This window comes from Microbacterium wangyouchuni, assembly GCF_054072595.1.
This window is the reverse complement of record NZ_JBSVRM010000011.1, coordinates 1-47,235: the sequence shown is the minus strand read 5'-3', so window position 1 is coordinate 47,235 and position 47,235 is coordinate 1. Positions and strand designations below refer to the sequence as shown.

The following is a 47,235-nucleotide window of genomic DNA, read 5'->3' as shown; positions in this document are numbered from 1 at the left end:
CTCAGCGGAAACAACGTGACCATGAACAGCTCCTTCAATCAGAGCGTTGCTCCCACCATATGAATCCGCCGGAGTAATAGCGACACGAAGTGCGACCGGAGGATACAGTTTGCGCGGAGGAACAATGACTCGCTGGTGGCCATACGTACGATTCGGCGCCGCGGGGCTCACTCTCGCCGCCATCATCGCCCAGCTCTCTTTGACGGTCGCCAACAGCCGCGCTGCCCCGACCGAATGGGGATCGCACATCCCGACCGTCGTCACGAACTTCCTCAGCTTCTTCACGGTCCTGTCGAACCTTCTCGGCGCCATCGTCCTGGTGATCCTCGCGGTCTGGACTCTGACGAGGGGGCGCGACCGCCGAGTCGAACCGCGCGGACTGGCCGTGCTGCTGACCTGCGTGAGCACGTACATGATCGTCACCGGCATCGTCTACAACACTCTGCTGCGAAATGTCGAGCTCCCCCAGGGCATGACCGTGCCGTGGTCGAATGAGGTGCTGCACGTCGTGTTCCCGCTTTTCCTACTGGCCGATGTGCTGTTCGCGCCGAAGCGTCGGCTGCTGCCGTGGAGCACCGTGGCCGTGGCGGCCATCTTCCCCGTCGTGTGGGCGGGGTACACGCTCATCCGCGCGAACCTCATCATCGCCCCGGCGAGCGGAGATCCGTGGTGGTACCCGTATCCGTTCCTCGACCCGCATCTGCAGGGTGGATACCTCGGCGTGGCCGGCTACATCGTCGGCATCGCCCTTGCGATCGTCGCGGTCGCCGCGTTCGTGGTGTGGGTCGGCCGCCGGCGCGGCGCTCCCGACGGTGTTGCGGTCGTGCCCGCCGCTCCGGTCGCACTTTAGGTCGCTAAAAGCGCGTTAGAGCAGCACGAAGTGCGACCGGAGCAGCAGCAGGGCGCACGGGTTACCCTTTTCAACGGGGGACAGAAGCCGCGCGTCTCCCGGATGCAACTGAGGAGACCCAGATGACCCAGCCCCCCTTCGCTTCGAACAGCGGCTCGTCGGCTCCGCCCCCGCCGCCGCCACCGGCTGCAGCGCCGATCACATCGGTGCCGACGGGTGCAGGGATGGGCTCCGCCCCTTCGACAAGCTCAGGGAACGGTTCAGCGGCCGAGGCAGGACCCAGCGACGCGGAGATGGCGCGCGCGAGCGAGGTGCTGCGGGTGATCTCCGACGCCTACTCGGCGAAGATGGTCGGTCAGGAGCGGCTGCGCACCAGCCTGCTGGTCTCCCTGATTGCCGGCGGCCACATCCTGCTCGAATCCGTGCCCGGCCTGGCGAAGACCACCGCCGCGTCCACCCTGGCCGACACGATCAAGGCCAGCTTCAAGCGCATCCAGTGCACGCCCGATCTCCTGCCCAGCGACATCACCGGCAACCAGATCTATGACGCGGCGAACAGCTCGTTCCGCACGGTCCTGGGTCCGGTGCACGCGAACTTCGTGCTGCTCGACGAGATCAACCGCTCCAGCGCCAAGACGCAGTCCGCGATGCTCGAAGCGATGCAGGAGCACCAGACCACCATCGGCGGAGAGGTGCACCACCTGCCGAAGCCCTTCCTCGTCATCGCCACGCAGAACCCCATCGAGCAGGAGGGCACCTATGAGCTGCCCGAGGCGCAGATGGACCGGTTCCTGCTGAAGGAGATCGTCGACTACCCGAGCCCCGCCGACGAGTTCGAGATCCTCGGACGCATCGATTCGGGCGTGCTCGACCCGGAACGGCACGTCGCCAGCGCCGTTTCCCTGGACGACGTACGGATGCTGCAGGACGTGGCATCCCGCATCTATGTGGATGACGCGATCCGCAACTACATCGTCTCGATCGCGTATGTCACCCGTAACCCCGGCCCCTACATCGGCGAGGATCGCGCCCGCTACATCAAGTACGGTGCCAGCCCCCGGGCGAGTATCGCGTTTCTGCAGGCGTCCCGCGCGCTCGCGCTGCTGGGCGGCCGCACGCATGTCATCCCGGAAGACATCCGCACCCTCCGCCATGTCGTCCTGCGCCACCGGGTGCTGTTGACGTTCGAAGCGGATGCTGAGGGCATCCGCAGTGAAGAGATCATCGACCAGATCTTCGGCGCAGTGCCGACGCCGTAGTCCGCCATGGCCAGTCTGATCACCCAGGTGAAGAGCAAGCTCTTCATCCACTCATCGCAGAAGTCGATGCACGCGCTCGATGGCGCCTACGCATCGCTGCTGCACGGGCGCAGCCTCGACTTCGAAGACTTGCGCGCGTACGAGTACGGCGATCAGGTGCGCGACATCGACTGGCGTGCGACGGCGCGGCTCGGCACTCCCCTGGTCAAACGCCACCGCGCCAACCGCATGCACACCGTGCTGTTCGTCGTCGACACCGGGCGCGGGATGACAGCACTCGCCCACGATGAGCGACCGAAGAAAGACCTCACAATCCTCGCGATGGGAGCCCTCGGGATCCTGGCGCTGCGCCACGGCGACGACTTCACCCTCGTGCATGGCGACAGTGCTCGCATCCGGCGTCTCGCTCCCGGGCGTAGCGAGGGCGCCCTCGAACACGCCCTCCGCACGATCGACGACGCGGTTTCAAGCGCCGCCGCGCCCAGCGACCGCGATGCGCTGCTCTCGTTCGTCGCCCGCACGATCGCGCGCCGCTGCATCGTGGTCGTGATCACGGACGATGCTCCGGTCACAGATGGAACCGAGCGGATGCTGCGCCGACTCCGCGCGCAGCATGACGTGCTGTGGGTCACGCTGAACGATGCCGACCCGGTGCTTCCCCTCGACAGGCTCAGGGAACGGGACGGCCGGGAGCGGGACGGCCGTCGCCGACGCGATGTGGACACCCGCTGGAGCGTTCCCGACTTCGTGCACGGCGACCATGAGGTGCTGGACGAGTTGCAGGCGCAGACGCTCGCGGCCGCCGAGCACCGCACCCGGCTCCTCGATCGGCTCGAGATCAGCCATGCCACCCTCGACACTCAGGATGACGCGGTCCCGCAACTGCTGCGCATGCTGAACCGGAGGGCGCATGTCCGCTCCTGACGAGCTCTATCCACCCGCCCAGTACGGCTGGGGATGGTTGCTGCTGGCTCTGGCAGTGTTGGCGCTGCTGTGTCTGGCGGCATGGGTGCTGATCCTCCTCACCCGCCCGCGGCGAGGCCTCGTCACCCTGGATCAGCAGCAGCAGCGCATACCCCTCACGGGCGAAGCGCTCAATATGCTCCGAATGGAATATGACGTCCGCATCGGTCAGATCGAGGCGGACTACCGGGCCGGATCGCTATCGGCTCGGAGGGCGAATCTCGAACTCAGCCGTGTGGTGCGCACGTTCGTCAATGAGTACAGCGGCCTGGAAGCCCCGGTCCTCGCGCTCGAGGACCTCAAGAAGCTCGGTGTCCAGCCCGAACTCATCGACGCGATGAACCGGTACTACTATCCGAGCATCTTCCGCCGCGATCCGGCCATCGACCCGATCGCCGGTGTGGAAGCCGCACGCAGGGTGGTGGCGTCGTGGCACTAGCGAACTGGTGGATGCTCCTCATCGCCGCCGCCATCATCCTGGCGGCGATCGCGATCGGCCTGGTTCTGGGCCTGCGCCGCAGTGCGCGCCACACCAGCGCTCCCAGTGCACCCGTCGCCCGCGCGGAGCGGCTGCGCGAGCTGGGGTCATTCCAGCAGGCTGTGCGTCGGCGCACGGCGGCCCTCGTCGGCGTGCTCGCACTGGGTGTCGTTGCTGCTTCCGTCGGCGGGGTCGTCGCCGCGCGCCCGATGTCATCCGAGACGATCCAGCCCGTCAACACCAGTCGTGACATCATGCTCTGCCTGGATGTCTCCGGCTCGATGAGCGATGTCGACGTCGAGGTGCTCGCCGTTTTCGAGGAACTGCTCAGCGGGCTCGAGGGCGAGCGCATCGGACTCACCATCTTCAACTCCTCTCCGGTGCAGGTGTTTCCGCTGACCGACGATTACGACTTCATCCGCACGCACCTGGAGAGCATCCGGTCGAGCTTCGACTACATGGAGGAGATCCCCGAGCACTGGGTCGGCACCCTCAACGGCCCCGGCGCCTCCCTCATCGGCGACGGCCTGGCCTCGTGCGCCATGCGCTTCGATCATCTCGATGACGAGCGCAGCCGGTCGATCATTCTGGCCACCGACAATGAGGTCGCCGGAGCATCCATCGTCAACCTCGAAGAAGCAGCCGCCTATGCCGCATCCGTCGGCGTGCGCGTCTTCGCACTGAACCCAGTGCAGGGTGTGAACACGCAGATCAGTGACGAGCTGATCGCTGCGACCGAGGTGACCGGCGGCCAGACCTACGGGCTGCGCGACACCACAACGGTCGCAGACGTCATTCGGGATGTTCAGGAGCAGGATGCCACGCAGCTGCGCGGGCAGGCGCAGGTGGTGTGGACGGACACACCGAACCTGTGGATCGCGGTGCTGCTGGTCGCCGGGCTCGGATTCGTCGTGCTGCTGTGGAGGGTCAGGCTGTGATCTTTCAACCGGTCCTCAACGTCTTCCTGCTGGTGCTGCTGTTCGCACCGGTGGTGTTCCTGGTGATCTGGATGCTGGTCGCACCCCGGCCCGTCGGCAAGACGCCGCGCTGGCTCTGGGCACTGCGACTGGTGCTGCTGCTCGCCTGTTTTGCGATGCTGCTGCGTCCAGGCATCCCCGGCGGTACGACCCAGACTCTCGCCACCCAGACCGATATCGTGATCGTCGTCGACACCACCGCGAGCATCGTCGCCGAGGACTGGAACGGCACCGAGCAGCGGCTGGAGGGCGTCCGTGCCGATGTGCAGTCCATCGTCGACGAGTACCCCGGGGCGCGCTTCGCGCTGATCACGTTCGATGCGACATCCGAACTGCGTCTCCCGCTGACGACCGACACCACCGCGCTGATGTCGTCGCTGGAGATCCTGCATCCGGAAGTCACATCGCAATCACGCGGCAGTTCGATCGGCATTGCCAGCGGGATGCTGCGCGAAACGCTCGCGGCGGCGGCGGAGTCGGCATCCGATCGCTCGCGCATGGTGTTCTACCTCGGCGACGGCGAGCAGACGGCCACGAGCGAACCGGAGTCATTCGCGGGTAGCGCGCAGTATGTCGACACGGGTGCGGTGCTCGGATACGGCACCAGCCAAGGTGGGCCGATGAAGATCACAACCGGAGACGTCACCGGACTCGGCGGCGACTACATCGAGTATCTGGGCGCGCCTGCCCTGTCAGTGATCGACGACGCAAACCTGCAGACCATCGCCGGTGAACTCGGCGTGAGCTACCAGTTGCGCACAGCAGACACCGCGATCGACCTCCCGGAAGCGCCGACGACGACCACGACATATACGGATGCCGGGGCAGTCGGCAATGTGATCGAGCTCTACTGGATCTTCGCTCTCGTGCTCGTCGTGCTGCTGGGCGTGGAACTGGCACGAGCGACCATGCTCATTGCGCAGATGCGCGGGCTGGCGATGAGAGGAGGTGCCCGATGACCTCCGAAGCGGCCGCTCTGATCGCGTCGAATCGCCGCCGTCGCACCGTGCGGCGCTGGGTGATGATCGGCACTCTGCCACTGACGCTGGCGGCGCTGCTGTTCGTAGGCAAGCTGCTGAGCATGTACGCCTTCGCGCACCAGGCCGTCACCTCCTACGTCGTCGCAGACTATGCGGGTGCGCAGGCGGCGGCCGAGGGACAGGAGTTTCTCAACTGGTTCGAGCCGTACAAAGCCCCCTACAACGTGGGCACCGCTCTGGCCGGCGCTGACGAGCTCGATCGTGCACGCGTGAAGTTCGAGGAGGCACTGCCGCTGGCGAACGGACTCGAGGTGTGCGCCATCCGAGTGAACCTCGCGCTCGTCATCGAACGGCAAGGGGACGCCGCCCTCGACGACGGTGACGGGATCGGTGCGACCGATCTGTACGGTCAAGCGCTGCTGATCACGGCGGAGACTCCGAAGGAGTGCAACAGCGACGAGGCCGATCGGCAGTCGCCTGATCCGGATCGCAGTATGCAGGACTCGCTCGACGAGTTGGGTGATCGTCTGCAGGAGAAGCAGCAGCAGAGCCAGCAGCCGCCGCCGGAAGGTCAGGGCGACGAGGGCGGCGAGGAGGACCAGCCGCAGCAGCCCGATCAGGACAAGCTCGACGAGCTTCAGGAGAAGCTCGAGCAGGGCGCCGAAGAGCGCGAACAAAATCAGCAGGGCGAACAGAATGCCCCCGGCGGCGGGACGGATAAGCCATGGTAGAGCCGCAGCGCGCCCGCTACGTTTCCGATGCGGCCGGCGCTCCCCCGGTGCCGCCGCCCGGTGGTTATCACGGCGCTCGTCGCACCGATGGAGTGGCCCCCTACGGCACGCCGCCCTCGCCGATCGTCAGTTCGACAGCGGCGACCCGGGCGGAGCGGCAACCGGCGAATGCGATCGGTTGGTCGGCGCTGGGATCGGCGGTCCTGTTCGCACTGATTCTGCTGGCCACCTTGCTCTCCGGCGGCACCGACCTGCTTTACGGCGTCACACTGCTGACGCTGCAACTGATCGTGGTCGGGGTCGTGATCGCGGCGCTGGCTTCGCCACGAGGTCGGATGCTCGGGGCATCCGCCCTGGTCATCACCCTGCTGCTGAATGTGGCGACGGTCGGAGCGATGAGCGCTGTGCAGACGTCAGCATCGGGCAGCTATCAGGGCGAGAAGACCGCGGATCAGAAGCACGCAGAGGCTTTTCCGGGAATCAAGGGCACATCGGCGAACACGGTCCTCGGTCAGATGTCTCTGGAGCAGGTGCAGCGCCTCAGTAACGAAGCGCTGGCTGAAGTCCGTGAGCGCCTGACATCGCGGTATGGCTACACCTGGACCCAGGCGGGCGACGAGGTGCTGCGGCCGGAGCGCAACGGTTACGGCGGCGAGTCGATGCTGGTGCAGTACACCTCGGCGTCGTGGATGACGAAGGAGCCCATTCAGGACTACGAGCAGAAACTCATGGTCCTGGCCGTCATCGAAGAGGTGCTCACCGACTACGGCATGTACGACCTGTACTCGTTCAACGATCCGGCATCCGGGTTGGATGACACGATCCTGGAGCGCTTCTACGGCAGCACCGACCCGTACACCCAGCACACCTGGGAGGCGTACACCGACAACTACCCCGACCCGATGCGGTTCTACGCGGTGACGTACGACCTCTCCAACGACCGCACGGGCGAGTTCCTCGGCGAGCGCCAGGCGCAGCACGACCGCACCGGCGAGCCGCTGGAGGGTCTGCAGATCTACTTCCTGGCACCGGAGCTGCTCAGCGAGGCCGATCAGGCGGAGTTCCAGGAGCGGATGCAGGAGTACCCGGGGTACTGAGGGGTCGTGAGGGCGTGAGGGCGTGCCGGATCCCGGATGGATCGGGTCGGCCGCGGCGTGTCCAGCATCCGACACGCCGCATACGCCGCGGTGCGTCTGGGATTTGGGACACGAGCGGATGCCGCGGCCGGGCTGATGACGCTCCGGCCGGGGCATACCCACCCGCTGGATAGAATGGAGACCATGTCTAAGGTCCTGCAGTCACTTCCCGTCGGCGAGCGCGTCGGCATCGCCTTCTCCGGAGGCCTTGACACCTCCGTCGCCGTCGCATGGATGCGCGACAAGGGCGCGATCCCCTGCACGTACACCGGCGACCTCGGTCAGCCAGACGAGACCGACATCGAGTCGATCCCCGGCCGTGCGCTCGAGTACGGTGCCGAGATCGCCAGGATCGTCGATGCGAAGACCGCGCTGGTCGAAGAGGGCTTCGTCGCAATGCAGTGCGGCGCGTTCCACATCCGCTCCGGCGGCAAGACCTACTTCAACACCACACCCCTGGGCCGCGCTGTCACCGGCACCATGCTCGTGCGCGCCATGAAAGAAGACGGCGTCGACATCTGGGGCGACGGCTCCACCTACAAGGGCAACGACATCGAGCGGTTCTACCGCTACGGCCTGCTGGCCAACCCGCGCCTGCGCATCTACAAGCCCTGGCTCGATGCCGATTTCGTCACCGAGCTCGGTGGGCGTCAGGAGATGAGCGAGTGGCTCGTCGAACACGGCTTCCCCTACCGTGACGCCGCCGAGAAGGCGTACTCGACCGACGCCAACATCTGGGGTGCGACGCACGAAGCGAAGACCCTCGAGCACCTGAACGTCTCACTCGAGACGGTCGACCCGATCATGGGTGTGAAGTTCTGGGATCCCTCCGTCGAGATCGAGACCGAAGATGTCACGGTCACGTTCGACGGCGGCCGCCCCGTCGCGCTCAACGGTGTTGAGTACGCCGACCCCGTCGCGCTCGTCCTCGAGGCGAACGCCATCGGGGGACGCCACGGCCTCGGCATGAGCGACCAGATCGAGAACCGCATCATCGAAGCGAAGTCGCGAGGCATCTACGAAGCCCCCGGCATGGCGCTGCTGTTCATCGCGTACGAGCGCCTGGTCAACGGCATCCTGAACGAAGACACCCTCGCGACGTACCACGAGCAGGGCCGACGCCTCGGTCGCCTGATGTACGAGGGTCGCTGGCTCGAGCCGCAGTCGCTCATGCTGCGTGAGTCGATCCAGCGCTGGGTGGGTCTGACCATCTCCGGCACCGTCACGATCCGCCTCCGCCGCGGCGACGACTGGACGATTCTCGACACCACCAGCCCGAACCTCTCCTACGGACCCGAGAAGCTGTCGATGGAGCGCGTCGGTGACGCAGCCTTCGGTCCGGTCGACCGCATCGGCCAGCTCACCATGCGTAACCTCGACATCGCCGACTCGCGCTCGCGCCTCGAGCAGTACGCGGGCCTCGGTCTCGTCGGCGGCGCCACGGGCGAGCTCGTCGGACGCGTCACTGCGGGCGAGGCATCCGAGATCTCCGGCTCCGGCGGAACACACGACGCTCTCTCGGACGCTGTCGACTCGGCATCCGAGGGCGCAGCCTTCGATTCCGGCACCGACTGATCCTGTTCGCGGACACACCTGCAGGGAGAGATCACACCTGCAGGGGCATCCGTCGGCGTTTCGCCCTGCGTCCGTGCTTCGGCCCTGCAAGTGTGCAGGCGCGGACGCAGGTGCACACGCACATCCGCGCGCAAACCTGACGAAGAGTCCTTCCCCGGATAGGATCACAGAGTGCGTCCCGAAACGTACTCCGGGGGTCGGTGAGACCGAGTCCCACCCTCCTACCCGAAAGAGCTCTCGATGACGACTGAATATCCGGAACCCGACGCGCCGCGCTTCCCCGCTGCGAAGATCGGGCGGATCGCGTTCGGCGTCGTCGCAGCCCTCATCGTGATCGTAGTGATCATCGCCTTCGTCGTCGTGTGGACGATCCAGCGCTCGTTCCCGCAGGCGTCCGGTGAGATCGAGGTTGACGGACTGGAAACAGCCGTCAGCGTGCAGCGTGATGAGCTTGGCATCCCCACCATCACCGCCGACTCCTCGCACGACCTGTTCTACGCACAAGGATTCGTGCACGCCCAGGACCGCTTCTTCGAGATGGACTTCCGCCGTCACGTGACCAGCGGCCGCGTCGCCGAGATGTTCGGTGAATCGCAGGCCGGCACCGACATGTTCCTGCGCACGCTCGGCTGGCGTGACACCGCCGAGCAAGAGGTCGAAGCGCTCGATGAGACGACGCGGAGCTACTACGACGCCTACGCCGAGGGCGTGAACGCCTACCTCGCCTCGCATGACGGCGCAGACCTCTCGCTCGAATATGCCGTTCTCGGAATACAGAACCCCGACTACGAGGTCGAGCCATGGGAGCCGGCAGATTCCGTCTCCTGGCTCAAGGCGATGGCCTGGGACTTGCGCACCAACATCGAGGACGAGACTCAGCGTGCGCTGCTCGTGGCGGATGCTGGCGACGACACCGCCGCTGCCGACAGCCAGGCGCTGCTGGAGAAGCTCTATCCGGCGTATCCCTTCGATAAGAACCCCGTCATCGTCCCGACAATCTCGACCGTTGAACCGCTGGAGGACGGCACGGGCGCAGCCCCCGCTTCCGTCACCACAGACGACGACGCCGATATCCAGACCGCGATCACCACCGTCGAGTGGGCCGAAGCCGACAGCGTCATCGAAGCCGCGAGTCTGCTGATCGGCGACGTGGGCGAAGGCATCGGCTCGAACTCCTGGGTCGTTTCTGGCGAACTCACCGAGAGTGGGATGCCCCTCCTCGCGAACGACCCGCATCTCGGCGCTGCCCTCCCGAGCGTCTGGCACCAGGTACAGCTGCGTTGCTCGACCGTCAGCGCCGAGTGCCCGTTCGACGTCGGCGGATTCTCGTTCTCCGGCCTGCCCGGCGTCGTCATCGGCCACAACAGCCAGGTCGCCTGGGGCTTCACGAACCTCACCACTGACGTCGCCGATCTCTACATCGAGAAGGTCGATGGCGATCAGTACTGGCGCGATGGCGCACTTGTGCCGATGGAGGTCCGCGAGGAGACCATCAAGGTCGCCGGCGGCGACGACATCGATCTCACCATCCGCTCCACCGTGCACGGACCGATCATCTCCGGGCTCGTCGACGATTTCACCGCGATCGCAGAGACCCCTGTGGTCGGAACCGGCGGTACTGTCCTCCCCCTCGACGGTGCTCCGGAGATTCCCGCGGGCGACGTCGCGGTGAGTCTGCGCTGGACCGCACTCGAACCCGGAAAAACCGCGTCCGCGATCTTCGCCCTGAACACCTCTCAAAACTTCGACGACTTCCGGCGCGCAGCATCCCTGTTCGATGTTCCCGCACAGAACCTCATCTACGCCGACATCGAAGGCAACATCGGCTACCAGGCACCCGGGCGCCTGCCCATCCGTGGCGCCGGTGACGGCTGGCTTCCGCAGCCGGGCTGGGACAGCGCCTACGACTGGACGGGTTTCATCCCCTTCGAAGAGCTTCCGGTCTCGTACAACCCCAGTTCCGGGTTCATCGTCACCGCGAACAACGCCATCGTCACTGACGACTACGACTACTTCCTCTCGCGCGACTGGGACTACGGCTACCGCGCCGAGCGTATCGCCCACATGATCGAGCGCCGTGCGGCGCTCGCCCCCCTCACCGCACAGGACATGCGCGACATCCAGAACGACAACGAGATGTGGATCGGCAAGAAGCTGGCCACCGCGATGGGCGAGGTCGAAGTCGACGGCGCCGGCCCGCAAGAGGCCGTCGCACTGCTGCGCACCTGGGACGCCCAGAACAATCCCACATCGGCCGGCGCTGCGTACGCCAACGTGCTGTGGAAGAACCTCGTGATGAACCTGTTCGCCAATCGTGCAGAGCCGCTGCCGCACGACAGCCAGGCGCGACTGTTCCTCGTCGTCGGCGGGATGCTCGATGACCCCTCCGACCCCCTCTGGACGAACGAGCAGATCGACGTCGCGAGCATGGACGAGATGCTGGCGCTGTCAGCCGAGCAAGCCTACGACGAGCTGGTCTCGCTGCAGGGCGAGGCCACCGCACGGTGGAACTGGGGTGGCCTGCACGCCATCACACTCACCAGCGACACCCTCGGATCCTCCGGAATCGCACCGATCGAGATGCTCTTCAACCGTGGCCCCTACCCGGTCGGCGGCGGAGCGTCCGTTGTCAATGCCACCGGCTGGGAGCTCGGCGAGTCCTACGCCACGACGACCGTCCCGTCGATGCGCATGGTGATCGATCTGGCCAACTTCGACGACTCGACGTGGAATCATCTCAGCGGGGCATCCGGTCACGCCTTCCACCCGAACTATGTCGATCAGACCGAGGACTGGGCCGCCGGCGTCCAGACGCCGTGGGCTTTCACTCCGGATGCCGTCGACGAGGCAACCGTCAACACGCTGGTGCTGACGCCGAAGGGCTGAGGTTCAGACCTCTTCGACGAACTCGATAGGCCCGAAAGCGGGTGGTTCTTCATCGGCCGGGGTCTCGACGGTGTCGACGTCGTCGTCTTTTCCGGTGAGACGCTTGACCGCTTCGCTGAACTGACGATCCAGCGCAGCGAAGGCGGAGGCCGCATCGCCTGCGGCGAGCGCATCGAGCAGTTCCCGGTACGTGGCCGAAACCGACCGACGGACGGTGTACCCGTTCGGATCGCTCAGGCTGGCGATGCGTGTCTCGATTGCGAGAGTCGCCATGTAGTGCGACAGCCGCCTGCTTCCGGCCGAGTCGACGAGCAACCGGTGAAACTCGATGTCAGCGTCGCCGATGGCGCGAGCATCCGTACCCTCGCTGATCTCGACGAGGTCCGCATAGGCCTTCTCCAGGGCATCCAGAGCCGAGGCTGACTTGGACCGGATGATCAGTCGCGCCGCCTGCCCTTCGATCGCCAGACGCGCGTCATAGACGTCGGCGACGTGCTCGGGCCCGATAACGCTGACCCTCATGCCGCGCCCGGGGGATGCTGTCAGCAATCCCTCCTGCACCAGGCGCTGTGTCGACTCCCGCAGGGGGCTGCGGCTGACGCCGAGCTGCGATGACATCTCGACCTCACCGATCGGACTACCCACCGGCAGAGCGCCCGTGAATATGGCCTTGCGCAACTCTGCGGTGATGAGGTCGACGGTCGATGGACGAGCCACCCGGACCATGGAGATCGGCGATACCGCGCGAGGGGTGTGTGAGGCCATGTGCATCCCTTCCAGCCGTCGCGCAAACCGCGAACATCTCATTGTCGATCCTCAGCGCCCAGAAACGAAGCCGACGCAAGGTTTTCCAGTCTGCCGCAAGATCACGGTTTTGTATATCTGTAGACAATCTGCGGTTCTGACTGTACATCGCTCGACAGATTCCATAGTCTGGGGCACGGTTACGGCGGCTATGCAGCCCGCCGACCTACGACATTTCATACGGAACGCGAGGAAATCATGACCAAGCGAATGACGCGACTCGGCATCGCCACAGCTGCCATCGGAACCCTGACCGTCGGCCTTCTGGCCGGATGCGCCTCGGATGGCGGCGGAACTTCCGGCGACGGCGGGGGCAGCGAAACCATGACCACGCTTGAGAAGGCGCAGGAAGAGGGCACGATCACCCTCGCGATCGCGTCCGAGCAGCCCTACTCGTGGGTCGAGGATGGCGAGCCGACCGGCGCCACCATCGCGATGCACAAGGAGATCTTCGGAAACCTCGGCATCGACGACATCAAGATCGAAGAGGTCGACTGGAACTCGCTCATCCCCGGTCTCGCCGCGGGCCGCTGGGATGTCGTCAGCGCCGGTATGTCGATCCTCCCCGACCGCTGCGCCGAGGCCGCGTTCAGCGATCCCGAGATCATGTACACGACCACGCTCGTCGTGCCCGCTGGCAACCCGAAGGGCCTGAGCGACCTCGACTCGATCGCCGCAGCCGGCGACGTCACGCTCGCCGTGCAGTCCGGCGCGATCGAAGAGGGCTACGCCGCGGACCTCGGCATCGCAGGCACCGTGACGGTCGACAGCGCGACTGCCGGTATCGAGATCGTGCAGTCGGGACGTGCGGATGCTTTCGCTCTGACCGCCGTGTCGATGAACTGGATGACCGAAGACATGGATGACGTCGAGACCACCGGCGCATTCGTGCAGGAGATCGACGGCGTCGAGCAGATCGGTGCCGGTGCCACCGTGTTCCGCCAGGAGGACACCGAGCTGCTCGAGGCATACAACGCGGAGCTCGCGAAGATCACCGCCGACGAGGCGACCTACCTTGACCTGGTCGAGCCCTTCGGATTCACCGCCGAGAACCTGCCCCCGGCTGACCTGACCACCGAGCAGCTGTGCTCGGGCGAACTCGGCTGAGGCGCCAGCATCCACTGACGTGACTGAGAACTTCGAAGCGCTCTGGAGGGCGCTGCCCTATCTCGTTGATGGGGTCATCATCACCCTGCAGCTGACTGCGGGCGGTGCCCTCCTGGCCATCATCGTCGCCATTGGCTTCGGCCTGCTGGCACGGTTCGAGAACATCTTCCTGCGGGGCATCGCCCGCACCGTCATCGAGCTGTTCCGCGGAACCTCGTTGCTGGTGCAGCTGTTCTTCTTCTTCTTCGTGCTGCCTCTCCCCCCGTTCAACGTTGAGCTGCCCGCTGTCTTCACTGGCATCCTGGCCCTGGGTTTGAACTACGGCGCCTACGGTGCCGAGGTCGTGCGCGGATCGATCAACTCCGTCCCTGCCGGCCAGTGGGAGGCGACGACGGCATTGAGCTTGTCGCGCACCCACCGGATGTGGCGCGTGATCTTCCCCCAGGCGTGGGCGCTGATGCTTCCCTCACTGAACAACCTGCTGATCCAGCTGCTGAAGGGAACCGCCGTCGTGTACTTGATCACGATCGTCGATTTCACCGCCGAGCTGAATCGACTCCGCGTACAGACTGACGTCTTCTTCGCCTACACGCTCGGTCTTCTCGTGTACTTCGCGATCGCCTACGTGCTCACGCTCGCCATGAATGCACTGGAGACGCGCGCGAAACATCGCCTCGGATACGGCGGCAAGTGGTCGGATGCGATCATGAAGACGCCGATCCCGGATGCCAAGGGGGCGGGCCAGTTCGGATGAACGATTTCTGGAGCTGGGAGCACGCGTCTGCGGTGCTCCCCGAGCTACTGCTCAAATTCTTCACCGTCACGCTGGTCGTGACGATCATCGGCAGCATCATTGCCGCCATCCTCGGGCTGATCATCGCGCTCGGGCGTCGCACCGCGCCGCGACCGGTGGCTGCCGTGATCACCCTGCTGATGAACTTCATCCGCATGACGCCGCTCGTCGTGCAGCTGCTGTTCGCCTATTACGTGTTCACGAGCGTGCCTCCGCTCGTACTCGGAACAATCATTATCGGCATCCACTACGCCACCTATATGGCCGAGGTCTACCGAGCCGGCATCGACGCGGTGCCGCCGGGCCAGTGGGAGGCGACCACAGCATTGTCGATGTCGCCCGGTCGCACCTGGATGGCTGTGATCATTCCGCAGGCGCTGCGCGCGACTCTGCCGGCGCTCAGCAACTACGTGATCTCGATGTTCAAGGACACCCCGTTCCTGATGGTCATCACCGTGACCGAACTCGTCCGCCAGGCACAGCTGTACGGCGGCCAGAACTTCCGCTACGCCGAGGCGATCATCCTCGCCGGACTCATCTACCTGGTGGCGAGCCTTCTGAGCTCGGTGCTCGCCAGGCGATTGGAGAAACGTCTTGAATACACCACCGCTTGACGCCCACACCGGCGCGATCACACTGGACGACGGCGATGTGCCGGCGATCCAGTTCAACAGGGTGGAGAAGCGATTCGGCGACCACGTCGTGCTGCATGACCTGGACTTCACCGTGCGCCGCGGGGATCGGGTGACCCTGATCGGACCGAGCGGCTCGGGTAAGACGACCATCCTGCGCCTGGTGATGACGCTGGAGGAGGCGAACGCGGGTTACGTCCTCATCGACGGCAGCCCTCTCACGCACTATGAGAAGGACGGTAAGCGCGTCGAACTGAAGGAAAAGCACAAGAACGAGATGCGCAAGCGCATCGGCATGGTCTTCCAGCAGTTCAACCTGTTCCCGAACATGACCGTGATCGAGAACATCATCGAGGCACCCGTGCACGTGCTTGGACTCTCCAAGCGGGAGGCCATCAAACGCGGACGCGCGCTGCTGGAGAAGGTCGGGCTGCCCGACAAGGAGAACGCGCATCCCACGCAGCTGTCCGGCGGGCAGCAGCAGCGCGTCGCCATTGCGCGGGCGCTGGCGATGGAACCGGAGATTCTGCTGCTCGACGAGGTCACCAGTGCCCTCGACCCCGAAGTGGTCGGGGAGGTGCTGAACATCCTGCGTGATGTCGCCCGCGACACCGATGTGACCATGCTGATCGTGACGCACGAGATGCAGTTCGCGCGCGATGTGTCCAACAGGGTGCTGATGTTCGACAGTGGACGAATCGTCGAAGAGGGCGCGCCCGAGCAGATGTTCAGCGACCCGCAGGAGCAGCGCACCAGGGACTTCCTATCCGCGGTGCTCTGAGGCGTTAGGGTCAAGACGTGCCAGAACGTCTCCTCGCCCCTGAAGGTATCCCTGCATCAGTCGTCGAGTTCGACCATGGCGGAGCAACGCTCATCGCCGAAGACTTCGGCACCGGTGCGCGACCGTATGTGCTCATCCACGGCATCGGCATGGGGCGCAGCGTCTACCTCGACTTCATCGAGCGCCTGCCCGGACGCATCATCGCGCTCGACCTGCCGGGCTTCGGCGAGGCCCCGGAGCCGTCACGGACGCTGACTATGGCGCGCCATGCCGATCTGATCGCGGCTTATCTGCGCAGTGCCGGAGTTTCGGATGCCGTCGTCATCGGCCATTCGATGGGCAGTCAGATCGGGGCCGAACTGGCAGCGCGGCATCCCGACCTCCTCGACGGGCTGGTACTGGCCGGGCCCACGGTCAACAGCGCGGCACGCAGCGTATGGGAGCAGGCGACGTACCTGCTGCGAGACCTTATCGGCGAGCGACCCATCGTGCTGTGGCGCGGAGCACGCGAGTACCTGCGCGGCGGGCCGCACCTGGTCAGGAAGATCCGCGCGACAGTGGTGCACGAGCCGGAGAAGGCGTACGCGAAAGTGAAGTGCCCGGTGCTGGTGGTGCGCGGCGCGCATGACCCGCTGGCTCCGGTGTCGTGGTGCACCGAGATCACCCGGCTCGTGCCCGGACGGGCGGAGCTGCGGGAGATCCCCGACCACGGCCACGGCACGCTCATCAGCGACGCCGAACTCGCCGCCGAGATCATCACGGAGTTTGCCCGCTCGCTCTGAGGTGGGGTGGCGGGGCTGCGGCTGCGGCTGGGGCTGCGACTGCGGATGTGTGTCCGCGCACAACTCCTGAAGAATTTCCGAGATTAGTGGTGCAGGGGCCCCAGCGACCCCGACCTGGCCTGTTTCTCAGGAGTTATGCACGCGGGGTGCCGCTGCGCGGCGCGCGATCGCGGCAATTCCGAGCGCCGCGCCCAGGAAGATCACCGCGAGAATGATCCAGCCGACGATTCCGAGCTCGATTGCCGTTGCATTGACCAGGATCGGCGAGGCCAGGGCCGAGAGGGAGAACCCCATACCGAAGACGCCCTGGTAAGCGCCCGCTCGCTTCGAATCTGCCAGCTCGAAGCTGAGCCCCCAAGCACCGGCCTGGGACAGCACTTCGGCGAACGTGTGCGTGACCGCGGCGATGATGAGCACCACGATCGCGAACCAGGCGGGAAGACCGGCCGACAGTGCGTAGACGATACACGCAGCCGCCATCAGCCACCCGGCGATCATGGTGACACGCCCCGCGGTACGGATGTCGTGCGTGCCGCGAGACATCGGCACCTGGAAGATCACCACCAGCGTGGTGTTCACGATCAGGAGGATGGCCACGGTCACCTCGGGGGCATTGGTTGCCGTCGTGATCCACAGCGGCATCCCCACTTCCGCCACCCCGAACTGCATCCCGAACATCGCTGAGAGCAAGGTGAGCAGGAGATAGCGCCGGTCGCGCCAGGGCGAACGCCGGTTCCAGTCGCGACGCGATTCACGTGCGCTCCGCTCCGACGCTGCCGTGTCGATTGATCCGGTCTCGGTGTGCACCGGCTCGACGGCGCCGCGCGCAGGTGCGTCCACGCGCGCAGGCAGGCGAAGCAGCGCCATTGCCCCGAGCACTCCGAGAACGCCGGCAGCGACGATGACGCTCCGATACGCCACGGCCGTGCCGATTGCGAGAGCGATGGCCGCTATGCCGGCACCGAGGGCGATGGAAAGGTTGGTGATCGTGCGCAGCACCGCCCTGGCGTTCACGCGCTTGTCCGGTGAGAAGCCGCGAGCAATGATCGCCGAACGCGAAGAGTGGCCGAGCGTGTCGAAGAAGTTGCCGACACACGCGATGACGAGCGCACTGACGAAATCGCCGACGAAGGCGTAGCCGATCAAGAAGATCGCGCCGAGAAGTTCAAACGCGAACGTCAGTCGCCGGGCGCTCCACCGGTCGGCCAACCACCCGCCGAGCAGCGAGGCGAGAACACCGCAGGCGCTTGCAACCGCGAGCACGATCGCGGCCTCTGTGCCGCTGAGTCCTATGATCTGCGTGAAGAACAACACGGTGATGGCGAAGAACACCCCGCGCCCGATCCGCGAGACCGCGGTTGCTGTGACGAGGGCGCGGAGCACGGGATCTTCCAGGCTCGTACGCACCCATGCGCCGAGGCGGATGAGGGGGCTTCCTGCTGAATGCACATGCCATCCTCGCATGGCCGCCGATCCCGTGCACAACTCCTGAGAAACGGTGGATGCTCGGGCGTGGCGGCTGTTTTTCGGGCCAGCTGCCGGTACTTCTCAGGAGTTATGCGCGACGCGGATTGATGAACTTCGGCCCGAGCGCAGCGATGATGTCCGCCAGCTGTCGGCGCACGTTCGTGGAGTGCCAGAGAACGTCGCCGGCGAGGGGCCGAACGGTGACATAGCCGAGCTGGGCAGCGGCGATGTCTCTGTCTCGATCCTCGACCTGCTTCTCCCAGCCCTCGTGGAACTCCTTGCTGTCGCACTCGATGATGAGCCAGCCGTCCACGATGAAGTCGACGTAGCCCACACCCGGTAACAGAACCTGAGTTTCGTAAGTCACTCCCAGGGAGCGCAGTATGAGCCGCATGAAGGTTTCGGGGCCGGAGGCCGCGGAGGCATCCACGAGCGGAAGAAGCGCCCTGAACCGATCGGGTAAGTCGGCGAAGAGCTCGACGAGCTGCTCGTACGTCATCAGCCCGTGATGAACGATGCTGTCGAGCGTTGCCAGTGCCGCGCGGGGCGTCTGGCAGCGGATCGCCTGGCGCACAGCGTCGTGGAACGGAACCACGTGTTTCTGACAGGCGTCCTCAGACCAGCGCCCCCAGTGCAATCGCGTCGATTTACTCTTCTTCGTGCGGATGCGCGACATCAGCGGCGGCACATGGACGTGCAGTCCGGACACTTCCAGCACGAAGATGCCGATCATCTGCAGCAGCGAGAGGCACGAGATCCGACCGCCGATGCGCACGGCCTCGGCCACGTCGGCAGAGAGATCTGGCCGGGCGTAGTGGTTGCGCCGCAGGCGCAGCAGGTGCTTGTAACGAACTGCTGCTGTGATGTCATTGCCGGTCATCCCCGCCGCGTGAAGTTCCGCGCGCGTGGAGATGACCGGCCGATATGCCTCGAAGTACTTCTGCCTCACCGTCTTCATAACGACACGATGGCGTGCGGCGTGCGGCGCGGGCGGGTTATCCACAGGCTTTCGTTGCCACTTCGGCCATCGGCCGATTGTGCAGAAGGAGTCGCCGCGCGCATAACTCCTGAAGAATCACCGCTGTGCGCGCGAAACCGTGCGTTTCAGGCCACTGAGGCCATGTTTCTCAGGAGTTGTGCGCGGGAAAAGGGGCGCAGCGACGCACCGGCAAAGCGGCACACCGACACCAGCCCGCCAACTACCCCGCGGCGGGCGGCGTCTGCTTCGATTCGGCCAGTTCGTCCACGACCAGGCGGCGTTCCTCGGCGGTGCCGTTGCGATACGCCTGGCGTCCGACAATGTGCGCCGAAAGCGGCGCCGTGGCGAACTGCATCAGCACGATCGGCGCGACAAGAGCGATTCCCAGCAGAATGCCGCCGATCGAGCGCTGCGACACGGCGACGGCCAGGCAGATCAAGATGACCCCGAGCACCTGGGGCTTGGTGGCCGCATGCAGCCGAGAGGGCACGTCGCGGAAGTGCAGCAGCCCGACCGCGGCGGACAGGCACAGCAGCGCTCCGAGCAGGATGAGCACGAGCACCGCCACATCAATGACGGCATCCGGAATCACAAAACCGAGCACGTTCATGTCGTCGTGTTGTCCCTTCGCGCGACATAGCGGGCAACGGAGATCGATCCGAAAACGCCGACCGCGGCGATGATCAGCATCACCGGGATGCTGCGGGTGTGCCCATTGATCGCCATCTCGGCGCCCAATACGCACATCACCTCGGTCAGCAGCACATCGGATGCCACGGCACGGTCAAGAATCGACGGGCCACGGATGATCCGAACCACCGTCAGGATTGCGGCAAGGCCGAACACGACGAGGATCAATATCATCAGGATGCTCATCGTCCACCTCCGGTGCGTTCGTCCTCTTTCAGCGCACGATACTGCGCCGGACTGCCCAGCGCACGCACGATCCGCTTCTCCCACTGCAGGATGCCGTCGCGCGTGGCGTGCGCTTCAGCCAGGTTGCGCACCCCGATGATGTGCAGATAGAGGATGCGGCGATGCCGATCGGTTTCGACCACGAGAGATCCAGGGATGAGCGACGAGGTGACCGAGACGTGCGTCATGATCAGGTCATCCGCATACTTCAGCGGCACCGCGATGATCGCCACACCCGGTTGGCGTCGGAAATCGAACACCTGAACCGTGACCGAGACGGCGCCGGCAACCACGGCCCACAGGAACTGCACGACGAACAGGAACGCGTACCAGAGGTTGATGCGTCCGGACAGTTCGATGGTCGGGAGGCGAAAGACGCGGGTGACGAAGACCGCGACGATGAATCCGGTGAGGAAGGACAGTACCGTGAACTGGCTCCACAACAGCATCCACAACAGGATGAGCCACGCCAGGAACGGCAGCTGCGCCCACAGGTCGCGCGCGAGGCTGCGCGGTGTCTGCGGGCTCACGACTCGACCTCCTGTTCGAGCTGAATGAGGTTCACCGGCTGCAGCAGCGAGGCGCCGATGCGATCGCACAGCGCATAGAGGGGCCCGGCGAAGATCGTCAGCATCAGGGTGACGCCGACCATTCCCGCGGTGGCAACGGTCATGATCCGCGGGATGTGGCGGCGTTCCTGCTGCTCGTCGGCTGCGGGTGCGTTGTCGAGGTAGGAGATGCGGCGGTCAGCATCGGTCTCGGTCGAGTCCGCTTCTTCGCGCCAGAAGGCGAGATTCCACGCGCGCATCAGAGCGTAGAGGGTGAGCAGCGAGGTGATGATGCCGCTGAAGATCAGCACCATCATCAGTGGTGTGCCCACGGATGCCGCGGCATCGAACAGCGCGAACTTTCCGATGAAACCGGAGAACGGCGGCAACCCGCCCAGGTTGATTGCGGGGATGAAGTACAGCACCGCCAGCAGCGGCGCAATCTTCAGCAGTCCGTTCACACGCAGAATCGATGTGCTGCCCGCTCTTCGTTCAATGAGCCCGACCGCCAGGAACAGGGTCGTCTGCACGACGATATGGTGCACGATGTAGTACACCGTCGCGCCGATCGCGGCGGGGGTGGCGATTGCCAGGCCGAAGATCATGTAGCCCACGTGACTGACCAGCGTGAACGAGAGAATTCGTTTGAGTTCCGCCTGCGCCACCGCACCGAGCACGCCGATCACCATTGTCGCCATCGCGACGATCAGCAGGAGCGTATTGATGCTGTTTTCGGCGAACAGTTGCGTCTCGGTGCGAATCAGCGCGTAGACACCGACCTTGGTGAGCAGCCCGGCGAAGACGGCCGTGACCGGTGCAGGCGCGGTCGGATAGGAGTCTGGCAGCCAGAACGACACCGGGAAGATCGCCGCCTTGATGCCGAAGGCGACCAGCAGCATCAGGTGCAGCACCAGCTGCGTCTCCTGCGGCAACTCGCCCATGCGCTCGGCGATCTGCGCCATGTTGACCGTGCCCAGTGCCCCGTAGATCGCAGCGATCGCGGCGAGGAACAGGATCGATGACACCAATGAGACGACGATGTAGACCGCGCCCGTGCGGATGCGCGACTCGGTGCCGCCGAGCGTGATCAGCACATACGACGCCACCAGCAGGATTTCGAACCCGACGTAGAGGTTGAACAGGTCACCGGCGATGAAGGCGTTGAAGATACCCGCGGCGAGGATGAGGTACGAGGGGTTGAAGATCGAGATCGGCGTCTCATCCGACCCGTCTGCGGCACCCTGGCCGATCGAGAAGAAGAGCACTGCGAGCAGGACGACGCTCGAGATCAGCACGAGCAGCGCGGCCAGCCGGTCCACGTAGAGCACGATGCCGAAGGGCACCGGCCAACCGCCGACCGAAACCGCGAGCGGTGTTCCGCCGTCGACGGCAATCAGCAGCATGGCGGCGATGATCGCGACCGCCACGAGGCTGGCGACAGTGACGAACACCTGCAGTCGCGGGCTACGACCGAAGACGAGGGTGATCGCCGCGCCCAGCAGCGGCAGGGCGACGAGAAGGGGAACGAGCGCGGTCATGTGCGGTCTTCCTCCCCCTCGGTCGTTGCGTCTGTCGAAGCGTCCGGCCGCGAAGGCTCTGAGTAGAGCCTGTCTATCGGCGCGTCATCCTGAATCGAGGGATGATCACGCATGTTCAGCACGGTGATGGGGGCGGTGCGCACGTCCACGAAGTCGGTGGTGGCGTCATCGTCGCTGGTGTCGTCTTCGTCATCCATGACGTCTTCGTCTTCATCCGTGCGCTGGCGCAGGGCGATATCGGCCTCGTCGTCTTCAACGGTGTCGGCCTGACCCAGCTGCCAGGAGCGGTAGATGAGCGCCAGCAGGAATGCCGAGACGGCAAAGGTGATCACGATGGCCGTCAGCGTCAGCGCCTGCGGTAACGGGTCGGTGACATCGGTCTCGCCGTAGAACGGTGCGTTTCCGGGGACGCCCATCACGATCAGCAGCAGCAAGTTGGTGGCGTTGCCCAGCAGCAGGAAGCCGATCAACACGCGGGTCAGGCTGCGCTCGAGCATGGCGTACACGCCGGCGGCGAACAGCACGGCCATCACGAGGATCAGAGTGAGCGAGACATCCATCAGCGGCTCACCCCCCGTACGCGCATCTCCTGCGCCTGCTTATCGACTTCAGCGCCGAGGCTACGCAGCACATCGAGCACGAGACCGATTACGACCAGGTATACGCCGACGTCGAAGATCGTCGAGGTGACGAACTCCATGTGTCCGATCAGCGGAATCTCCCACTCCCAGAACGTGCTGGTCAACGGCGAGAGTCCGAAGAACAGCGGCATGATGGCGGTGCCGACGGCCAGGATCAATCCAGCACCCAGCAGGCGTCCGGCATCCGCGGGTGCAGCCGCGCCCAGCTCCCACCGTCCGCCGGCGATGTAGCGCATCACCAGGGCCATGCCGGCGACCAGACCACCGGCGAAACCGCCGCCCGGGCCGTTGTGGCCGGCGAACAGCAGGTAGATCGAGACGACGATGATGGTGTGGAACAGAATGCGGACGATCACCTCGAGCAGAATCGAACGATCCTCGGGCTTCATCTGCTGACCCCCGACGAGCCAGGCACGCGGGTTACTGCGATTCTCGGCGGTCTGGAAGCGGATGCCGTCGGTCGTTTCCACCAGTGGCGCGATGCGCACCTTCCGCTTAACGCGGCGGGGCAGGGACGGACGCTGCGAGAGCATGTCGGCGCGATGGGTGACGAACACGAGGGATGCCACGCCCGTCGCAGCCAGCACGAGAACCGACAGTTCGCCCATGGTGTCCCAGCCGCGGAGGTCGACGAGCGCGACATTGACGACGTTCATACCGTGTCCGAACTCGTATGCGAGTTCGGGGAAGCTGAGCGAGATCGGCGGGGCGATGCGCGCTTGAGTGGCCACGACAGCGACGAACGCCATCGTGACGCCGACGCCGATCGCCAGCACAGCGCGCGGGATGCGAGAGACCGAGGCGTTGTGCTCCCCCATGCGCGACGGCAGACGACGCAGCACCAGGGCGAACGTGACCAGGGTGACGGTCTCGACGAGAATCTGAGTGAGGGCGAGGTCGGGCGCCCCGCTGGTCGCGAACAGCGCGACCATGCCGAGGCCGGTCACCGAGACCAGCACCACTCCGGTGTAACGCTTGCGTGCCTGCACAGCGACCACTGCGGCGATCGCCATGATCGGGGCGACGGCAAGCTGCGTCGGCGTGTGCCACGCAGAGAGGTTCACCCGATCGAGGTCGGTGGCGAGCAGCGCAGTGGTTTCCGCCGCGACGAAGACCACGAAGATCGTGCCGACGTACACGGGCAGCGAGCCACGCTGGGTGAGACTGGTGGTGATGACCGAGAGTCGGTCGATGCCGCGCATGACAAGTGCATACACGTCCGCGGCGGTGAACTTCAGCACGCGCGGCCGGCGGTCCCAGCCGGTTCGGCGGGTGAGCAGGAAGATCCCGACACCGAGCAGTATCGACGCAACAGAGATACCGAGTGCCGGCTCGAAGCCGTGCCAGAGGGCGAGATGCCCCGGGCCTTCGACGGCCTGGCCGGCAGCATCCAGACCCGGGCTCGCCGTGACCGCATAACCGTGCAGCGCGACGTCCACGGCCGGAGCGCCGATGCCTGCGGCGACCGTGAGGCCGGCGAGGATGATGGGGGCCGAGAGGAAGCCCACCGGCGGGTCGGGCCAGACGGTGTCCGGCATCCGCTCGCCACGGTCATCGCGCTTCTTCCAGAACGCGCCCCACAGGAAGCGCGCGCCATATGCCGCAGTGAGCATAGATCCCAGAATCACGCCGATCAGTGCGACGAGTCCCCACGGTGATCCGCCCACCGCGTCGTCGAGCAACGCGGTCAGCGCCGATTCCTTGGCGACGAACCCGATCGTCGGCGCGATGCCGGCCATCGACGCGACCGAGATGAACGCGGCCGTCGTCATCACCGGAGCCTGCCTGCCGACGCCGGAGAGCTCGGTGATGTCTCGAGTGGACAGCTGACGGTCGATGACACCGACGATGAGGAACAACGCCGACTTGAACAGGGCGTGGCCGATGACCAGTGCCAGCCCAGCCAGTGCCGCCGCTTGCGTGCCATAACCGACGACGACGGTGAAGAAGCCGAGCTGGCTCACCGTGCCGAAGGCAAGAATGCGCTTGAGGTCGGTTTCACGCAGGGCCTGTACCCCGCCGATGAGCATCGTGAAGACGCCGAGCGATATGACGATCGGTCGCCACGCGTCAGACAGCGCGAAGATCGGCGCGAACCGGGCGATCAGGTAGATGCCGGCTTTCACCATCGCCGCGGCGTGCAGATAGGCGCTGACCGGGGTCGGGGCAGCCATGGCGCCGGGAAGCCAGAAGTGGAACGGGAAGATCGCCGACTTGCTCAGCGCACCGACCAGCAGCATCACGATCGCGGCATTGACGATCGGTCCGGTTGGCGCGAGCTCGAGGATCTCGATGATGCTCGACGTGCCGGTGTCAACGACCAGCAGCACGACGCCGACGAACATCACCAGGCCGCCGAGGGTCGTCACCAGCAGCGCCTGCAGGGCCGCACGACGGCTGGCTGCACGGCGGCGATAGTGACCGATGAGCAGATAGGAGAGGATGCTGGTGACTTCCCAGAACATCACGAGGATCACCAGGTCATCAGTAAGAACCAGGCCGTACATCGCCCCCGCGAAGCCGAGCAGGACTCCCGCGAACTGACCGACATCGACGGTGTCGTCGAAGAAGTACCAGCGGCAGTACAGCAGCACGAGTGCCCCGACGCCGGTGACGATCAGCGTGAGCACCCAGCCGAGCACATCCATGTGCATCGAGAGGTTGAGCCCGAGCTGCGGGATCCACTCGACCGACTCGAACGGGGTTGGATCTGCGGCCAGAACCTGCGGTGTCATGACCAGTGCCTGGACAAATGCCGCAGCGGGAATGAGAGCGGCAATGGCAAAAGCCCGTGCTCCGAGCCAGCGCACCAACGCGGGAAGAATGAGAGCCCCGAGAAGGAACACAGCGAGGAGCACTAGCATTCGCGGCTCCTCAAAGGGCTCGTCGGCCTTGCGGCACTGGCGGGCAGGGGTTTTTCACAGTTTACCCGGCGCGCAGTCACGCCATCCCCAAATGGGCTTCGAACTTTCGACCGGGACCAGCGTCCGTCGACCGTCATCACGAACAGGCGAGGTGTCGTTCTCCTGTTCAGACGACGCGTACCTCGATCCCAGCCGCGCGCAACCGCTCGACCTCGTCAACGGGTGCTCCGGCGTCTGTGATGATCATGTGCACACGCTCTGCCGGCGTGATGCGGTAGAACGCGGTGTGCGGGAACTTGCTGTGGTCTGCGAGCAGAACCACGCGGCGCGCGCTGTTCATCATGGCGCGTACAACACGAGCCTCGTCCATGTTCGGGGTCGTGAGCCCGCTCTCCAAGCTGATGCCGTTCGTGCCGATGAACGCGAAATCGCACATCACACCATCCAACGAGCGCTCCGCCACCTCGCCGATAAGACCAAAGGTGCGAGGGCGGATCGTTCCTCCGGTGAGGAAGACATCCACACCATGAGGAAGGAAGGCTGTTGCGACGTTGACGGCGTTAGTGACCACTCGCAGACCTCCACGGCCCGCCAGCATCGCTGGCAGCCGACCGACGGTCGTGCCGGTCGCGAGCGCGACGATGGAATCGTCACCGACCAAGGATGCGGCCTCGGCGGCGATCGCTGCCTTCTCTTCGGCCAGCTGATCATCCTTCTCCACGAACGAGGGTTCGATGAGAAGTCCGGCGCTGAGAACGGCCCCGCCATGGCTGCGCACGATGAGCCGCTCAATCTCAAGCTTCTCGAGGTCCTTGCGAACTGTGACCTCAGAGACACCGAGCTCCTCTGAGAGAGCCGACACCTCAACGCTTCGGTGCTCGCGGAGCAGATCCAGGATCAGCTCCCGCCGTTCGATCGCTAGATAGCGACGACGTTCCTCTTTGACCATCATCCGATCACCCTCTCCCGGTCGCCAAGTACCCTGCATCGCACAACAGCACTTTCCCACGAACGGGTTCATCAGCGCGAAAAAGATCGAAGGCCTGATCTGCGTCGTTCAGCGGTATACGTGCCGCGACGAAGTCTTCGCACACCAACCGTCCACTTTCGAGCTCGCTTATGGTCTCGGTCCATTCCAGTCCCGGGAACGGGTCGCTGTACGACATCCACGAGCCGACGATCTTCGCCTCTTTGCGGTTGAGGAGCTCGAACACGCTTGGTTCGAAGGAGACCGCTCGGGTCGGCGTGCCGACGAAGGCGATCTGCCCCTTCTTCGCGACCAGTTGCAGAGTCTGGGCGAATGTCTCCGCAACGCCGGACGATTCGATCACAAGATCGAAGCCCTGACCCTCCGTGGCATCCAACCAGAGATCGCTCTCTTGATCGGGCCGCACGACCAGATGCGCGCCCAGTTGTGTTGCCGTCTGCAACCGTAAGTCGTCAACATCGAACGCGGTGATCTGCTCGGCACCGAGAATGCGCGCCCACTGAATCGCCATGACCCCGATGTTGCCCGCCCCGACGACCGCGACACGACCGCCACCGGCATATTCGGCCAGCGAGAAGGCGTGGCGCGCGACGGAGGACGGCTCGATCATTGCAGCCGACTCGAACGAAATGCTGTCCGCGATTGGCAGCACGTTGGTCTCCGGCACGACGACGTATTGCGCCCACGCACCATTGATGCGTGATCCGAGAAAGGAGTACTGCCCGCACTGGCTGAAGTGACCGCGTTCGCAGTGCTCGCAGTCCCGACACGGCAGCAGCGGCGCACCCGCCACGCGAGTGCCGACAGCTGTCGATACGCCGGCGCCGCGCTCGGCCACGATTCCCGAGAACTCGTGGCCGAGCACGAGTGGATAGAAGTGCGCGCCGCCTGCGAGCACGCGTGGCAGGTCGGATCCGCAGATTCCGCTGACCATGACGCGGACCAGTACCTCGCCGGGGCCGGGAGCTGGTCGCGGAATCTGCTCGACGCGCAGGTCGTTCGGACCGTGCAGCACAGCTGCAGTCATCATCGGCTGGTTGGCACCAACGGCAGTCATGCGGTTCCCTCGCGGTGCAGCTCCGGATGAGACAGATAGAACTCAGACCAACGCTCCAGCTCATCGGTCGTGATCAGCGTGTCGGGATAGGAAGCAGCAATGAGCTCCATGTCCGAGATCGAGTTGACCACCCACGGGCCCACGATGTGTCCGCGATCAGAGATCATACGGGCGTACTCCGGTGTCAGCATTCGCACGGGCACGCCCAGCAACTCGCACCGCGTCTCGTCCATGAAGTCAAAGACATATGGCATAGCGCAGCTGCTGGTCAGCCCTAGCGGGATGTCATCGTCGAGGCGTCGCAGTCGCTGAATGGCGAAGTGATCGAAGCTGATGACGATGCAGTCATCGGCTACCCCTGTCGAGTGCAGCAACTCGAGGGTCTTCTGCTCAAGCCTGGGATACAGGTGGCCTGCCTGCTTGATCTCCACCATCGCGGTGATCCTGCCGTGGACGAGGTTGAGCGCGTCCTCCAGCGTCGCCACACGCTCACCCCCGGGAAGCTCAAATGACTGCAGCTCGGCCAGCGTCAGATCAGCTACGGCACCTGCCCCCGGGCGACCGGCGATCCTGTCGACCGTGTAGTCGTGCATCAAGACGGGGATGCCATCGCGTGTCAGCTGCACGTCGAACTCGACGTGGCTGTAGTTCAAGTCCACCGCTGCCCTCAGCGCGGTGAGTGTGTTCTCGGGGTGCTTGCCCGAATATCCGCGGTGGGCGATGCCTCTGATCTTCATTGCTCTTCCGTTCATCCGGGCCCGGGTGGGCGGGCTCACGCCCACCCGGGCCGTCTTCGTAGACTGCTCAGTCGGCCAGGATCGCCTGTGCGCGCTGACGGAACTCGGCCAGCGACCCCTCGATATCGGCGTCGTCGTACATGATCGCCTGGATCGTGCTGAGGAACTCTGCGTCGACCTCAGCGAAGTGCGCACTGTTGTTGGTGTCGATCGAGTTGTCGAGCTGCTCGTACGCCACCTCACGCTGCGGCTCAGCCTCGAACAGCTCCTGGAACGCATCGGACTCCGCCATCGCAGGCGTGAAGGGAACATAGCCGGTGTCCATGATGAACTGAGCGCCACCCTCTGGGTCCGTCACCAGCCATTCGAGGAACGTCCATGCGGCATCCTTCTTATCAGACGCCTCGAGCATGATGAGATTCGCGCCTCCGGTGGGTGCCGCTGCACGCTCACCCTCGGGGAGGAATGCTGTCTGGTAGTCAAAATCGGCACCCTCGATATAGCCGCCGATGCTGCCACTGGAGTTGATCACCATCGCGACTCGGTCGCTCAGGAACATCTGCGACACCACCGTTCCGGAATCGGTCGTCGGCGGGTAGTACAGTGCGTCGGTCTCCTGCATGCCCTTGATGAAGTCGAATGCCTCCACACCCTCTTCATCGAAGCCGAGGTCAGTAGCGTCCTCGTTGAAGAAGCCACCACCCTGCTGAACGATGAGCGAGATCGGCCACCAGCTTTCATAGTTCATCGTGACGCCGTATCGGGAGACCTCTTCGCCCTCCTTCACCACGAGCGCGTTGGCGACCGTCTCGAGCTCCTCCCATGTCGTCGGGATCTCAAGCCCGGCCTCGTCCAGCGCCGTCTTGTTGACATGCAGCATCGGGCTCGAGCGGTTGAACGGGATGGCATTCAACTCGCCGTCGAAGGTGACGTTGCCCATCAGTCCCTCGACGAAATCGTCTTCCGACATGCCGGACGATTCGAGGTACGGATTGATATCGGCGAGCACCTTGGACTCCGCGAGGAGCGGCACGAACGCACGCTCGAGCATTGAGATGTCCGGCGCGGTTCCTGCGGGAATCGCCTGCTGCAGCTTGGTGAGTGCCTCTCCGTAGCCGCCCTGGAATGTGGCGACGACATCGACATCATCCTGCGACTCGTTGTACGTTTCGACGACGCGATCAAGGCTCTCACCGTTCGCGCCGCCCATCGAGTGCCAAAATTGGATCGTGACAGGGCCGTCCGAGGACGACTCACCGTCATTGCCGCCGCTGCTCGAGCAACCGACGAGCGAAACCAACGAGGCCACAGCCACGAGGCCAAGGCCTGTGCGTACCGCCTTCGAGATCTTCATGGATTTCCTAACTTTCGTGATGTGCGCAAGCGCGCGGAACAGGGATGTTTCAGGGAAAGGAATGGTTCAGGGGGACGATCATTTGATCCCGGAGTATGCGAAGGCACGGATGATGTGCTTCGCCGCGAAGAAGTAGATGATCAGAATCGGCACGACGAGGATGACGTTTCCGGCCATAATTACGTTCCACTGGCTGATGCCCTCGGTCTGGCGCAGCATCGCGATACCGATCGGCAACGGCCGCACATCCGCCGAGTCGGTCATCACCAGAGGCCAGAAGTAGTCGTTCCAATGGGAGACGAAACTGAACAGCACGACGGTTGCCAACGCGGGGATCGACATCGGGACCATGATGCGGAACATGATCCGCCATTCGCTGGCGTTGTCCAGACGCGCAGCCTCGATGATCTCCTTGGGCACCTGCATGAAGTACTGACGAAGCAGGAAGACGCCGAATGCGTTGGTCATCGCCGGCACGATCTGCGGTATCAGGGTCTGGATCAGGCCCCAGTCAGCCATCATCAGATATACCGGGATGAAGGTCACCTGGCCCGGGATCATGAACGCCAACAGGACCACGCCGAACAGGATCTTCTTGAACCGGAATTCGTACAGGGCGAAAGAATATGCCGCCGGGATCATGAGCGCCAACTGCAACACGATGATGCTGCCGGTGACCACAACCGAGTTGCGGAAGTACGTCAAGAAGGGGCCAGCGGTCATCGCATCGACATAGTTGCTGAACTGCGGCACCTCGGGAATCAGCGTCAAGGGGAACCGCATGGTCTCATCTGTTGTCTGCAGCGAAGTCGACAGCATCCAGAGGAAAGGTCCGATGAAACTCAACAGAAGAAGGATCTTGAGGATTACGGCGAGCACACGCCCGACAGCCGCCAGGACCGGCTTGCGCGGGGGAAGGATGACGTCGCGTTCGGGCTCCGCCGGCTGCGCGACGAGAACAGGTTCTTTGATGTCGATGCTCATTGGTAATGCACCTTCTTCGAGAGAACGCGGAAGTAGACCACGGTGAACACCGCCACGAGGAGCATGAGAACAATGCCGGACGCCGAGGCATAGCCGATGTTGCTCGAGCGGTTTTGGAAGATGTAGTAGGCGAGCGTCGTCGTGGAGTTGTTCGGACCGCCTCCGGTCATGATGTTCACGGTGTCGAAGACCTTTAACGCGCCAATGGTTGAAATGATCAGCATGAAGAACAGCTGCGGAGACAGCATCGGCAGCGTGATGCGGAAGAAGACTCGGAACACACCGGCGTTGTCGAGTGCGGCCGCTTCGTAGATCGTGGCGGGGATGGAGTGCAACGCGGCGAGCACGATGAGCGTGAAGTACCCGGTGCTGTGCCAGACAGAGACGATGATGATCGAGAGCATCGAGGTTTCCGAGCTCTGAAGCCACATCGAGGGCGGCAACCCGAGCGACTTGAGCACGGTGTTGATCAGCCCGAAGCTCGGCTCCATCATCAGCAGCCAGACCAGAGAGATCGACACGATCGAGATGATGTGGGGAGTAAAGATACCCGCCTGCACGAAGGAGTTGAACGCCCCGTGCTTCTTCAGGAACAGCGCACAGATGATCGCGAAGGCCAGAGTCAGCGTGACTGTGCCCAGGGTGTAAATCAGGGTGTTACCCAACGCGACGTAGAAATCGCCGCGAGAGAATATCTCCAGGTAATTGTCGAACCCGATGAACTCATTCATCGCCGGGTTGAGCAGGTTGTAGTCCTGCACGCTGAGAAGGCCCAGGTAGATGATGGGGTACAAGACGAACAAACCGACTCCGACGAGCACCGGCGCGACCATGAGATATGGCCGCAGGCGTGAGCCCACTGTCCTCGAACTCCTGATTCGCTTCGGCACTCTCCGGTTCGTCTGCTCCCGGTGCGCGGTTTTTTCCCTCACCACGTTCTCAGGCATGGATCCTCGCCGCATTGGATTCGATCCGGATGCCGTCCGTGCCGAACCGCACCAGGTTCGCGGCGGCCACTGCGAGGTTCACCTCTCGGTCGACGTCAAGACTCGAATCAGTCGACTTGACCATGAAGACTTGGTTCTGCGTGCGCACCTGGTAGACCGTCTCCGAACCGAGCATCTCGCGTGTCACGATGGTGCCCCGCGTCGAGAATTCCCCAGTCACGGGGCCGTAGGAAAGCAGGGCATCCTCGGGCCGGAAGCCGATGCGGATGCCGTCGGAATCGGCGTCGGCGACGTTCATCGGCGGGATCCCCATGAACTGCGCGGTGAAGACATTCGCCGGATGCCGGTACATCTCCTCAGGTGCGGCCTGCTGTTGCACCGCCCCCGCGTCCATCAACACGATCGTGTCTGCCATAGACATGGCCTCACCCTGATCGTGCGTGACGTAGACAAACGTGGTGCCGAGAAGTTTGTGCAGCTCGATGAGCTCCACGCGCATCTGGAATCGGAGCTTGGCATCCAGGTTCGACAGCGGCTCATCCATGAGGAAGACACCAGGCTTTTTGACCATCGCGCGGGCGAGCGCTACCCGCTGCCGCTGACCGCCGGAAAGTGTGCTCGGGCGGCGTTCGAGGTAGTCCGCGAGACCGACGGTCTCGCTGATGCTTTCAACAAGCTCGCGGCGTTCAGCGCGTCCGACTTTGTTGTTCTTCAAGCCGAATTCAATGTTGCCGCGAACGGTCATGGTCGGATAGATCGCGTAGTTCTGGAAGACCATCGCGATGTCCCGCTCACCTGGGCGAGTGTGCGTCGCGTCCCGCCCGTCGATCAGAAGCTGTCCCGAGGTTTGAGTCTCGAGTCCTGCGATCATCCGCAGAAGCGTGGTCTTGCCGCACCCGGACGGACCTACGAGAACCGTGAACGAGCCATCTTCGATTTTCAGATTCAGGTCATCGATGACCGTGTTGTCACCGAAACTCTTCGTAATCCTTCGAAACTCGATCGATCCCACGCGGCGTCCTCCACCCAGATTGCTGACCTGTACCTCTCTAGAGATACCTGTCGATCCGGCCGAAAGACGCTTCGTTTGAGCGAGATTGGCTGAGACGTCATCTTGCGTTTACTTATGAAGTTGTATTTTCACGTTGCGTTTAGTTTCGAATCTGCGAATAGAGCGCCCGGGAGACCCGAAAACGAAACGTTACGAAACTCGAGCGGGAGCCGCCGTCGTCGTGCCCGCGCGAAAGCGGCACGTGAAGTGCAACGATGCCGACGGCTCGTCGCGCAGCATCCGGGCGATCTGCTCTCCCGCTGCGCGCCCCTTCTCAAACGCGGGCTGCACCATGGTCGTGAGCACATGCTCGCCGATGCCGTCGACGCGGATACCGTCAAAACCGGCCACGCTCACATCTTCCGGAACGCGCAGGCCGAGCTCTTCGGCAGCACGGATGACGCCGGCAGCCAGCAGATCGCTTTGCGCCAGCACCGCCGTGGGACGCGACGCCGGATCAGCCAGCAGCGCACGCCCGGCGATCACACCCTCGTCGATCGAGCTGCCGGCAGCCGCGAACGCCGGCACGTCGGGATAGACATCACGGATGCCGTCGAAGCGGTCGATGCTGACCTCGACAGTGGCGTCATTCCACTGGTCGTCACTGATCGGTCCGCGGGCGGCTGTGCTGTTCAGCGGCAGGGTGACGGCGACGACGCGCTTGTGCCCGAGACCGTGCACATGGCGGGCTATTTCGGCTGCGGCCTCGCGGTTGTCCAGAGTGATTTGCGGCACTCCCTCCCCGGCGTCGCCCTCGATGACGACAACCGGAAGCCCGCGGCTTCGAACGACCTCCAGCGATTCCCGTGTTCGCCCCGAGCATCCGATCAGCACGACAGCATCCACCGGCGCGGTCGTCAGCGCGGGCGCGTGGGCGCCATCAACCTCGTCGCGCAGCAGAAGCAGACCCGCGCCCAGCGACGCGAGCGCATCGGTGAGGCCATCCATCATCGGAATCGTGACCGGATCAAGGAACGCCGCCCGCAACTGGCCCTCGAGAACGACGGCGACGATTCCGCTGCGCCCCATGCGCAGCGACGCCGCTCGCGGGTCGGGGCCGGCATAACCGAGAGCCGCCGCTGCGGCGAGCACACGCTCGCGGGTGGCATCCGAAACCTTGGTCTTGCCGCTGAACACGACCGACGCGGTCGACGTGGAGACTTCAGCGCGGCGAGCGACATCGGCAAGCGTTGCGCGTCGTGCGGCGGCATCGGCGGTCATGCATCGAGGATATCTCGAAATGCTCCCATCGATCGAATCGATTCGATACGCTCTTTTCATGGACTTTGCTCTCACCCGTTCGCAGTACGTTCGCTGGCGCAACGCGATCTTCGCGATCTTCCTCGCCAGCGGCACGTCGATCGCGACCTGGGCCTCGCGTGTGCCGGACATCAAGTCCGCGCTCGGCGTCGACAACGCGCAGATCGGCCTGCTCCTGCTCGGCATGGGCGTGGCCTCGATCCTCGGCATCTCGACCGGGCCCGCCGTGATGGCACGCATCGGCGCGCGGCGCGGGATGCTGGCGATGATGATCATGCTCGCGCTCGGTCTCGTCTTGATCGGCGTCGGCACGACCGTGTTCGCGTCATTCCCGCTCGTCACCATCGGTCTCGCCCTGTTCGGGTTCGGCAACGGATGCCTCGACATCATGATGAACGTCGAAGCCACCGCCATCGAGCAGGAGGCGGGCAAGACGATCCTGCCGCTGTTCCACGCATTCTTCAGTTTCGGCACCGTCATCGGCGCCGGTCTCGGCTGGGTGGCCACCACCTGGCACCTCGACGTCGCAACGCACGCACTCGTGGTCGCCGTAATCATCTTCATTGGCGCGTTCGCGTGTTTCGCCAATGTGCCCAACCGCGACGCCGGGCTCGATCCGGCCGAACCCGGCGACAAGCCGCACTGGCGTGAACGCATGCACCTGGCCCTGGCGGCGTGGCGCGAACCTCGCACCTACGCCCTCGGCGTCGTCATGCTCGGTATGTCCTTCGCTGAGGGCGGGGCGAACGACTGGCTCGCGCTCGGCGCTGCCGAAGACCACGGCGGGGGCACGGCGATCGGGGCCGCGGCACTGACCGTCTTCTCGGTGTGCATGACGGCAGTGCGGATCTTCGGCGGTCCTCTGGTGGACAGATTCGGACGCGTGCTCGTGCTGCGAGTTCTCGCTGTCGCCGCAGCCGCCGGCATCCTGCTGTTCATCCTGGCACCATCCCTCCCCCTCGTCTTCGTGGGAGCCGCGCTGTGGGGTGTCGGCGCCTCGCTCGGGTTCCCCCTGGGCATGTCAGCTGCTGCCGATGACCCGACGAAGGCTGCTGCGCGAGTGAGCGCAGCTGCGACGATCGGCTACGTGGCGTTCCTCGGCGGTCCCCCGATTCTGGGCCTGATCAGCGAGCACATCGGCCTGCTGAACACGCTGTTCATCCTGGTCGCGCTGGTCGTGGCATCCGGACTGTTCTCCGGGGCCGCGAAACCGCTCGCGCTGAACGCGAAGGCGGGCGCCGCAGCGCGCAATACCTCCAACGGCAGTTAGGCTCGTCGAGTGCGTCTCGTCATTGCTCGCTGCTCCGTGGATTACACCGGGCGGCTCAACGCCCACCTCCCCCTCGCCACACGACTGCTCGTGCACAAGGGGGACGGGAGTCTGCTGGTGCACTCCGACGGCGGCAGCTACAAACCGCTGAACTGGATGAGCCCGCCGTGCACCCTCGCCACCGAAGATCCGACCGAGGCTGAGGGCAGCGCTGGCGTGCTCGAGGTGTGGCGCGTCACCCACAAGAAGACCGGCGATGCGCTGCGCGTGCAGATCTACGAGGTGCTGCACGACTCGGCGCATGAGCTCGGTATCGATCCCGGTCTGCAGAAGGACGGCGTGGAGGCCGACCTGCAGCGTCTGCTCGCCGAGCAGGTCGAACTTGTCAGCGAGGGCGCAACACTGGTGCGGCGCGAGTATCCGACGGCGATCGGTCCGGTGGATCTGATGGTCCGGGATGCCGACGGCGCTGCCATCGCGGTCGAGATCAAGCGCCGCGGGGACATCGACGGCGTCGAGCAGCTCACACGTTATCTCGAGCTCCTCGGGCGCGATCCGCACCTGGCTCCTATCACCGGCGTGTTCGCAGCCCAGGAGATCAAGCCGCAGGCTCGGGTGCTCGCTGAAGACCGTGGCATCCGCTGCCTCGTCCTCGATTATGACGAGATGAAGGGCATCGACTCGGGCGTTCCGCGCCTTTTCTGACCTCGTCGCCGTTCATAACTCCTGAAAAACACCCCGGGTAGCGGGCATCAGGGGGTGTTCTGCCCCGATCCGGCCTATTCTTCAGGAGTTGTGCACCGAGCGAGTGGGCACCCAGCACCGGGCGGGCGGGCGGCCGACGGCCCGGCCATAGGCTGGATGCATGCTTCTCTCTCCCTACACCTGCGTGCTCTGGGACGTCGACGGCACGATCGCCGACGCGACTCCCGGCATCTTCCCGCGGCTGCTCGAAGTGCTCGCCTCCTTCGGCGTCGCAGCACCCGATTCGGCCGCGATGCCCCGCTGGGTCGGTCCGCCGCTGTACGAATCGTTCCAGAACCTCGCCGGGCTCACCCCGGACCAGGCCGATGACGCGCTCGTCCGCTACCGCGAGCTGGCCGCACGCGACGGGTATGCGGCATCCGTCGATATCTACCCGGGCATCCCCGACGTGATTCGCGCGGTCGCGGCCGCCGGCATCCCGCAGGCCACGGCGAGCACGAAGCCCGAGAACCAGGTGCGGGCGATCCTTGACCATTACAACCTGAGCGACCTGTTCACCGCGATCTCCGGTGCGCGAAGCGGCACTGTGGGCCGCAACGACGGCAAGGCCGACGTCATCCGCTGGGCTCTGGAGCGACTGCAGGAAGCTGGCGCCGACACCTCGAAGCCGGTACTCATCGGCGACCGGCACCACGATGTCGAGGGCGCAGCCGAGTTCGGCATCCCCGTCATCTTCTCCGAGTGGGGCTTCGGCGACTCAGCCGAAGGTGATCCCGCAGCATTCCGCGCCGCCGACCCGGCCGCTTTGCAGCCACTGCTTCTGCACGAGAGCCTCTAACACCCGAGAAAGCACAACACTCCCCGTCGAGCCACGCTGGTGGCGCGCTCGATCGGGGAGTGTTGTGCTCGGCCCTCAGATGGGGCGGATGTTCTCGGCCTGCAGGCCCTTGGGGCCCTGCGCCACCTCGAACTCGACGCGCTGGTTCTCGTCGAGTGAGCGGTAGCCGCTTGCTTCAATGGCGGAGTAGTGCGCGAAGACGTCAGCGCCGCCGTCATCGGGGGAGATAAAGCCGAAGCCCTTCTCCGAGTTGAACCACTTAACCGTGCCTTGGGTACTCATGTACTGCCGTTCTTCTGGAATGTCGTCGACGCAGGGTGCCCCGACGTTGCCCACATTATCTGCGCAGGACCCGAGGGGAATAGCTCGGCCCGGATGGTAATCCAAATGTTGCATGAGCGGACTTGCGCACAGGCTCCGGAACCGAAAATAAACGGCCCTCATCGCGGGGGGAGCGATGAGGGCCAAAGACGACCGGAGGGGTGCGTCAGAAACACCCTAGCGGGAAAAACTCACTCTTGTCCCCCATTTGGGGGACAAATCGCCAAAAACGTGGGAAGATTTTCCCAGAACGGTTCTCTCGAGCAGCCCATTGGGGACTGAACTGCTCGAGAGAACCTCATCGCATGCGTTGATCGTTCGGGTGTGGGGACGAACCAAACCGTCAACTGGGGATGACGGTGACGATCAGACCCCGTGCGCATGCACCTTCACAGTAGGGGAGGATGTGCGACTCGTCGACGAGGTTCTCGGCAATGCGAGTCCAGCGAAGGTGGGGAACTGATCCCGCAGGGATCGCAGGTTCGGGAAGGGGTGGGACGCACAGCACGGATCTAGATCCGGCGCCTCGCCCCTCCCCGGCGAGCAGCGTGAAGTCGGCGCCGTCGAACATCGCTCAAACGTGGAGACTGCCCGCTTCCCCGGAGCGAGCGCGGGGCGCTGAGGTCGACTAACTGCGGCCGGTGGTGGCGAAGCGCTGCTGATACTGGCTGGGCGGAACCCCCGTGTGCGCGACGAACAGTCGCCGCATCGTTTCCGGGTTGTGAAATCCCGTCCGCCGAGCAGTGGTATCCACAGACTCTCCGCTCAGCAGAAGCCCCTTTGCGTGTTCCAGGCGCGTCTGTTCCACGAACTCTGTCGGCGTCATATCCAGTTCTGTACGGAATAGGCGTGCCAGATGTCGCGCACTCACCCCCGCGATGCGCGCGAGTTCATCGAGTCCACGCGCTGCGTCCGGATGTGCCGTGACGTTATCGACGACTCGCCGCACGTTCTCCTGACTGCTGCGAGAGTGAGCAAGCATCGCCGAGTACTGCGACTGGCCGCCGGGACGCTGCATGTACACGACCAGATGACGAGCCACATCGCGGGCCAGGTCTACGCCATGATCGGACTCGATCAGAGCGAGAGCGAGGTCGATTCCTGACGTGACACCCGCAGAGGTGAAGAGGGCACCATCACGCACGAATATCGCATCAGGATCGACTTCGATCGTCGGGTAGATGCGAGCGAGAAGATCGGCATGCGCCCAATGCGTCGTCGCCCGCTTCCCGGCCAGCGCTCCCGTCGCGGCGAGCAGAAAAGTGCCCGTGCACACCGAGGCAACCCGAGCGCTGACGCGGACAATATGCCTGGTGGCAGACAGCACACCAGGCGGAATGGGTTCCGTCGGAACCGCGTCACCACCAGGGATCACGACGATGTCGGCTCGGCTCACCTCTGATGCGGCGCTGTCTGCCGCAAACGTTGACCCGATCGACGTTCGTGCAGACGCACCTGTGGCCGAGACATAACGAAGTCGGTAGTCGGCTCCGAATCGTGATGCCTCCGTGAACACCTCTGCGGGGCCAGCGATATCGAGGTGCTTCACCCCGTCGAAGATGAGAAATACAACCTCGCGAGTGGACATATCCCACTATGTCCATATTCGAGGGGTAGTTGTCAATTCAGACACTCACACTCTCGGGGCATATGTTCGAGACTGGTCAGACTCGGCAAGACTGACCACCAGGAGCCACACCATGACCGAAACCATCGCCGGCATCCAGATTCCCGACACGGCGCTAGTGCGTGACATCACCGACTATGTGCGCGAGCACGAGAACGACCTGCTGTTTCACCATTCCCGCCGCGTGTTCCTTTTCGGCGCGCTCATGGGGGAGCAGCGCGGTCTTGACGTCGATCTCGAACTCCTCTACGCCGGAGCGATGTTCCATGACCTCGGCCTCACCGATGCGTACTCGTCATCGCAACTGCGGTTCGAGGTTGACGGGGCAAATGCGGCCCGCGATTTCCTCACCGATCGCGGTGTGGACGAAGAAAGTGCCGCATCCGTGTGGACAGCCGTTGCCCTCCACACCACGCCCGGCGTTCCCGAATTCATGGCACCGGAGATCTCGCTTCTCACCGCAGGAGTCGAAACCGACGTGCTGGGCATTTGGTACCACTCCGTCAGCGAAGCACACCGTGTTGAAGTAACTCAGGCCCATCCCCGTCCGGACTTCAAGAATCAGATTCTTGCGGCGTTCACACAGGGAAACCTTCACCGCCCCGACAGCACTTTCGGCAACGTGAACGCTGATGTGCTGGCACATTTCATGCCCGACTACGAACGCACTGACTTCGTCGAGATCATCCGAAACAACCCGTGGACTGAGTGACCGTGTTTCTCTGCCCGTCACACTGAGGCCCCATGGCTTTTAGTCGCCCGCATCCATCCCGTCAACCCCGTCGCCACAATTTCGCGTCGGTGTGAGAGTCGGTTGTACAGATCCCCGACGAAAGGAACGGATCAATGGGTATTGGAGACAAGGCCAAGCACGCCGCAGAAGACATGGCCGGCCACATGAAGGAAGCCGCCGGCAAGCTCACCGACAACGAGAAGCTCGAAGCCGAGGGTAAGGCCGATCAGGCCAAGGCCGACCTGAAGAAGGCTGGCGACGATGTCAAGGACGCCTTCAAGAACTGACGGCGTCGGCACCGACTGAATCCGGAACCATCGCATGACGCGTTTCGGTATCGAGGAGGAGTTCATGCTCCTCGACGAGGACACCCTCGTTCCCGTTCCGCTGGGCAGCGCCGCACGCACGGCTTTGCCCAGCGGCTCCGGCGAGGTGATGAAGGAGTTCTCACCTCACAGATCGAGGTCGCCACATCCCCCGTGTCAACGCTCGCGGACGCCGGGCGAGAATTGCGCGCGTTCCGGGAGGGCCTGCACGCCTTCGCTCACCGCCACGCTGCGGTCGCAATCGGCAGTGATCCGCGCGCGCAGGGCACCGATTCGATCCAGGCCTCGCTGTGGGCCGCCTCGCGTGATGGTCTGGATGCCACACTCATCGATCCGGAGACCGACGCCCTGGCATCCGCTCGCGACCTCGCCGCACTGTTGCTGCGCACGATCACACCGGCATTGGAAGAAAGCGGTGATCTCGCGTTCGTGCAGGAACATCTTGACCGCGTTGTGCGCTCCGGGAACGGAGCGCAGCGCCAGCGCACCGCCTACGCCGAGAACGGAATCGCCGGCCTGCGTTCGCTGGGCTGCGCGGTGGCGCTGCCCGGCGAGACGGAGGCCGGCGAGACGATGACAGGGATGCCCGGGACAGGGGTGCCGGGGGAGTGGAACGCTTAGGCGACCGCGGAGACAACGCCGCTGATGAGCACGGCGAGGATGGTCGTCCAGCCGATGATGGCGACGGCCTGCCAGATGAGGATGCGGACCTTGCCGATACCGATGGCGGCAAGCATGGTCGCGGTGAACTGTGTGGGCAGCAGCAGCGGGCCGAGCAGGCTCACGCCGGGAACGCCGTAGCGCTCGAGTGCACCCTGGAACTTCTGGCGGCGCGCTGCCTTGCGTGCGCTCTCGTCTTCGACCGCAGCATCCACGATCTCTTCCACACCGGCGTCAGCGGCGTTCCCACTGGCGAGCACCCGAGCGCGCTTTCGGTTGACGACTGCGGTCCGTGCGCTGGAGCTGACGAGAACCAGGATCGCGACGCAGGCGAAGTTTCCGGCGATGGCGGCGATCGCGGCGACAACCGGGTTGATCCCACCGAGGATGCCGATCGAGACTGCGCCTTCGCCCTCGATGAAGGGGATTGCTCCGGCGAGCGCGACGATGAGCGGCTGCACCAGCTCGGGCACTTGGGCGACCAGGTTCTGGAAAGTCTCGATGAGGTTCATGGCGGCTCCTGTCGTTATGCACCGGATGTCGGTGTAAGACAATCTCATCGCGTTTCGCCTCTGGCGATAAGTGTCTGTCTGTCACCTCTGTCCGGGTGGTTTGCACGTGGACGGGTGACAATTGTCACGGCCATAGGCTGGGAGCATGAGCAGTATGTCACCCGCCGAATCGGAGGGTCTTTCGGCCACGGCCACGGCCGGGCCGCATCGCATCGCCCGGAGCATCTCCGCCACCTGGTGGTACACGGTTTCTGCCCTGATGGTATTCCAGTTCATGGTCGTGCTGATCTGGTTCGGCGTCCAGTCCAGCACCGACGCCACGCCTGCCGCCCTGGCGATAGTCGGCGTCGGTGGCCTGCTCTGGTGTGCGAGCTGTGTCGCACTACTGCTGCAGTATCGGCACCGTGACGATACCGCTGGTGCCGTTGCCGGGTGGCGAGGAATCATCGTGCCTCTCGCCGTGTCAGCTGCGGTCGGCGTCGGAGCAGGGCTCGCCAGCGGACTGTGGATCATCGGAGCGCTCCCCCTGGTGCAGGCACTGATGCTGCTGAATTGGCCACGCGGTGTACGCCTGCGGCTCGTGATCGTTGCGATGGCACTGATGACGGGTGCGATGTTCGTCGACCTGCGCATGACTGACACCGCAGACGAGGCAACGGCGCGGAACTGGTGGATGCTCGGTTTCTTCTCGATTCTGCTGCCCGCCATGACGGTGACGTCGCTGTGGTGGTGGGACGTGCTCGCCACGCTCGACCGGGCTCGAGCCGCGGAGTCGAGGCTCGGGGCCACTCAGGAGCGTCTGCGGGTGGCGACAGACGTGCATGACTTGCAGGGGCATCATCTGCAGGTGATCGCTTTGCAGCTCGAGCTTTCCGAGCGCCTTTTGGAGAAGGACCCGGATGCTGCGCTCGATCAGATCCGGCTCGCCCGTGCCAGCGTCGCTGAAGCACGACAGGGCACACGCGATCTGGCCATGCGCTTTCGCGGTGTTCCGCTGCGCGATGAGATCGCCAATGCCGTGGATCTGTTGCGGGCTGCGGGCACGACTGCCGACGCCGAGGTGGATCCGGACTCCGATCACGCACCGGCATCCGTTCTCGGACCGATCATCCGCGAGACCACGACCAATGCTCTCCGGCACGGCGGCGGCAAGTGGGCGCATCTGTCGTTGACGCGCGACGGGTCTCGGTGGCGCTACGAGATCGCGAACGATTCCGCATCCGATACGACCCCCAGCAGCGACGGATCGGGGCTGGAAGGTATCAGTCGTCGTGTCGCCGAAGTCGGTGGTTCAGCACAGGTGCATCGCGGCAAGCACGAGTTCTCGATCGTGGTGCTGGTTCCCAGCGAGACGACAGCGGGGGAGAAGCGATGATCCAGGTTCTGATCGCGGATGACGAGGCGATGATCCGCTCGGCACTGGCGGCACTGCTGCGCTTGGAAGACGATATCGACGTAGTCGCCGAGTGCGCTGATGGTGAGCAGGCGGTCGTCATGGCTGAGAAGCTGCAGCCCGATATCTGCCTGCTCGATCTGGATATGCCAGGACTGGACGGTGTCGAGGTAGCCGAACGGCTGCGCCGCACACTGCCGGCAACGCGCTGTGTGGTGGTGACGCGTCATGCCCGACCCGGCGTGCTTCGGCGAGCGCTGGCATCCGGAGTCGCCGGCTTTTTACCGAAGTCTCGCGGAGCCGACGAGGTCGCCGAGGTCATTCGCCGGGTCGCCGCCGGCGCCCGCTATGTCGATCCCGAGGTGGCAGCCGACGCGCTGAGCGATGAACGCAGCCCCCTGACCGATCGTGAGCTCGACGTGCTCAGAGCGGGGCGACGCGGCGAGACGACGAGTCAGATCGCCCGCACGCTGATGCTTGCGCCCGGCACCGTACGCAATCACATCTCGACCATGCTCGCGAAGCTGCATGTCGCCACTCGCCAGCAGGCAGTGCTGATGGCCGAAGAGCGCGGCTGGATCTGACTCGAAAGGTAATGCCATGAAGATGATCGGTGTGCTCGGCGGGATGAGCTGGGAATCGTCGCTGGAGTGGTATCGCCTCGCGAACGAGCGCGTCAGGGATCGACTGGGCGGGCACCATTCCGCCCGAATTCTGCTGGATTCGCTGGACTTCGCGGAGATCGAGGCGATGCAGGCGCGAGGCGACTGGGATGCCGCCGCACAACTGCTCGCCGGGCGCGCCCGGGCCCTCGAAGACGCGGGAGCCGAGTTGCTGGTGCTGTGCACCAACACCATGCATCTCGTGGCAGAACAGATACAGGATGCCGTCAGCATCCCGTTCCTGCACATCGTCGACGTCACGGCCGAGGCGATCCGCCCCTCCGGTGTGCGAACCGTCGGGTTGCTGGGCACGGCTTTCACCATGGAGCGGCCGTTCTACGCGGATCGACTCGGTGCTCACGGCATCCGCACGATCGTCCCGGACGCAGCAGGGCGACGGGTAGTGCACGACGTGATCTACGACGAACTCGTGCACGGCGTCGTCCGGGAGGAATCCCGGCAGCGCTACCAGCGCGTCATGGAAGATCTCGTCGACCGCGGTGCCGAGGGGATCATTTTGGGCTGTACAGAGATCGAGCTGCTCATCGGCCCCGACGATGCGGCAGTGCCGGTCTATCCCACGACCTCGCTACACGTCGACGCCGCGCTCACCGCCGCATTGGGTGGCTGATGCTGAGCTCACAGCGGCGGCTCTTCGATGTGTCGGCGCGAGCGGCCGCGGCGATGGCGTCCGCTGATGCCGAGCAGCACGAGGGCGATGACGATGGGGATGTACACGAACGCATCGTTCGTCGTGAATGTCTCACCCAGCAGAAGCGCCGCGCCGAGTAGCAGCACCGGTTCGAGGTAGGACAGCAGGCCGAACAGGGACAGCGGCAGCAGGCGTGAGGCGAGGATGTAGCAGGTCATCGCGACTCCGCTCAGCGCTGCCATCAGCAGCAGCGACGGCCAGGTATCCGGGATGCTGCGCGAGAGGTCGGATGCGTAGGAGACGACGATCACGACAACTGCGGGCACGCTGAGCACGATGATCTCGATCAGGAAGACCTGCATCGAATCGAGCCCTGTCCAGCGGCGGAGGGCGAAGTAGATCGGATAGAGGCCGGCGATGATCATGGCCGGCCAGTTCACGCCGCCGGCGATCAGCAGCTGCACGAGCACGCCCACCCCGGCGGCCGCCACCGCGCACCACTGCATCCTGTTCAACCGGTCGTGGAAGAACACCCGCCCGACGACGACCATCACCAGGGGCAGCAGGAAGTATCCGAAGGCGATGTCCTGCGCATGCCCGTTGGCGGGCCCCCACATGAATACCCACAACTGCACCCACATGATGGCGCTGTTGACGAGAACGATCAGCAGCAGCTTCGGGCTGCGCGTGATGCGCTTCATGACTGCTTTGAGCAGGCCGCGCGCCCGGGCTGATGCATTCACCGCGAGGAGTGAAATGAGGACGAACAGCACACGCCAGGCCGTCGTCTCCTCGGGCGCGAAACCGTCGAGATGGCCGCCCAGCACGCTGATCACACCGAAAAGAACGGATGCCAGAAGTGATGCCACGACCCCGCGTCCAGCGGTCTGGGAAAGTGCGGAACGCGAAATGAGGGACTCCGTGAGATCAGGGGAGGGGTACTGCAAATCTAGTCGCCCGAGATGTAGCAACCTGAGTTGACAGGGCCCATCTAAGCAACATAGGTTGACACTATGGAATCCACGACAATCGCGGACATCGCCGCCGACCTCAGCGATCCCCGGGCAGGCCTTCGCGCGGTGTCATCATTGCGCGTTCTCGCCGATGTTCTCGAGCTCAAGCAGGTGGAGGCCGCGCTGCGGTCGGGCCTGAGCTGGCAGGAGGTCGCCGACGCCCTCGGGGTGAGCAGGCAAGCGGTGCACAAGAAGCACGCCAAGCGCATCGACCCGACCATCCCCGTCCCGAGGAGAACCTCATGAGCCGCTTTCTGACCGCCGCCGCGACCATGCAGACACTGAGTGCGACCGCCATGGAAGAGGCGTCCCGTGAGGGTCGCCGCGAAGCAGATCTCGAACACCTTCTGTTCGCACTGCTGCTCAGTGAGCAGAAGGCCGGTCAGGTGCTGCGCGGGCTGGGAATCACACTGGATGCCGCGCGAGACGCCGCCCGACAGCAGCACGCCGCTCAGCTGCAGTCACTCGGCGTCTCGATCGAGCAGAACGAACCGGGTCGCATCACGTTCCACGAGACCGAGGGCTACGAATGGAGCGAGCGAGCGCTGGGGGTCATGACCCGCGCGGGTGACGGTCGGCGCGCCGGAGATGCTGCGGCGATTCTGCGCGAGCTGCTGACCGAGCCGAGCGGGCTGATCACCGGAATCCTCGAACGAGTCGGGACGACACCCGCCGCCGTGACTGAACGGCTCGATGATGCCGAACGGATTCCGCAGCATCCGACTTCCTCGAAGAGCACCGTACAAGGAAGATTCGAGGTTTTCGTCCCTGCCGCTATCGCTGATGTCTGGGAACTCGTGTCGGATGCTGAGCGGATGCCGGAGTGGGAACCGCAGGCCGGAACCGTCGAGGTCGAGACCGCCGACTCCTGGATCGTCCACTCACGCACCGAGTACCCCGATGGCAAGCCCGCCAAGGTAAAGGAGCCGTTTCGGCGGCGGCGAGTCACGCGGGCCGAGGCGCTGGAGCCGACCTCAGTGGTCTGGTCGTTCGTGTTTCCCGACGCCGCGCACCCCAATCTCCGCACAGTGTGGATTGAACTCTCGCCCGCAGCAGGCGGCACGCAGGTGACTCTCACGTCATCCTGGCAGCGTCGCGGCGGCTGGCGCCGCATCGTCGGATTCCTGCTGAGCCCGCTGCAGCGCTTCTTCGTGTGGCTGCAGCTGTTTCAGACCGGCGGCGCCATCAGCCGGGTGTTTCGCTGATCAACGGGCGCCGCCGATGCGCTCATTGACGAACGAAGCCTCCTCACCGAGCGCGAGCTCGACAGGCAGTGCTGGCGGCCGAGGAGCGCGGCTGGATCTGAGAGTCGTCGCCATAGGATGAGCGACATGCGCGCTGTCTCGAAACTTCCCTCACCGTTGACAACGCGCCGCGCTCGGTTCTTGTCGAGCCTCAGTATCGCCGGAGAGATCTTCGGTCTCCTCGTGCAACTGACTCTCGTGTACATCGGTATCGACCTGTCCTTGTCGACGGATGGGGACCTCGACGTCTTCGTCGTGTTGTTGTGGTGCGCCCTGGCGACGCTATACCTGGTGGTCACCATCATCGGGCTGAACGTACTCGTACGGTCAGATCGCGCAGAGCCGCCCGCAACACGCAAGCTCATCATGCACCCATTGACCCGGCTGCTTTCTACACTTCTCACCTTCGGCGCGAGCGCGCTCGGTTTGCGCGAAGCAACCGCGCTGATCGTCAACATCGGTCAGGAAGTGGTCGATCCGATCGTTGAGATCAGTGCGATCTGGACGATGCTGCTCTCCTGGGCAATCTTCAACTGGGGCTTCGCGCGCATCTACTACTCGCGCTACCACCGTGCACCCGAGCCGCCCCTGATGTTTCCCGGCACGGCTGAGCCGCGCCTCAGCGACTTCGTCTACTTCTCATTCACGAACGCGACAACCTTCGGCACGTCAGATGTGCAGGTCATGAGCTCTCGGATGCGCTGGACCGTCATTTGGCACACCACGCTCGCGTTCTTCTTCAATGCGCTCATCATCGCGCTGTCGATGAACGTGATCTCCAAGGGTGACCTCTTCAGCCGGATACTGTCCTAGCTGTTCGACGTATCTCAACGAACCAGGCACGCGGCCCCGGCATCCAGAAACGAAAAGGCCCGGCTCCTAAAAGGAACCGGGCCAGTCGTATTTCATTCGCGTGCGCGAGGGGGGACTTGAACCCCCACGTCCATAAGGACACTGGCACCTGAAGCCAGCGCGTCTACCATTCCGCCACTCGCGCGAGCGTCTTGCTCCGAAGAACTCAACTTCACAACAATATCACGCGATTTCCTTTGCTCCGAACCATAGCGGCGGCCACCAGCATCCACCCGTCAGACCGCGAGAAACACCCTGCTGCATGAGAAACGTGCTGCCACGCCCTGTCTCGTGTGTGATGTCTCAGGTCTTCGGTGACGGTTCTTGTCTCAGAACATTGGTGACGGTTTCTGTCTCAGGAGA

Annotated in this window: 48 protein-coding genes and 1 tRNA gene; 27 read left to right on the top strand and 22 right to left on the bottom strand. The window is 64.3% G+C overall.

Translation table 11 applies throughout. The features are described from left to right. Positions 1-124 precede the first annotated feature (124 nt). The 10 genes from ACW5CM_RS15775 (at position 125) to ACW5CM_RS15730 (ending at position 11,835) form a co-directional block, all read left to right on the top strand. A complete protein-coding gene (locus ACW5CM_RS15775; protein ID WP_439255489.1) occupies positions 125-850 on the top strand; it encodes a Pr6Pr family membrane protein in 726 nt (241 codons plus the stop codon). 293 nt (positions 851-1,143) lie between these two features. After that, complete coding sequence (locus tag ACW5CM_RS15770; protein WP_439255604.1) at positions 1,144-2,109, top strand: AAA family ATPase; 966 nt, start codon at positions 1,144-1,146, stop codon at positions 2,107-2,109. 6 nt (positions 2,110-2,115) lie between these two features. Beyond that, the gene (locus tag ACW5CM_RS15765; protein WP_457125581.1) at positions 2,116-3,033 is read left to right on the top strand and encodes a DUF58 domain-containing protein; all 918 of its coding nucleotides are present in this window, start codon (positions 2,116-2,118) and stop codon (positions 3,031-3,033) included. After that, positions 3,020-3,511: a hypothetical protein gene (locus tag ACW5CM_RS15760; RefSeq protein ID WP_457125580.1), complete on the top strand. Its 492-nt coding sequence runs from the start codon at positions 3,020-3,022 to the stop codon at positions 3,509-3,511. Before ACW5CM_RS15765 ends, ACW5CM_RS15760 begins: the two co-directional genes overlap by 14 nt. After that, a complete protein-coding gene (locus ACW5CM_RS15755; RefSeq protein ID WP_457125579.1) occupies positions 3,502-4,488 on the top strand; it encodes a VWA domain-containing protein in 987 nt (328 codons plus the stop codon). Before ACW5CM_RS15760 ends, ACW5CM_RS15755 begins: the two co-directional genes overlap by 10 nt. Beyond that, complete coding sequence (locus ACW5CM_RS15750; RefSeq protein WP_457125578.1) at positions 4,485-5,486, top strand: vWA domain-containing protein; 1,002 nt, start codon at positions 4,485-4,487, stop codon at positions 5,484-5,486. The genes ACW5CM_RS15755 and ACW5CM_RS15750 overlap by 4 nt, the downstream gene beginning before the upstream one ends. Next, positions 5,483-6,238 carry a hypothetical protein gene (locus ACW5CM_RS15745; protein WP_457125577.1) on the top strand — a complete coding sequence of 252 codons (756 nt, stop codon included), beginning with the start codon at positions 5,483-5,485 and terminating at the stop codon, positions 6,236-6,238. The genes ACW5CM_RS15750 and ACW5CM_RS15745 overlap by 4 nt, the downstream gene beginning before the upstream one ends. After that, the gene (locus tag ACW5CM_RS15740) at positions 6,232-7,335 is read left to right on the top strand and encodes a hypothetical protein (RefSeq protein WP_457125576.1); all 1,104 of its coding nucleotides are present in this window, start codon (positions 6,232-6,234) and stop codon (positions 7,333-7,335) included. The genes ACW5CM_RS15745 and ACW5CM_RS15740 overlap by 7 nt, the downstream gene beginning before the upstream one ends. 183 nt (positions 7,336-7,518) lie before the next feature. Continuing rightward, positions 7,519-8,949 carry an argininosuccinate synthase gene (argG, locus tag ACW5CM_RS15735; protein WP_438252494.1) on the top strand — a complete coding sequence of 477 codons (1,431 nt, stop codon included), beginning with the start codon at positions 7,519-7,521 and terminating at the stop codon, positions 8,947-8,949. Between the two features lie 240 nt (positions 8,950-9,189). Continuing rightward, positions 9,190-11,835 (top strand): penicillin acylase family protein, encoded by a 2,646-nt coding sequence (locus ACW5CM_RS15730; protein ID WP_457125575.1) that lies wholly within the window; start codon positions 9,190-9,192, stop codon positions 11,833-11,835. A 3-nt stretch (positions 11,836-11,838) separates the two neighbouring features. Here ACW5CM_RS15730 and ACW5CM_RS15725 read toward each other — a convergent pair whose 3' ends face one another. Further along, positions 11,839-12,600 (bottom strand): GntR family transcriptional regulator, encoded by a 762-nt coding sequence (locus ACW5CM_RS15725; protein ID WP_457125574.1) that lies wholly within the window; start codon positions 12,598-12,600, stop codon positions 11,839-11,841. A gap of 237 nt (positions 12,601-12,837) precedes the next feature. Between ACW5CM_RS15725 and ACW5CM_RS15720 the strand changes: the two genes are divergently transcribed. The 5 genes from ACW5CM_RS15720 to ACW5CM_RS15700 are packed head-to-tail and all read left to right on the top strand — an operon-like array spanning position 12,838 to position 16,734. Continuing rightward, on the top strand, positions 12,838-13,746 hold the full coding sequence (locus ACW5CM_RS15720; protein WP_438252491.1) for a transporter substrate-binding domain-containing protein: 909 nt from the start codon (positions 12,838-12,840) through the stop codon (positions 13,744-13,746). 19 nt (positions 13,747-13,765) lie between these two features. Beyond that, entirely contained in the window at positions 13,766-14,500 is a 735-nt protein-coding gene (gene ehuC / locus ACW5CM_RS15715) for an ectoine/hydroxyectoine ABC transporter permease subunit EhuC (RefSeq protein ID WP_457125573.1), read from the top strand. After that, on the top strand, positions 14,497-15,153 hold the full coding sequence (ehuD, locus tag ACW5CM_RS15710; protein ID WP_457125572.1) for an ectoine/hydroxyectoine ABC transporter permease subunit EhuD: 657 nt from the start codon (positions 14,497-14,499) through the stop codon (positions 15,151-15,153). Before ehuC ends, ehuD begins: the two co-directional genes overlap by 4 nt. 16 nt (positions 15,154-15,169) lie before the next feature. Further along, a complete protein-coding gene (ehuA, locus tag ACW5CM_RS15705; RefSeq protein ID WP_438253054.1) occupies positions 15,170-15,952 on the top strand; it encodes an ectoine/hydroxyectoine ABC transporter ATP-binding protein EhuA in 783 nt (260 codons plus the stop codon). A gap of 17 nt (positions 15,953-15,969) precedes the next feature. Further along, positions 15,970-16,734 (top strand): alpha/beta fold hydrolase, encoded by a 765-nt coding sequence (locus ACW5CM_RS15700; protein ID WP_439255472.1) that lies wholly within the window; start codon positions 15,970-15,972, stop codon positions 16,732-16,734. Between the two features lie 126 nt (positions 16,735-16,860). Here ACW5CM_RS15700 and ACW5CM_RS15695 read toward each other — a convergent pair whose 3' ends face one another. From ACW5CM_RS15695 to ACW5CM_RS15620, 16 genes are all read right to left on the bottom strand, one after another. Next, complete coding sequence (locus ACW5CM_RS15695; RefSeq protein ID WP_457125571.1) at positions 16,861-18,183, bottom strand: MFS transporter; 1,323 nt, start codon at positions 18,181-18,183, stop codon at positions 16,861-16,863. Positions 18,184-18,289: 106 nt separating this feature from the next. Continuing rightward, on the bottom strand, positions 18,290-19,159 hold the full coding sequence (locus tag ACW5CM_RS15690; protein WP_457125570.1) for a putative endonuclease domain-containing protein: 870 nt from the start codon (positions 19,157-19,159) through the stop codon (positions 18,290-18,292). Between the two features lie 241 nt (positions 19,160-19,400). Beyond that, positions 19,401-19,790, bottom strand: coding sequence for a monovalent cation/H(+) antiporter subunit G (gene mnhG / locus ACW5CM_RS15685; protein WP_438252484.1), 390 nt, complete (start codon positions 19,788-19,790; stop codon positions 19,401-19,403). Continuing rightward, complete coding sequence (locus ACW5CM_RS15680; protein WP_438252483.1) at positions 19,787-20,056, bottom strand: MrpF/PhaF family protein; 270 nt, start codon at positions 20,054-20,056, stop codon at positions 19,787-19,789. The genes mnhG and ACW5CM_RS15680 overlap by 4 nt, the downstream gene beginning before the upstream one ends. Continuing rightward, the gene (locus ACW5CM_RS15675) at positions 20,053-20,625 is read right to left on the bottom strand and encodes a Na+/H+ antiporter subunit E (protein ID WP_439255469.1); all 573 of its coding nucleotides are present in this window, start codon (positions 20,623-20,625) and stop codon (positions 20,053-20,055) included. The genes ACW5CM_RS15680 and ACW5CM_RS15675 overlap by 4 nt, the downstream gene beginning before the upstream one ends. Beyond that, positions 20,622-22,181 (bottom strand): Na+/H+ antiporter subunit D, encoded by a 1,560-nt coding sequence (locus ACW5CM_RS15670; RefSeq protein ID WP_438252481.1) that lies wholly within the window; start codon positions 22,179-22,181, stop codon positions 20,622-20,624. The genes ACW5CM_RS15675 and ACW5CM_RS15670 overlap by 4 nt, the downstream gene beginning before the upstream one ends. Further along, a complete protein-coding gene (locus ACW5CM_RS15665) occupies positions 22,178-22,741 on the bottom strand; it encodes a Na(+)/H(+) antiporter subunit C (RefSeq protein ID WP_438252480.1) in 564 nt (187 codons plus the stop codon). The genes ACW5CM_RS15670 and ACW5CM_RS15665 overlap by 4 nt, the downstream gene beginning before the upstream one ends. Next, positions 22,741-25,686, bottom strand: coding sequence for a Na+/H+ antiporter subunit A (locus ACW5CM_RS15660; protein ID WP_457125569.1), 2,946 nt, complete (start codon positions 25,684-25,686; stop codon positions 22,741-22,743). Before ACW5CM_RS15660 ends, ACW5CM_RS15665 begins: the two co-directional genes overlap by 1 nt. Positions 25,687-25,852: 166 nt before the next feature. After that, the gene (locus ACW5CM_RS15655; protein ID WP_438252477.1) at positions 25,853-26,638 is read right to left on the bottom strand and encodes a DeoR/GlpR family DNA-binding transcription regulator; all 786 of its coding nucleotides are present in this window, start codon (positions 26,636-26,638) and stop codon (positions 25,853-25,855) included. Between the two features lie 4 nt (positions 26,639-26,642). Beyond that, positions 26,643-27,731: a galactitol-1-phosphate 5-dehydrogenase gene (locus ACW5CM_RS15650; RefSeq protein ID WP_457125568.1), complete on the bottom strand. Its 1,089-nt coding sequence runs from the start codon at positions 27,729-27,731 to the stop codon at positions 26,643-26,645. Continuing rightward, positions 27,728-28,468, bottom strand: coding sequence for a glycerophosphodiester phosphodiesterase (locus tag ACW5CM_RS15645; RefSeq protein WP_457125567.1), 741 nt, complete (start codon positions 28,466-28,468; stop codon positions 27,728-27,730). The genes ACW5CM_RS15650 and ACW5CM_RS15645 overlap by 4 nt, the downstream gene beginning before the upstream one ends. Positions 28,469-28,535: 67 nt before the next feature. Beyond that, positions 28,536-29,822 carry an ABC transporter substrate-binding protein gene (locus ACW5CM_RS15640; protein WP_457125566.1) on the bottom strand — a complete coding sequence of 429 codons (1,287 nt, stop codon included), beginning with the start codon at positions 29,820-29,822 and terminating at the stop codon, positions 28,536-28,538. A gap of 78 nt (positions 29,823-29,900) precedes the next feature. Next, positions 29,901-30,806: a carbohydrate ABC transporter permease gene (locus ACW5CM_RS15635; RefSeq protein WP_438252473.1), complete on the bottom strand. Its 906-nt coding sequence runs from the start codon at positions 30,804-30,806 to the stop codon at positions 29,901-29,903. Next, the gene (locus ACW5CM_RS15630; protein WP_457125565.1) at positions 30,803-31,666 is read right to left on the bottom strand and encodes a carbohydrate ABC transporter permease; all 864 of its coding nucleotides are present in this window, start codon (positions 31,664-31,666) and stop codon (positions 30,803-30,805) included. Before ACW5CM_RS15630 ends, ACW5CM_RS15635 begins: the two co-directional genes overlap by 4 nt. A gap of 79 nt (positions 31,667-31,745) precedes the next feature. Further along, entirely contained in the window at positions 31,746-32,765 is a 1,020-nt protein-coding gene (locus ACW5CM_RS15625) for an ABC transporter ATP-binding protein (RefSeq protein WP_438252471.1), read from the bottom strand. Positions 32,766-32,954: 189 nt separating this feature from the next. Continuing rightward, complete coding sequence (locus ACW5CM_RS15620; RefSeq protein WP_457125564.1) at positions 32,955-34,025, bottom strand: LacI family DNA-binding transcriptional regulator; 1,071 nt, start codon at positions 34,023-34,025, stop codon at positions 32,955-32,957. Between the two features lie 58 nt (positions 34,026-34,083). Between ACW5CM_RS15620 and ACW5CM_RS15615 the strand changes: the two genes are divergently transcribed. The 3 genes from ACW5CM_RS15615 to ACW5CM_RS15605 all read left to right on the top strand — a co-directional run bounded on the left by ACW5CM_RS15615 (position 34,084) and on the right by ACW5CM_RS15605 (position 36,877). Further along, a complete protein-coding gene (locus ACW5CM_RS15615) occupies positions 34,084-35,334 on the top strand; it encodes an MFS transporter (protein WP_457125563.1) in 1,251 nt (416 codons plus the stop codon). Between the two features lie 9 nt (positions 35,335-35,343). Next, on the top strand, positions 35,344-36,039 hold the full coding sequence (gene nucS, locus ACW5CM_RS15610; protein ID WP_438252468.1) for an endonuclease NucS: 696 nt from the start codon (positions 35,344-35,346) through the stop codon (positions 36,037-36,039). Between the two features lie 160 nt (positions 36,040-36,199). Further along, positions 36,200-36,877, top strand: a complete 678-nt coding sequence (locus ACW5CM_RS15605) for an HAD hydrolase-like protein (protein ID WP_457125562.1) — start codon at positions 36,200-36,202, stop codon at positions 36,875-36,877. A 75-nt stretch (positions 36,878-36,952) separates the two neighbouring features. On the opposite strand, the gene ACW5CM_RS15600 is transcribed toward ACW5CM_RS15605, so the two are convergent. Together ACW5CM_RS15600 and ACW5CM_RS15595 are read right to left on the bottom strand one after the other, a co-directional pair. Beyond that, a complete protein-coding gene (locus ACW5CM_RS15600) occupies positions 36,953-37,159 on the bottom strand; it encodes a cold-shock protein (RefSeq protein ID WP_033105552.1) in 207 nt (68 codons plus the stop codon). Between the two features lie 667 nt (positions 37,160-37,826). Next, positions 37,827-38,786, bottom strand: a complete 960-nt coding sequence (locus ACW5CM_RS15595; protein WP_457125561.1) for a GlxA family transcriptional regulator — start codon at positions 38,784-38,786, stop codon at positions 37,827-37,829. 112 nt (positions 38,787-38,898) lie between these two features. Between ACW5CM_RS15595 and ACW5CM_RS15590 the strand changes: the two genes are divergently transcribed. The 3 genes from ACW5CM_RS15590 (at position 38,899) to ACW5CM_RS15580 (ending at position 40,505) form a co-directional block, all read left to right on the top strand. Next, on the top strand, positions 38,899-39,537 hold the full coding sequence (locus ACW5CM_RS15590) for an HD domain-containing protein (protein ID WP_438252465.1): 639 nt from the start codon (positions 38,899-38,901) through the stop codon (positions 39,535-39,537). 134 nt (positions 39,538-39,671) lie between these two features. Then, positions 39,672-39,845 (top strand): CsbD family protein, encoded by a 174-nt coding sequence (locus tag ACW5CM_RS15585; protein ID WP_438252464.1) that lies wholly within the window; start codon positions 39,672-39,674, stop codon positions 39,843-39,845. 192 nt (positions 39,846-40,037) lie between these two features. Further along, the gene (locus ACW5CM_RS15580; RefSeq protein ID WP_438252463.1) at positions 40,038-40,505 is read left to right on the top strand and encodes a glutamate-cysteine ligase family protein; all 468 of its coding nucleotides are present in this window, start codon (positions 40,038-40,040) and stop codon (positions 40,503-40,505) included. Here ACW5CM_RS15580 and ACW5CM_RS15575 read toward each other — a convergent pair. Then, entirely contained in the window at positions 40,502-41,056 is a 555-nt protein-coding gene (locus ACW5CM_RS15575; protein ID WP_438252462.1) for a small multidrug efflux protein, read from the bottom strand. The two genes, ACW5CM_RS15580 and ACW5CM_RS15575, sit on opposite strands and share 4 nt — an antisense overlap. 145 nt (positions 41,057-41,201) lie before the next feature. On the opposite strand from ACW5CM_RS15575, the gene ACW5CM_RS15570 reads away from it, so the two are divergent. Genes ACW5CM_RS15570 through ACW5CM_RS15560 form a run of 3 tightly spaced genes read left to right on the top strand, consistent with a single transcriptional unit; the run spans position 41,202 to position 43,742 of the window. Further along, positions 41,202-42,431 (top strand): sensor histidine kinase, encoded by a 1,230-nt coding sequence (locus ACW5CM_RS15570; protein WP_457125560.1) that lies wholly within the window; start codon positions 41,202-41,204, stop codon positions 42,429-42,431. Next, complete coding sequence (locus tag ACW5CM_RS15565; protein ID WP_457125559.1) at positions 42,428-43,033, top strand: response regulator; 606 nt, start codon at positions 42,428-42,430, stop codon at positions 43,031-43,033. Before ACW5CM_RS15570 ends, ACW5CM_RS15565 begins: the two co-directional genes overlap by 4 nt. Before the next feature lie 16 nt (positions 43,034-43,049). Next, positions 43,050-43,742 (top strand): aspartate/glutamate racemase family protein, encoded by a 693-nt coding sequence (locus ACW5CM_RS15560; protein WP_438252459.1) that lies wholly within the window; start codon positions 43,050-43,052, stop codon positions 43,740-43,742. An 8-nt stretch (positions 43,743-43,750) separates the two neighbouring features. Here ACW5CM_RS15560 and rarD read toward each other — a convergent pair whose 3' ends face one another. Then, entirely contained in the window at positions 43,751-44,632 is an 882-nt protein-coding gene (gene rarD / locus ACW5CM_RS15555) for an EamA family transporter RarD (protein ID WP_457125558.1), read from the bottom strand. A 144-nt stretch (positions 44,633-44,776) separates the two neighbouring features. On the opposite strand from rarD, the gene ACW5CM_RS15550 reads away from it, so the two are divergent. The 3 genes from ACW5CM_RS15550 to ACW5CM_RS15540 all read left to right on the top strand — a co-directional run bounded on the left by ACW5CM_RS15550 (position 44,777) and on the right by ACW5CM_RS15540 (position 46,833). Continuing rightward, a complete protein-coding gene (locus ACW5CM_RS15550) occupies positions 44,777-45,022 on the top strand; it encodes a hypothetical protein (protein WP_438252457.1) in 246 nt (81 codons plus the stop codon). Beyond that, complete coding sequence (locus tag ACW5CM_RS15545) at positions 45,019-45,981, top strand: SRPBCC family protein (protein WP_457125557.1); 963 nt, start codon at positions 45,019-45,021, stop codon at positions 45,979-45,981. Before ACW5CM_RS15550 ends, ACW5CM_RS15545 begins: the two co-directional genes overlap by 4 nt. Before the next feature lie 126 nt (positions 45,982-46,107). Beyond that, complete coding sequence (locus ACW5CM_RS15540) at positions 46,108-46,833, top strand: DUF1345 domain-containing protein (protein ID WP_457125556.1); 726 nt, start codon at positions 46,108-46,110, stop codon at positions 46,831-46,833. Positions 46,834-46,934: 101 nt separating this feature from the next. On the opposite strand, the gene ACW5CM_RS15535 is transcribed toward ACW5CM_RS15540, so the two are convergent. Beyond that, positions 46,935-47,017: transfer RNA gene (locus ACW5CM_RS15535), tRNA-Leu, on the bottom strand. Between the last annotated feature and the right edge of the window lie 218 nt (positions 47,018-47,235).

Excerpts from the sequence above, each read along its gene's own strand:
- ACW5CM_RS15730 (WP_457125575.1), top strand. The coding sequence starts at position 9,190 with ATGACGACTGAATATCCGGAACCCGACGCGCCGCGCTTCCCCGCTGCG.
- ACW5CM_RS15640 (WP_457125566.1), bottom strand. The coding sequence starts at position 29,822 with ATGAAGATCTCGAAGGCGGTACGCACAGGCCTTGGCCTCGTGGCTGTG.
- ACW5CM_RS15725 (WP_457125574.1), bottom strand. The coding sequence starts at position 12,600 with ATGGCCTCACACACCCCTCGCGCGGTATCGCCGATCTCCATGGTCCGG.
- ACW5CM_RS15720 (WP_438252491.1), top strand. The coding sequence starts at position 12,838 with ATGACCAAGCGAATGACGCGACTCGGCATCGCCACAGCTGCCATCGGA.
- ACW5CM_RS15765 (WP_457125581.1), top strand. The coding sequence starts at position 2,116 with ATGGCCAGTCTGATCACCCAGGTGAAGAGCAAGCTCTTCATCCACTCA.
- ACW5CM_RS15620 (WP_457125564.1), bottom strand. The coding sequence starts at position 34,025 with ATGACCGCCGATGCCGCCGCACGACGCGCAACGCTTGCCGATGTCGCT.
- ACW5CM_RS15645 (WP_457125567.1), bottom strand. The coding sequence starts at position 28,468 with ATGAAGATCAGAGGCATCGCCCACCGCGGATATTCGGGCAAGCACCCC.
- mnhG (WP_438252484.1), bottom strand. The coding sequence starts at position 19,790 with ATGAACGTGCTCGGTTTTGTGATTCCGGATGCCGTCATTGATGTGGCG.
- ACW5CM_RS15590 (WP_438252465.1), top strand. The coding sequence starts at position 38,899 with ATGACCGAAACCATCGCCGGCATCCAGATTCCCGACACGGCGCTAGTG.
- ACW5CM_RS15745 (WP_457125577.1), top strand. The coding sequence starts at position 5,483 with ATGACCTCCGAAGCGGCCGCTCTGATCGCGTCGAATCGCCGCCGTCGC.
- ACW5CM_RS15660 (WP_457125569.1), bottom strand. The coding sequence starts at position 25,686 with ATGCTAGTGCTCCTCGCTGTGTTCCTTCTCGGGGCTCTCATTCTTCCC.
- ACW5CM_RS15690 (WP_457125570.1), bottom strand. The coding sequence starts at position 19,159 with ATGAAGACGGTGAGGCAGAAGTACTTCGAGGCATATCGGCCGGTCATC.
- ACW5CM_RS15540 (WP_457125556.1), top strand. The coding sequence starts at position 46,108 with ATGCGCGCTGTCTCGAAACTTCCCTCACCGTTGACAACGCGCCGCGCT.
- ACW5CM_RS15550 (WP_438252457.1), top strand. The coding sequence starts at position 44,777 with ATGGAATCCACGACAATCGCGGACATCGCCGCCGACCTCAGCGATCCC.
- ACW5CM_RS15680 (WP_438252483.1), bottom strand. The coding sequence starts at position 20,056 with ATGAGCATCCTGATGATATTGATCCTCGTCGTGTTCGGCCTTGCCGCA.
- ACW5CM_RS15760 (WP_457125580.1), top strand. The coding sequence starts at position 3,020 with ATGTCCGCTCCTGACGAGCTCTATCCACCCGCCCAGTACGGCTGGGGA.
- ACW5CM_RS15605 (WP_457125562.1), top strand. The coding sequence starts at position 36,200 with ATGCTTCTCTCTCCCTACACCTGCGTGCTCTGGGACGTCGACGGCACG.
- ACW5CM_RS15585 (WP_438252464.1), top strand. The coding sequence starts at position 39,672 with ATGGGTATTGGAGACAAGGCCAAGCACGCCGCAGAAGACATGGCCGGC.
- ACW5CM_RS15565 (WP_457125559.1), top strand. The coding sequence starts at position 42,428 with ATGATCCAGGTTCTGATCGCGGATGACGAGGCGATGATCCGCTCGGCA.
- ACW5CM_RS15775 (WP_439255489.1), top strand. The coding sequence starts at position 125 with ATGACTCGCTGGTGGCCATACGTACGATTCGGCGCCGCGGGGCTCACT.
- ACW5CM_RS15570 (WP_457125560.1), top strand. The coding sequence starts at position 41,202 with ATGAGCAGTATGTCACCCGCCGAATCGGAGGGTCTTTCGGCCACGGCC.
- ACW5CM_RS15740 (WP_457125576.1), top strand. The coding sequence starts at position 6,232 with ATGGTAGAGCCGCAGCGCGCCCGCTACGTTTCCGATGCGGCCGGCGCT.
- ACW5CM_RS15600 (WP_033105552.1), bottom strand. The coding sequence starts at position 37,159 with ATGAGTACCCAAGGCACGGTTAAGTGGTTCAACTCGGAGAAGGGCTTC.
- ACW5CM_RS15650 (WP_457125568.1), bottom strand. The coding sequence starts at position 27,731 with ATGACTGCCGTTGGTGCCAACCAGCCGATGATGACTGCAGCTGTGCTG.
- ACW5CM_RS15545 (WP_457125557.1), top strand. The coding sequence starts at position 45,019 with ATGAGCCGCTTTCTGACCGCCGCCGCGACCATGCAGACACTGAGTGCG.
- ACW5CM_RS15615 (WP_457125563.1), top strand. The coding sequence starts at position 34,084 with ATGGACTTTGCTCTCACCCGTTCGCAGTACGTTCGCTGGCGCAACGCG.
- ACW5CM_RS15560 (WP_438252459.1), top strand. The coding sequence starts at position 43,050 with ATGAAGATGATCGGTGTGCTCGGCGGGATGAGCTGGGAATCGTCGCTG.
- ACW5CM_RS15655 (WP_438252477.1), bottom strand. The coding sequence starts at position 26,638 with ATGATGGTCAAAGAGGAACGTCGTCGCTATCTAGCGATCGAACGGCGG.
- ACW5CM_RS15635 (WP_438252473.1), bottom strand. The coding sequence starts at position 30,806 with ATGAGCATCGACATCAAAGAACCTGTTCTCGTCGCGCAGCCGGCGGAG.
- ACW5CM_RS15575 (WP_438252462.1), bottom strand. The coding sequence starts at position 41,056 with ATGAACCTCATCGAGACTTTCCAGAACCTGGTCGCCCAAGTGCCCGAG.
- ACW5CM_RS15670 (WP_438252481.1), bottom strand. The coding sequence starts at position 22,181 with ATGACCGCGCTCGTTCCCCTTCTCGTCGCCCTGCCGCTGCTGGGCGCG.
- ACW5CM_RS15665 (WP_438252480.1), bottom strand. The coding sequence starts at position 22,741 with ATGGATGTCTCGCTCACTCTGATCCTCGTGATGGCCGTGCTGTTCGCC.
- argG (WP_438252494.1), top strand. The coding sequence starts at position 7,519 with ATGTCTAAGGTCCTGCAGTCACTTCCCGTCGGCGAGCGCGTCGGCATC.
- ACW5CM_RS15595 (WP_457125561.1), bottom strand. The coding sequence starts at position 38,786 with ATGTCCACTCGCGAGGTTGTATTTCTCATCTTCGACGGGGTGAAGCAC.
- ACW5CM_RS15770 (WP_439255604.1), top strand. The coding sequence starts at position 1,144 with ATGGCGCGCGCGAGCGAGGTGCTGCGGGTGATCTCCGACGCCTACTCG.
- ehuD (WP_457125572.1), top strand. The coding sequence starts at position 14,497 with ATGAACGATTTCTGGAGCTGGGAGCACGCGTCTGCGGTGCTCCCCGAG.